Genomic DNA, 57394 nt, shown 5'->3' with positions numbered 1-57394 from the left:
AGGCCTCCACGTGGCGTTCCAGGCGATGGCCGTCGTCAACCAGCAACAGCTGCGCCGAGCGAGCCTGCGCCCAGGCGATCACGCCTGCGGCGGGCACCACGTCGTCATGCCAGGCCTGGACCACGCTGGTTGGCACCGCTGCGGCATCCAGCGCCGGCATCGGGCCCATGTTGGTCGGCGGCACCATCAGGAACAGGCCTGCGACCGGCACCTGCAGCGAGGCAATGGCCGAGATGTAGGCACCCAGACTGGAGCCGGCCAGCACCACCGGGCCCTGCCGGGCGGCAATGACGGTGCGCTCGACCAGGCGACGCAGCCGGGTCGGTACATCCCCGACGCGGCTGACCTCGCTCATCGCGTCCAGGTCGGTGTAGTCGGGGCGCTCGTGGGTCCAGCCCAGACGCTGCGCCACATCGGCCAGCGCGGTGACCTTGGTCGCCTCCGGGCCGCTCTCGAAGCCATGGGAAAGGATGCAGTGGCCGCGGCTCATGCGCCGGCCCCATGGCAACGGGCCGGCAACGGAAGAGAAGGCAGGTTCATGCCGCAATGCTAGCATCGCCGCATGCCCACCCCGCTCCTGACCGGCCTGCTGTTGCAGCCGCTGCCCTATCAAGACCGCCTGCCGCTGCGCGACCCGGCCACGCTGGAGATGGTGGTGATCCACTGCACCGAGCTGCCTGACCTGGCCATGGCCCGCGCCTATGGCGAGCGCGTTCTGTACGAAAGTGGCGCCGGCAACAGCGGGCATTTCTACATCGATCGCGATGGCAGCGTTGTGCAGTACGTGGCGCCCGAGCGCGTGGCCCATCACGTGCGTGGCATGAACGCGCACACGCTGGGCATCGAGCTGGTCAATACCGGCCGTTTCCCGGACTGGTTCGGCAGTCGCCACCAGGCCATGGACGAGGCTTACACCGAGGCACAGCTGCTGGCGCTTGAGCAGCTGCTGCTGGCCCTGGTGACGCGCTATCCGTCGCTGCGGCGGATCGCCGGACATGACCAGCTGGACCGGGAGCAGGTGCCGACCAGCGACGATCCAACGCTGACGGTGGCGCGCAAGCGTGACCCGGGCCCGTTGTTCCCGTGGGCGCGGATCCTGGCGAAGGTGCCGTTGCAGCCGGTGGAGTAATGGCCGGCAGGGCTGCGCCCTGCACCCGCAGAGACAACTGCCGAAGCAAAGGACAACAACAGCATTCACTGCGATGTGCCGGATACCCAGGCTCGGAGCCGTTTTCCGCAGGAAAACCGATCCGGCCCCGCGTTGCTCAGGTGCCGGTGGCGACCGGGCGCGTGCGGTCACTGACCCAGCCGCTCCAGGAATCGGCATAGACGCGTGCGCCGCTCAGGCCCGCGCTTTCCATCGCCAGCAGCAGATGGCACGCAGTCACACCCGAACCGCACATCAGCACCACCTGCTGCGGATCGCGGTTGCCGATCACGCCCTGCAGCTCGGCGCGCAGTTCCTGTGCATCGCGCAGCCGGCCGTCCAGCACGTTCAACGCGAACGGGCGGTTGACCGCACCCGGCACGTGGCCGGCGACCGGATCCAGTGGCTCGACCTCGCCACGGAAACGCTCGCCCGCGCGTGCATCGACCAGCCAACCCGGCGCATGTTTCAACCGCGCGGTGATCTCATCGGCGTTGGCAACCTGGGTGGTGTCGAATCGGCCCGGATAGACCGGCAGCGCCGGCACCTCGCTGCGGCCGGTGGCCAGAGGATGGCCTGCGGCCTGCCAGGCAGCGATGCCACCGTCGAGCACGGCCACCTTGCGGTGCCCGATCAGGCGCAGCAGCCACCACAAGCGCGAGGCGGCCATGCTGCCGTCGCTGCCGTCGTAGACCACCACCTGGGTGTCGGGCGCGATGCCCCACTGCCCCAACGTCGCAGCAAACGCATCGCTGTCGGGCAACGGATGGCGGCCATGGCCGACGCGCTCCAGGTCGGACAGGTCGCGGTTGAGATCGGCATGCACCGCGCCCGCGATATGCCCGGCGGCGTACTGGCCACCAGCAGCCTGCGGATCGGCCAGCGAAGCACGCGCATCGACCACGCGCACGGCGATGCTGGCAGTGGCCCGCGCATCGACCACGCGCACGCCTTCGCCCAATGCGGCGGCCAGGGTGGCGACATCGACCAGGGTGGTCCACGGCGGATCGATCGGCTTCATTGCACTTGCTCCAGACGGCGTCGCAGGTTGTAGAGAATGGCGGCGGTCGCGCCCCAGATGCGCTGGCCTGGCCAGCCATACTCAAGGACGTGGCGGACGCGGCCGCGATGGTTGATTTCGACCTGGTGCAGGCTGTCCGCCGCCATCAGGTAATCCAGCGGCACCTCGAACACTTCGGCCACTTCACTCGGTTGCGGCACCGGCACGAAGTCCGGATCCACCACCGCCACCACCGGCGTGACCCGGTAACCGGTGATCGTCACGAAGGGATCGAGATAACCCAGCGCCTGCACCTGGCCCGGCGCGAGCGCGATTTCCTCCTGGCTCTCGCGCAAAGCGGCTGCCAGCGCATCGCGGTCATCCGGTTCGGTACGGCCACCGGGGAATCCGACCTGGCCACCATGCGTGCGCAGGGTTTCAGTGCGACGGGTGAGAATCACCTGCGCGCCATTGGCGCGCGGCACGATGCCGGCCAGCACGGCGGCTTCCACCGGCGGCCCCGGGGGCAACAGGTCGATCAGCTCGCTGCGGTTCCAGCCATCGCCAGCCGGCGGCTCGGCCAGTGGATGCAACGCGCGCATCAGCCGCTCGTGGTCGGCCAGCGAGCCGCGCAGGGATTGCTGCAGCTGCGCGCGCAGCGGTTGCACGCGATGCAGGACGCGGCCACGTTCATCGTTGCTCATCGATGACCACCGCGTGATTTCGTCGATATGCCGCCCGCAGCCGGTGCACTGCCGGTCCGGATCCAGCTTGCACACTCCGATGCAGGGGCTTGCCACAACACGCGCCGTTTCTTCCGTTGTTTGCACTGCGCAACAGTAGCGCGATTGGGCTGGGTTTGCGCGGGTGAAGATGCCGCCCGTGGCGGCATCGCGCTGCGCGCGTTCGCCGAGCATGACCCGGCGCTACAGATCGCACTCAGCGCAAACAAAAACGCGCCGGTGGGATCACCGGCGCGTTTCGTTTACTGCAATTGCTTCGATTTACTTGACGCTGACCAGCTTGATTTCGAACTGCACAGCCACGTTCGGCGGGAACGGGGTGCGCGGGTCGGCACCGTAGGCCTGGTCGGCCGGCAGGGTGACTTCCCACTTCGAGCCTGCCGGCATCTGCAGCAGGGTCTCGCGCATGGCCTTCATTTCGACTTCGCTGACCTTGATCGACGGGATCTGCTGGGCCGGGCGGGCTTCGGTCGGGCGCTGGCCGTACGGGAACGGACCGGCCACTTCCAGCTGCACGGTGCTGGCCTGGGTCGGCTTGGCACCCTTGCCGGCTTCGATCACGCGGTACTGGACGCCGCTCGGCAGGGACTGCACGCCGGCCTTGGCCTTGTTCGCCGCGATGAACTGATCGCTCTTGGTCTTGTTTTCGGCAGCAGCCTTTTCGTACTCGGCCTTGGCGGCCTGGGCACGGCCCTGCTCGCGCTTCTGGAAGGCTTCAACGGCCGGCTTCAGCTGCTCGGCGGTGATCGCCGGCTGCTTCTTGGCGTAGGCGTCCTGCAGACCCTTCACCACCGAGTTGATGTCCAGCTGCTCACCACGACCGGTCAGCTCCGCCAGGTTGTTGCCGTAGTCGTAACCGAAGTAGTAGCTCAGCTTGCCCTTTTCGGACGAAACGTCCTGGGCGAAGGCATTGCCCGTCAGGGCCAGGGCCGCGACGGCGACCGCGATAGAACGCAACTTCATCAAACAGTTCTCCAGGGGTGGTAACTCAGGGACGTTCTGCGCCGCCCTGAGGCGACGGGTTAGGATAACGGGCGCAACGTGTAACCGCTACTCACGATGCAGGCTATGACCTGTCTGCGTTCGCAGAGTTCAATATCACTATTTTTTAACGTTCCAGGAGTTTCCCCGTGGCCGATGCCCTGATCGCTGTCGCCGACGACGGCGCCATCCGCACCGTGACCGTCCAGCGCCCGGACAAGCTCAATGCCCTGAATGCCGCGACCCTGCAGGCCCTGGCCGATGCCTTCAGCGACGCTGCCAGCGACCCACAGGTGCGCGTAGTGGTGCTGACCGGGGCCGGCTCCAAGGCCTTCGTGGCCGGCGCCGATATCGCCGAGATGAACACACTCAGCGCGGTTCAGGGACGTGATTTCTCCCTGCTCGGCCAGGCCCTGATGCGCCGGATCGAACGCATGCCCAAGCCGGTCATCGCGCGGGTGAACGGGTTTGCCCTGGGCGGCGGGCTGGAACTGGCGATGGCCTGCCACCTGCGTATCGCCGCCGATACCGCCAGGGTCGGCCAGCCGGAGATCAACCTCGGCCTGATGCCCGGCTTCGGTGGCAGCCAGCGGTTGCTGCGCCTGTGCGGCCGCGCCGCCACCCTGGAGCTGTGCCTGCTGGGTGCGCCGATCGACGCCGCGCGTGCGCTGGCCCTGGGCATCGTCAACGAAGTAGTGTCCGCCGATGCACTGGACACCCGCGTGCAGGACATCGCCCGCCAGCTGGCGCGTTCGGCGCCGCTGGCACTGCGCGGCCTGCTCGATGCGGTGCACGTGGGCGGCGAATGCAGCCTGGAGGCAGGGCTGGAGTACGAAAGCGCGCAGTTCGGCCTGCTGTTCGCCACCGAGGACATGCGCGAAGGAACCAGCGCATTCCTGCAGCGCCGCCCGCCGGCCTTCCAGAACCGCTGACGCCATGGCATCCCGACCCAACCCCGCGCAGCTGTTCGCCCGGGTCCAGGCAGACGATCTCGATGGCGCCCTGCAGGCCGGGCTGATGGACTATGTCGTCCGTGCCGGCGATGAGCAGCTGCTGCCCGGCCACCCGGAGCTCCCGCAGCGGCTGCAGCAGGCACAGCAGCAGCTGCACGCTGCCTGGGCCGCGCGCGAACGCTATCGCGCCCGTGCGGTGCGGCTGGCACGCCGCGAAGCCGAACGCGATGCGCGGCGCACGCCCGCCCCGGCGCCGGATGTGAAACCCGCGCTGCCCGCTGCGGCGGCGGCGATCCTCGCCCGGGCCAGGGCCCGCGCCAGCGGCAAGGAGCAGTAATGGCGACAACGAAGAAGGCCGCGCGCGCACCGGTGCGGCGTGGTGGCAGCATGCCGCGCGCCGACGTGGTGGAGATGTTCACCCGGCTGCGCGAACTCAATCCGCACCCCAAGACCGAACTGGAGTACAGCTCGCCATTCGAGCTGCTGGTGGCGGTGGCGCTGTCGGCGCAGGCCACCGACGTCGGCGTCAACAAGGCCACGCGTCGTCTGTTTCCGGTGGCCAACACACCGGCGAAGATCCTTGCACTCGGTGAGGATGGGTTGAAGCAGTACATCGCCACCATCGGCCTGTTCAACGCCAAGGCTAAGAACGTGATCGCCACCTGCGCGATCCTGCTGGAGAAGCATGGTGGCGAAGTGCCGCGCGACCGCGACGCGCTGGAAGCACTGCCCGGCGTGGGCCGCAAGACCGCCAACGTGGTGCTCAATACCGCGTTCGGCGAACCGGTGATGGCAGTGGATACGCATATCTTCCGTGTATCCAACCGCACGGGGCTGGCCCCGGGCAAGAACGTGCGCGAGGTGGAAGACAAGCTGGTGAAGGCCATTCCCGCCGAGTTCCTGCTCGACGCGCACCACTGGCTGATCCTGCACGGGCGTTATGTATGCAAGGCGCGCAAGCCGGATTGTCCGGGCTGCGTGATCGCCGACCTGTGCCGGTTCAAGGAAAAGACCACGGCCGAGGCGTGATGCAGCCGCGGGTGTGTGACGAAACGAAGACGGCGGGCACAAGGCCCGCCGTTTCCGTTTGCAGACAATGAGGCTTCAGGCGATCAGAACGACAGGTCGCCCCAGACGCCGAATTCCTTGGTCTTGTCGTTCTTCTTGTCGCCGGCGTTGGCCAGGTGCGTGTACTTGTACACGGTCGACAGCTTCAGGTTCTTCATGACCGGGAACTCGACACCGACGTTCCAGTACTTGTCGCTCAGAGTCGGGTCCAGCGTCTTGCTGACGTCGGTGTCATCGTAACGACCGAACACGTTGATACCGCCATCGGTGACGCGCACGCTGCCCCACACCGACCAGCCACTGGTCTTGTCGGTGGCGACGGTCATCACGTTGTTGAGGTTCTTGGCCTGGAAGTACTCGCCACCGACGCGGAAATCGCTGTCGGCGTAGGCCACCATCGCATTGGCGCGGGTGTAGGTGTTCTCGGCGCTCTGGATGTCGGTTTCTTTGCCCAGCTTGCCGCTGTAGCCACCGACGGCGACCACGAAGTTCTCGTTCGGGGTGTAGGCCACGCGGCCTTCCACGTCCATGCCCTTGCTGCGGGTCGGGTTCTTGTAACCGGCGCCGGACACGACCGACACGGCGTAGTTGAAGTTGTTGCCCAGGTTGCCGAAGCCATGCAGGCCCCAGTCGGACGAGTTGCCGTACTTCAGGCGGTCGGTCAGGGTGTTCTCGACATAACGCATGCCGTAGAACTTCTCGACGTACGGGATCCACGGCATGTCGGCGGCACCGACGCGCAGGTTGAAGGCCGGGTCGAAGCTGCCCTGCACGTAGGCCTTCTTGACGAACAGTTCGGTGTTGCCGATGGCCGAGCTGTACTGGAAGTCGGTGGTCAGGTTGGCCGACCAGATGTCGTTGAACTTGTGGTCGACGGTCAGGTAGAAGCGCTTGACGTCCAGACCGTTGCCGCTGGCGGCGGTGTCCTTGCCGTTGCTGGTCTTGTCGATGTTGGTCAGGTCGAAGAACATGCGACCGCCGATCTTGTTGTCATTGACCAGCTTGGCCAGCTTGTCGACGCTGGTCTGGGTCTTCTGCGCACCTTCCAGGGCCTGCGCCTGGGTGATGTTCACTTCGGACTGCGCGTCGGACTGTGCCTGCAGTGCCTGCGAGTCGTTCTGCAGCTGCTGGACCTGTGCCTGCAGTGCCGCGATCTGGGCCTGCAGCTGCTGCAGCTGCGCCTGGGATACGCCCGAGCTGGCGGGGGCTGCGATGGCGTCGGCGGAGACCAGACCGAGGCTTGCAACGACCGCGGCGGCGAGCAAATGGGAACGCATTTTGGATTTCTCCAGAGGGTTGGAATGGCTTGGGCAGAACGCCACGCCGGCAGGCCGGTCAAGCGTTTTGCGAACGTTCCGTTAAAACCATGACAGTCGAATGACAAACTGCGCACCAAACACAGGTTTCTTCGTGCCGTCATGCGGACGACGCATTCGTGCCGGCATCTATGTCGAGCCCTTGCCGCATATGGCGTGATGTATCCATGGCCACTGCCGTGCCCCCCTTGCTGCGGCGTGCAGGCATACCGGATGGCGTCGCGTGGATGACCTGGCGTCGCTGCCAGATGCGCAGCCGGCCGCGCGGATCGCCGCGCCGCAATCGCCATTCCCCCGACGGAGCGCATCGACGGTTACAGCGTGGTCGGTCGGAGGGTGCGCGCGAAACCTTCACGGTCCTTGCGCCACGTGCCCGGATGGTGCTGTAACGGTTGCGTCATACAACGGTCCCTGCGCTGTCATCGAACCGTTATGGAATGTGCGCCGGGCGGGTAACCCCGCATCCCAATCAACCCAGGAGCCACCCCGTGATCCACGCCTTCAAGTCGCGCGTTGCCGTTGCCGTCTTCGCAGCGTCGTCCGTGTTCGCCGCCAACGCCGCTGAAATCACCGGCGCGGGCGCCTCGTTCATCTATCCGGTGATGTCCAAGTGGTCGGCCGACTACAACGCTGCCACCAGCAACAAGGTCAACTACCAGTCGATCGGTTCCGGCGGTGGCATCGCGCAGATCAAGGCCAAGACCGTTGATTTCGGTTCGTCCGATGCCCCGCTGAAGCCGGAAGAACTGGCCGCTTCGGGCCTGGCGCAGTTCCCGTCGGTGATCGGCGGCGTGGTGCCGGTGGTCAACGTGGCTGGTATCGCCCCGGGCGCGCTGAAGCTGGACGGCACCGTGCTGGCCAACATCTTCCTGGGCAAGATCAAGACCTGGAACGACCCGGCCATCGCCGCCCTGAACCCCGGCGTGACCCTGCCGAGCGCCAAGATCACCGTCGTGCACCGTTCGGACGGTTCGGGCACCACCTTCAACTTCGTCAACTACCTGTCCAAGGTCAGCCCGGAGTGGAAGACCTCGGTCGGTGAAGGCACCTCCGTCCAGTGGCCGGCCGGCATCGGCGGCAAGGGCAACGAAGGCGTTGCCGCTTACGTGAAGCAGATCAAGGGCGGCATCGGCTACGTCGAACTGTCCTATGCACTGCAGAACAAGCTGTCGTACACCGCGATGAAGAATGCTGCCGGCAAGTTCGTGCAGCCGAGCGACACCTCGTTCGCCGCTGCGGCCGCCAGCGCCGACTGGGCCAACGCCAAGGACTTCTACCTGGTGATGACCAACGCCCCGGGCGCCGAGTCCTGGCCGATCACCGCCACCAACTTCATCCTGGTGCACAAGAAGCCGAAGAACGCCGCCAACGGCAAGGCCACCCAGGAGTTCTTCCGCTGGGTCTACAAGAGCGGCGACGCCCAGGCCCGCCAGCTGGACTACGTGCCGCTGCCGGACAGCCTCGTCCGCCAGATCGAGACCTACTGGTCGCAGAACCTGAAGTAAGCGCGTTCCCCCGCAGGAACGGGATCGGCGGGTCCTCTCTCCCCCGCCGATCCCACCCGGGCGCGAGATCCTCGAGATCTCGCGCTCTTCTTGTTTTTGGGGTGCACCTGCCTCTGTAGTGCCGAGCCCACGCTCGGCTGGGTGATGGAGCGTGCGGACCAACGGTCCGCACCTACCGAGGGCTACAAAGGGCCGAAGGCAGTCGAGCCAGCTCGACTCTACGAGGGCCATGCGGCGGTCATCTCGGTGCGCAGATCCGGGGTTTCCGGGGCCCTGCCGGCGGCCGGCCAACCCCGTGAAGCCCTTGTCGGAACGTGATCCAGGACACCTCTGTCATGGTCGTAATACGGTTGTAACAAAAACATCATTTCATAGCCGCATCCGCCGACACCGTCGGCTCTTCCCCGCTATGGAGTGACCATGAAACTGCACTCGGCCGGCCTCGCCGCCCTTTCCCTGGCCATCGCCCTGGGCCTGTCGGCCTGCGGTGGCGACAAGCAGGCCGCGCAGCAGCCGGCTGCCGACGGTGCCGCCGCCCCGGCCACCGCCGGTGCCAAGGTGACCGCCGAAGTGTCCGGCGCAGGCGCGTCCTTCATCTTCCCGCTGGTCTCCAAGTGGTCGGCTGACTACAACGCCACCACCGGCGCCAAGATCAACTACCAGTCGATCGGCTCCGGCGGCGGCATCGCCCAGATCAAGGCCGGCACCGTCGACTTCGGCTCCTCCGACAAGCCGCTGAGCAGCGAAGAACTGGCCCAGGCCGGCCTGGCCCAGTTCCCGTCCGCCATCGGCGGCGTGGTGCCGGTGGTCAACATCGAAGGCCTGGAAGGCGGCAAGCTGCGCCTGAGCGGCGCCCTGCTGGCCGACATCTTCCTGGGCAAGGTCAAGACCTGGAACGACCCGGCCATCGTCGCCGCCAACCCGGGCGTGAAGCTGCCGGACGGCAAGATCACCCTGGTCCACCGTTCGGACGGTTCGGGCACCACCTTCAACTTCTCCAACTACCTGTCCAAGGTCAGCCCGGAGTGGAAGACCAAGGTCGGCGAAGGCACCTCGGTGCAGTGGCCGGACGGCGTCGGTGGCAAGGGCAATGAAGGCGTCGCGTCGTATGTGAAGCAGATCAAGGGCTCGATCGGCTACGTCGAACTGGCCTACGCGCTGCAGAACGGCATGCCGTACACCGCCATGCAGAACGCGGCCGGCAACTGGGTCGAGCCGAGCGCGGAAACCTTCGCCGCGGCTGCCGCCAGCGCCGACTGGGCCAGCGCCAAGGACTTCAACCTGGTCATCACCAATGCCCCGGGCGAGCAGGCGTGGCCGATCACCGCCACCAACTTCATGCTGATGCAGAAGCAGCCGAAGGATGCCAAGCGCAACCAGGACACGCTGGCCTTCTTCAAGTGGGCCTTCGAGAACGGCCAGGCCCAGGCCAACGAGCTGCACTACGTGCCGCTGCCGGCCGAACTGGTCAAGCAGATCGAGGCCTACTGGACGACCGACCTGAAGTGATGGACATGACGGTGCCCGCCCCGCGCGGGCACCGCCGCTTCCACGCCGTGCCGCCCCGCCCCTTCCTGGCCCCGCCGTCCCCATGAATGCCATCGCCCAGCCTGTAGCCGCCCCGTCCACGCGTGATACGCGTGATGCCCGCAACGACAAACTGTTCCGATGGGTGCTGGTCGGCACCGTCATCTTCGTCCTGATCGCGCTGGCCTGCGCCGCACTTTCAATGCTGTGGGGCGGCCGCCATGCCCTGCAGATGCAGGGCCTGAGCTTCTTCTTCTCCGCCGACTGGAATCCGGTCGAGAACAAGTTCGGCGCCCTCGCCCCGATCTACGGCACCCTGGTCACCGCGGCCATCGCGATGGTCATCGCCGTGCCGGTCAGCTTCGGCATCGCCTTCTTCCTGACCGAAGTCGCTCCGCGCTGGCTGCGTGGCCCGGTCGGTACCGCCATCGAACTGCTGGCGGGCATTCCCTCGATCATCTACGGCATGTGGGGCCTGTTCGTGCTGGTGCCGGTGATGACCGAATACGTCACCCCGTTCCTCAACGAGACCCTGGGCGAAATGCCGCTCATCGGCCCGCTGTTCCAGGGCCCGCCGCTGGGCATCGGCATGCTCACCGCCGGTTTCGTGTTGGCCATCATGGTCATTCCGTTCATCTCCTCGGTGATGCGCGAAGTGTTCCTGACCGTGCCGACCCGCCTGAAGGAATCGGCCTATGCACTGGGCTCCACCAAGTGGGAAGTGAGCTGGGACATCGTGCTGCCCTACACCCGCTCGGCGGTGATCGGCGGCATCTTCCTCGGCCTCGGCCGCGCCCTGGGCGAAACGATGGCGGTGGCCTTCGTGATCGGCAACAGCGTGCGCCTGTCGCCGTCGCTGCTGGAACCGGGCACCACCATCGCCGCACTGATCGCCAACGATTTCGGCGAAGCCACTGAAACCTACCGCTCGGCCCTGCTGCTGCTCGGCTTCGTCCTCTTCATCGTCACCTTCGTGGTGCTGGCCATCGCCCGCCTGATGCTGATGCGCCTGTCCCGCAAGGAGGGCAACTGATGTCCAGTACCGCTGACTCGCTGTACCTGCGCCGCCGCATCGGCAATGTCATCGCCATCGCTGCGTCCTGCGCCACCGCCCTGTTCGGCCTGTTCTTCCTGGGCTGGATCCTGTTCACCCTGGCCTCCAAGGGCCTGGCCGGCATCAACCTGGACCTGTTCACCAAGATGACGCCGCCACCGATGCAGGAAGGCGGCCTGGCCAATGCCTTCTTCGGCAGTGCGGTGATGTGTGCGCTGGCGATCGGCATCGGCACCCCGCTGGGTGTGCTGGCCGGCACCTGGCTGGCCGAATATGGCAATGCCCGCAAGGCCGGCACGGTAGTCCGCTTCGTCAACGACATCCTGCTGTCGGCCCCGTCGATCGTGCTCGGCCTGTTCGTCTACACGCTGTACGTGATGCAGACCGGCGGCAACTTCTCGGCGTTCGCCGGTGCCCTGTCGCTGGCCTTCATCGTGCTGCCGGTAGTGGTGCGCACCACCGATGAGATGCTGCGCCTGGTGCCTTCGCAGATGCGAGAGGCGGCCCTGTCGCTGGGTATCCCGCAGTGGAAGGTGATCGTGCAGGTGCTGTACCGCAGCGCGTCGGCCGGCATCATCACCGGCATCCTGCTGGCCCTGGCCCGCATCTCCGGTGAGACCGCACCGCTGCTTTTCACCGCCTTCGGCAACCAGTACTGGAACAACAACATCTTCCAGCCGATGGCGTCGGTGCCGGTGGTGATGAACCAGTTCGCCGGCAGCCCGTATGAATCCTGGCAGGTGCTCGCCTGGGCCGGTGCCCTGGTGCTGACTGTCTTCGTGTTGCTGGTCAGCCTTGCCGCGCGCGGCATCCTGCTGCGCAACCGTATCTCCCATGACTGACCTTTCCGTGGAAACCGCCATGAACGACCTCTCCAATGCCGTGCCGATGCAGCGCATCGCCGTGCCGTCCTCGCACGAGAGCCTGCACACGCCGGCTCCGGTCAAGCTCGCCGCGCGTGGACTGGACTTCTACTACGACAAGTTCCACGCCTTGAAGGGCATCAACCTTGAGATTCCGGAAAAGCGCGTGACCGCGCTGATCGGTCCCTCCGGTTGCGGCAAGTCGACCCTGCTGCGCATCTTCAACCGCATCTACGCGCTGTACCCGAAGCTGGAAGCGCGCGGTGAAGTGCTGCTGGACGGCGAGGACATCCTGTCGCCGAAGTATCCAATGAACCGGCTGCGCAGCAAGGTCGGCATGGTGTTCCAGAAGCCGGTCCCGTTCCCGATGACCATCTTCGAGAACGTGGCCTACGGCATCCGCCACCACGAGAAGCTGAGCAAGGCCGACATGGCCGACCGCGTCGAGCAGGCATTGCGCCAGGGCGCGCTGTGGGACGAGGTGAAGGACAAGCTGGGGCAGAGCGCACTGGGCCTGTCCGGTGGCCAGCAGCAGCGCCTGTGCATCGCCCGGGCCGTGGCCCTGCGCCCGTCGGTGCTGCTGCTGGACGAGCCGACCTCGGCGCTGGACCCGATCTCCACCAGCCGCATCGAGCAGCTGGTCGAAGAGCTCAAGCACGAGTACACGATCGTGATCGTCACCCACAACATGCAGCAGGCCGCACGCGTGTCCGACTACACCGCCTTCATGTACCTGGGCGACCTGATCGAACACGACCGTACCGAAGTGATCTTCTCGCAGCCCTCGCAGCGGCAGACCGAGGACTACATCACCGGTCGCTTCGGCTGATCGGTCTGTTTCTTCGCCACATGTTCCAGCCAGGCATGGCCTGGCTCTACCCGGATTGCAGACCATGAATCTTCCCAACGACCACATCGTCAAGAGCTACGACGAAGAGCAGCAGCGCCTGGTGGCCGAAATCGTGCGCATGGGCGAGATGGCCGTCGCCCAGCTCGAAGCAGCGATGGACGTGATCGAGAAGCGCGACGAGAACGCCGCCCATCGCATCATCGCCAACGACGAAGCGATCGACGCGCTGGAACAGCAGATCAGCCACGACGTGATGCGCCTGGCGCTGCGTGGCCCGATGGCACGCGACCTGCGCGAGATCCTCGCCGGCCTGCGCATTCCGGCCGACATCGAGCGTATCGGCGACTATGCCGCCAACGTCGCCAAGCGTTCGATCGCGCTGGGCAAGGTGCCGCCGCTGCCGCAGATCCAGGGCCTGCGCGCCCTCGGTCGCCTGGCCGCACAGCAGGTGCGCCGTGCCATCGCCGCCTACCGCGACAACGATGCCGACGCCGCACTGGAGCTGCGCGAGGATGATGCACGCCTGGATGCGCAGTACACCGCGCTGTTCCGCGAGCTGCTCACCTACATGATGGAAGACCCGCGCAACATCACCCCGTGCACCCACCTGCTGTTCATGGCCAAGAACCTGGAGCGCGTGGGTGACCACGCCACCAACATCGCCGAGAACGTGTGGTTCCTGGTGCACGGCGAGCAGCCGCTGCCGCCGCGCGAAAAGCGCGACGAGACCTCCAGCACCGGTCAGCTCTGACGCTGCACTGCAACACCGGAGTCGACTCCAGGGTGGCCGCTGTCCTCATGACAGCGGCCTTCTTTTTTGGGGGTTCGCGGCGTTCATCCACGCATGGCGTGTATCTACCGGGCATCGCGTGACGTGGATTTGCCGGGGTTCCATCCACGCCTGGCGTGGATTTTTCGGGAGGCCGGCAGTAGATCCACGCCATGCGTGGATGCCGTGCCGCGGGCCACCGATCTCCCCTTCTGTAACAAATCTCACGAAAATTTGAGCACTTGGCGAGGATTCGTTGAGTAGGATCGCTGCACCATCGCTTCCACCGGCATCCCGCCGGCCACCCGGGCACCCGCCCACACCACCCAGGAGCACGACCGATGAGCAGTTCCAACAAGACCCTGTCCCTGCTGACTGCTACCGCCCTGGCCGCCGGCCTGGGCATGACCGCCAGTGCCTCGGCCCTGAGCATGAGCGACCTGGCCCAGGGTTACCTGGTGGCCGGGCAGGCGGCCAAGGCCAGCACCGACGCCAAGGCTGCCGACACCAAGATGGCGGCTGACGCCAGCAAGCACGCCGAGGGCAAGTGTGGTGCCGACGGCAAGAGCGCTGAAGGCAAGTGCGGCGCCGACAAGGGCAAGGCCGCCGGTGCGGCAGCCGGTGCCAAAGCCAAGACCGGCGACAAGAAGTCGGCCGAAGGCAAGTGCGGCGAAGGCAAGTGTGGTGGCAAGCACTGACGTCCGCGCCAGCGCCGTCCACCGGCGGTCGCCGCTTCGTGCGGCGGCCGCCGGGTTGGGCCTGCGCCGGGCGCTGCTGCAGGACCTGCGCGAGGCACCGGCCGGCGACTTCGATTTCCTCGAATGCGCGCCGGAGAACTGGATCCACGTCGGAGGCCCGGCCGGTGACGCGCTGGCCGAACTGGCGCAGCGCCATCCGCTGAGCTGCCATGGCCTGTCATTGTCACTGGGCAGCGCCGCACCGCTGGATACGCAGTTGCTGGAACAAGTCGGCCAGTTCCTCGAAACGCACCGCGTGCCGCTGTACAGCGAGCATCTGAGCTACTGCAGCGACGACGGCCACCTGTACGACCTGTTGCCGATTCCGTTCACCGACGAGGCCGTGCGCCACACCGCCGCGCGTATCGCCCAGGTGCAGGACCTGCTCGGCCGCCGCATCGCAGTGGAGAACGTGTCCTACTACCTGGCGCCGGAGCCAGCGATGGACGAACTGGCGTTCACCACGGCGGTGCTCGCCGAGGCCGACTGTGACCTGCTGCTGGACGTCAACAACGTCTACGTCAATGCCTGCAACCACGGCTACGATGCCGATGCCTTCATCGCCGGCCTGCCCGCACAGCGCGTCGTCTGCCTGCACGTGGCCGGTCACCTGGACGAAGCGCCGGACCTGAAGATCGATACCCATGGCAGCGCGGTGATCGACCCGGTCTGGGAGCTGCTGGCGCGCACCTATGCGCGTATCGGGCCGCGCCCCACCCTGCTCGAGCGCGATTTCAACTTCCCGCCCTATGCCGAGCTGCGCGGCGAACTGCAGACCATCCGCCGCCTGCAGGCCATGCACGCCGGAAGTGCACATGACTGATGCCGCCGCCACGCTGCGCGCGCAGCAGCACGCCTTCACCGCGCACCTGCGCGATCCGCAGGCCGTGGCCGCGCCGGCCGGCCTGGAGCCACGCCGGCTGGCGGTGTACCAGCGGCTGCTGTTCAACAATCTGCTCGGCCTGCTGGGCAACGGCTTCCCGGTCTGCGTGCGCCTGCTGGGCGAACCGGCCTGGAGTGCGCTGGTGCGCCGCTACTTCGCCACGCACCGCTGCCAGACACCGTTGTTCACCGAACTGGCCGCCGAATTCGTGCAGTGGCTGCAGGCGCAGCCGCAGCTGCCGCACCCCGCACTGGCCGAGCTGGCCCACTACGAGTGGGTGGAAACCGCGCTGTACCAGTTGTCCGCCGCACCGCTGCCGCCGCCAGGCGACATCGATCCGCTGTGGGTGCCACTGCGGCGCTCGCCGCTGGCATGGCCACTGCTGTACCAGTGGCCGGTGCATCGCCTCGGTGCCGACGATGCGCCGACCGCGTTGCCGGCCGAGCCGACCGGCCTGCTGGTGCGCCGCGAGGCCGATGGCGAAGTGCGGTTTGCTGCGCTCAGCCCGTTGGCGGTCTACCTGCTGTCCAGCATCGGCGACCAGCCCGGCCGCGATGGCCACACCTACCTGCAGCAGCTGGCCGCCGCCCATGGCCTGCCCGAAGACGCGCTGGCCGGGCCCGGCGCCGCGCTGCTGCAACAGTTCCTGCAGGCCGGCGTGATCGGCCCGCTCGACGCCCCGCCCTGACGCCCCTTCCTGCGGAGATCCCCCAATGAACCTTCCGACCCTGGCCGCCGCGCGTGGCCAGCTGGACCGTCTCGCCCCCTGGCTGGCCCCGCTCGGCCTGCGCCTGCTGCTGGCCTGGGAGTTCTTCGAATCCGGGCGCGAGAAGCTGCACGGGCAGAACTGGTTCGCCGACCTGCAGGGCGCATTCCCGTTCCCGTTCGACCAGCTGCCGGCCGCCCTGAACTGGCAGCTGGCGACCTGGTTCGAACTGGTCGGGGCGGCCTGCCTGCTGTTCGGCTTCGGTACGCGTCTTGCCGCTGCCAGCCTGCTGGTGCTGACCGTCGTGGCCACCTATGCGGTGCACTGGCCGATGCAATGGAGCTCGCTGGGCGAACTGGCGATGGGCTATGCGATCAGTGACCAGGGATTCGGCAACTTCAAGCTGCCGGTGCTGTTCATGGCCATGCTGCTGCCGCTGCTGTTCACCGGCGCCGGCAAACTGAGCGTGGATACATTGCTGGCACGGCCTGCGGTTCGGTAGACGCCGACCTTGGTCGGCGCGGGCCATGCCAACCAAGGTTGGCAGCTACCGGCATCCCGCATTTCGTACCACCCGGACGGCCGGCACTGCCTGCGGTTCGGTAGATGCCGACCTTGGTCGGCGCGGGCCATGCCAACCAAGGTTGGCAGCTACCGGCATCCCGCATCTCGTACCACCCGGACGGCTGGCACGGCCTGCGGTTCGGTAGACGCCGACCTTGGTCGGCGCACCGTGTGCCAACCAAGGTTGGCACCTACCGGGTTCGGCGTTCGTGCCACCACGGTGGCTGGCATGGGTCGCGTGGCCGGGCGCTCAGGGTCGCTCTGCTAGAATTCACCCATGACCGATCCGACTCCCGCACCTGCCGCCGCTCCCGATTCCGCAGTCACCCCGGCGCAGCGCGCGATGTCACAACGCTTCCGCGGCTTCCTGCCGGTGGTGGTGGACGTGGAAACCGGCGGCTTCGACGCGCAGCGCAACGCGCTGCTGGAAATCGCCGCAGTGCCGATCGAAATGGACGAGAACGGCCTGCTCTACCCCGGCCAGACCGCCAGCGCCCACGTAGTGCCGGCCGAAGGCCTGGAGATCGACCCGAAGTCGCTGGAAGTGACCGGCATCATCCTCGACCACCCGTTCCGGCTGGCCAAGGAAGAGAAGGCGGCACTGGACCACATCTTCACTCCGGTGCGTGCGGCCATGAAGAAGTACGGCTGCCAGCGCGCGATCCTGGTCGGCCACAACGCGCATTTCGACCTCGGCTTCGTCAATGCGGCGGTCGCGCGTACCGGCCACAAGCGCAATCCGTTCCATCCCTTCAGCGTGTTCGATACGGTGACACTGGCCGGTATCGCCTACGGGCAGACCGTGCTCGCGCGTGCGGCCAATGCCGCCGGGCTGGGCTGGGATGCCAACGAAGCGCACAGCGCGGTGTATGACACCGAGCAGACGGCGCGGTTGTTCTGCACGATCGCCAACGCCTGGCCCCGGTAAGACGGCCCACGGCGCAACCGCACCCACCACCCACCCACCGGGCAGTAGATCCACGCCATGCGTGGATGCGATCAGCCGATGCTCGTGCGATCCCGGCCGTCGCTCTTGGCGCGGTACAGCGCGCGGTCGGCGCGCTGGTACAGCAGCGCCGGCGTGCGGTCGTCGGCATCCAGTTCCACCAGGCCGGCACTGAAGGTCACCCGCAGGCCCGGCACGCCCGCCCAGTCCGGATGGTCATGGAACAGGCCGCGCAGGCGCGCGCACAGCTGTGCGGCCTCCTCCAGCCGGGTGTCATTGAGCAGCAGCGCGAACTCTTCACCACCGGTACGTGCCGGCAGGTCCGCCACGCGGCAGGCAGCAGCGATCACCGCCGCCACCTGTACCAGCACCGTGTCGCCGATGCTGTGGCTGTGCCGGTCGTTGACGTCCTTGAAGTGATCGATGTCCAGCACCACCAGGCACAACGGATGGCCACTGCGCTGCGAACGGGCGAAGTCGCGTGCCAGCGTCTCGTCGAATCCACGGCGGTTGGACAGGCCGGTCAGGGCATCCTCGCGGGCCTGCCGTTCAAAGGCTTCGGCCTGCCGCGCCAGGCGCTCGGCCAACTCGGTCTTTTCCTGGTTCAACGCCTGCAGGTGCACGGTCTTGGCCTGCAGGTCGAAGGTGGCTTCGTCGACCCGCCGCCCCAGCCGCAGGTTGCTGGCCTTCAGCTGCTGCAGCAGCAGGCGGTACAGCGCCACCAGTCCGGCCAGCAGCAGCAGCCCACCCAGCCCCTGCACGCTGCGCCGCTGCCACCAGAACGGCTGCACGGTAAAGCTCCACACTGCTTCCTGCTGGCCCCAGGCCCCGCCCGGGTGTGCGGCCGCCACATGCAGGGTGTAGTCACCCGGCGGCAGGCCGACGAACTCGACACTGCGCTGCGGGCCACGCTCGACCCAGCCGGCATCCAGCCCATCCAGCCGTGTGCGATAGCGGATCCGGTCGGACATCAGGTAGCTCAGGCCGACGTAGCTGACCGCCAACCGACGGCCACCCGGAATGTAGTTGCGTTCGGGGCCTTCCCAATGCACCGGTGCGCCATCCACCTGCACACTCTCGATCGCCGCCGGCGGCGAGGGTCGCTCGCGGAAACGCTGCAGGCGCTGGGGATCGACCGTGCTCAGGCCGCCGGCGGTGACCACCCAGAAGGTCCCGTCCTGGCGCAGGATCGCCGACGGGCCTGAGCTGCCGTTGGCCTGCGCATTGGCCATGCCGTCGATCTCGTTGTAACGCTCGACCACCACCCGCGGCGCACGGCCATCGGCCACGGCATTGAGCGTGGCCATGTCGGTGCGCAGCACGCCACGATTGCTGCTGATCCATACATTGCCCAGCCGGTCGGGCACCAGCTGGAACACCGCGTCCACCGGCATGCCCTGCTCCAGGCCAACCCGCGCCAGCCTGTCGTTCTGCCAGCGATACAGGCCGCGGTCGCTGCTGATCCACATCGCATCGCCCAGCTGGTGGAAACCGAACACACTGCGGCCACCGCCCAGCGGCGCCAGGTCGATCGACTGCACATGGTCGCCGCGCAGCACGCGGATGCCTTCGATGGTGCCGATCCACAGGTTGCCCTGGTGGTCGTGCTCAAGCGCGGTGATCAGGCCACCCGGCATGCCCGCCACGTTCGATACCTGCACGCGGTCGCCGTCGATGCGCACCACGCCCCTCTGCGTGCCGGCCCAGACCACGCCCTGCGAATCAACGCTGATCGCGCGGATGTTGCCGCCCGGCATGCCGTCGGCAGCCGCGTAGTTGTGGCGCAGGCTGCCATCCCGGCGCAGCCGGTAGACACCATCGCCAAACGTCCCCACCCACAGATCACCTTCCGGTCCCTGTGCCAGGCTCAGCACCGAGGGTGCCTTGCCACCCCGGTTGTGCAGTGGCATCGCGCGGAAACGGCCGTCGGCCGTCTGCTGGTCCAGGCCGCTGGCACTGCCGACCCAGAGCTGGCGGTCGCGGTCCTCCAGCACCGTGCGCACATAGTCGCCGCTGAGGCCATCGCGCTCGATGTAGCTGCTGAACAGTGTTTCGCGCAACCGGTACAGCCCGCCATTGGCGCCCACCCAGATGCTGCCTTCGGCATCTTCGCGCAGGCTGACCACGCGCCCGCCGGGCAGGTTCAGTCCCGCCGGCAACCGCTCCAGGCCATGCGCGGAAATGCGCAGCAGGCCCTGGTTCTCGGTTCCCAGCCACAGGTCTCCGTGTCGATCCTGCAGCATGGCGGTCATGTGCAGCTGGCCCGGCAGGCGGTGCACCAGTACCAGGCGGTCATCCTCCACCCGGTACAGGCGTTCACCGGCAACGATCCACAGCGCTCCGTCCGGGGCCCGGTACGGCCACGACAGGCCGCTGCCGGCACCCAGCCCCCAGGCCGCCGGCGCGCGCTTGAGCACGCCATCGTTGTCGCGCAGCACCAGCCCGTCGAGCGTGCCGACCCAGACCCGGTCCTGCGCATCGACCACCAGCTTGGTGAAGCTCATCGCCATCGGCAGGTCCGCGGCCGGCGCCTGGTAGACGATGCCCCGGTCCGGGGTCAGATAGGCGATGCCCTTGCCTTCGTACAGCAGCCACAAGCGCCCCTGGCTGTCCATCTGCATGGACTGGATCAGCACCTGTGGCGTGTCAGCCTGGTGCTCCCATACCCGCCATTGGCCGTCACTGCCACGGTGGCTTACGTTGCCGCGCGAATCGCTGATCCACAGCCCGCCCTGGCGGTCGACGAACAGCGCACCGATGCCGTTGTCGCGCAGGCCCGGGCGCGTGCTGCGGTCGAACACGGTGAAATCCAGGCCGTTGTAGCGCACCAGCCCTTCCCAGGTCGCGAACCACAGGTGGCCTTCAGGCGTCTGCGCGATGTCACGCAGCGAGTTGTGCGGCAGACCATTGCGCGAGGTCCACACATCGATGGCGTAGTCGCGCAGCGGCGGCGCCCCGTCGCGTGCGGCCAGTGGCAGCGCCAGCACCAGCAGCAGCCACAACAGGCCCTGCCGCAGCACCCGCCTGTAGTCCGATACGCGGCGCTCCACCCAGCGCCCGTGGTCCCCTTGCCCGCTCATCACCGCAGCGGCGGTGGCCAGGTGTGGCCGCAGGGCGCTGCAGCGTACGGGAACAGCCGGACAGCGCGGAACGGCATGCCGGCGGAAACGGACTGGCTCATCGGGGGGAGATTGGGGAGATGCGCAGATGATAGGCGAAACCCCGCCCCCGCGTTACCGCCTGTGGCCCTCCGGCTCAGCCGGCGCGGCCGGGCGCCACCACCTGGGCACTGGCCGGCCACTGCACCACCGCTTCCAAGCCGCCTTCGGCACGGTTGCGCAGCCACAGCCGCGCGCCGTCCTTCTCGGCCAGGGCGCGGGCAATGGTCAGGCCCAGGCCGGCACCACCGGTCTCGCGCGAGCGTGAGGTTTCCACCCGCACGAACGGGTCGAACACCGCTTCCAGCTGCGCCTCGGCCAGGCCCGGGCCATCGTCGGCCACCACCACGGTGATCGTTCCACCGCTGCGCTCGACCCGGACCCGTGCGCGCTGCGCATACATCACCGCGTTGTCCACCAGATTGGAAAACAGACGGTGCATGGCCAGCGGCCGCAGCATCAGCACCGCGCCGCTACCGCCTTCGAAGACCACGTCGGCGCCGCCCTCGGCGGTGTCCTCGACAATGCTCTCCAACAGCGAATCCAGATCCAGAGCGGCACGCTGCTCGGAACTCTCGGCGCTGCGGGCCAGTTCCAGGCCCTCGCGCACCAGCGCCTGCATCGATGCCAGATCGCCGATCAGGCGCTCGCGCAGCGTCTCATCGCTGACGTTTTCCAGGCGCAGGCGCAAGCGGGTCACCGGCGTCTGCAGGTCGTGGGTGATCGCCGCCAGCATCTGCGTACGTTCGGCCAGGTGCCGTTGCAGACGGTGCTGCATGGCATTGAAGGCTTCGGCGGCGCGCTGCACCTCGCGCGGTCCGCGCAGGGGCAGCGGGGCGCGCTGCAGGTCATCACCGAGGTCTTCGGCGGCCGCGGCCAGCTCCTGCAACGGGGCGCTGGCAATGCGCGCGACGATGTAGGCCAGCACGGCGATCGCCAGCACCAGCAGGGTCAGGAACCACGGGTCGACGGCGAGGATGCCGTTGTGGGCCACCGCCGGCGAATCCAGCGCCAGCTTCAGCAGCGTGCCGTCGTTGAGCGTGACATCCACGGCGCGGCACTTGGGCGGGATGAACGCCGGGTCGCGCTCGCGCGGCGGCCGCCGATGTCCCGGCGGTGGCGGTGGCAGCAGATCCTGCAGCTTGGGAATGCAGGAGCGGAACGAGGCAAAGTGCACTTGCGCGCGCGACACCGGCCCGGGCCGATCATCCAGCACTTCCATCAGCGCGGTGTCGGCCCGTCCCAGCCGAGCACCGGGCTGCAGCGCCCGCACACTCGGCCCACCGACCGCAAGCAGGCGCTCACGCAGCTCCGGATTGCCATCAAGCAGGTTGACGTAGCCCTGCAGCCGGTCCGCGATGCGGTTCAGGTTCTGCCGCTCGAATTCCTGCTGCCGCTTGGAGGTGGCCAGCATGGTCGCACCGATCGCGGCGACCGACATGCCCAGCAGCAGGATCACGAACAACCGCCCGACCATCGAGGACAGGAAATGGCGCAAGCGATTCATCGCGGCTTATTCCAGGTTGACCGACGAAGCCAGCACGTAGCCTTCGTTGCGCACGGTCTTGATCAATCCGTCCGGGCCACCGTCGTCGCCCAGCTTGTTGCGCAGGCGGCTGACCTGCAGGTCGATCGCACGATCCTGCGCCTCGTAGTTGCGGCCGCTGCTGAGCGCGACCAGCTGCTCGCGCGACAGCACCTTGTTGGCATGGGCGATGAACACCCGCAGCAGGCGGAACTCGGCGCCGGACAGCACCACCACGCGATCATCCGGATCCACCAGGTGGCGATGTTCCAGATCGAACACCCAGCGCGAGAAGCGCGCACGGCGCACCGCCAGCGGCTCCAGGTTGGCCGGCAGCGCCTCGGTCCGGCGCAGCACGTTGCGGATGCGCGCCAACAGCTCGCGCGGCTCGAACGGCTTGGCCAGGTAGTCGTCGGCGCCCATCTCCAGGCCCAGCACCCGGTCGATCGGCTCGGCGCGCGCGGTCAGCATGATCACCGGCGTATTCGAACGCGCACGCAGGTCGCGGCACAGGGTCAGGCCATCCTCGCGCGGCAGGTTGAGGTCGAGCACGATCAGGTCCACATGCTCGCGGTCCAGCAGCTGGCGCATGGCGGTGCCATCGGCGGCGGTGCTCACCTGGTAGCCGGCGCGGCCGAGCTGTTCGGCCAGCAGGGTGCGGATGTCGTTGTCGTCGTCGACGATCAGCAGTCGATGCATCGTGTTTTCAGTCTCCATGGCGCGATCATCCCGTGTCGGCAGCTGAACCGCATCCGGGGCAATGCGTAACAGTGTATCTGCCCGAGGGCGGGATACCTGTGGTTACGCGTATTCACCGCCAGTGTTACATACAGACATACCTCGAGGATTGAGCCATCCGTCGCCCGGTCTTCACAATGCCCAGCAACGCCGCCAGTGCGGCCCCGAGAGTGAAGCCACGACGTGACGTTCCGCCTGCTGCCCGCGACCCGCCGGGGTCGCCTGATACTGATCGCCCTGCTTGCCCTGATCGTTGCCGTGACCGCCTGGTGGTTGCTGCGCAAGCCCGCCACCCCGGCCGTGGCGACCTCCCCGGTCAGCCGCGGCGACATCGAACAGACGGTGGAAGCCACCGGCGTGATCGATGCCTACAAGCTGGTCAGCGTCGGTGCGCAGGCATCGGGACAGATCAAGTCGCTGAAGGTGCAGCTGGGCGATACGGTGAAGGAAGGCGATCTGATCGCCGAGATCGACGCCACCACCCAGCAGAACCAGGTCCTCAACGCCCAGGCCTCGCTGGACCAGGTCACCGCGCAGCGCGCCGTGCAGCAGGCCAGCCTGCGCCAGGCCGAACTGGAATTCGCACGCCAGCAGCAGATGCTGGCCGCCGAGGCCACTTCGCGCCAGGAATACGATGCCGCCGAGGCGCAGCTGAAGACCGCACGTGCCCAGCTGCAGTCCTACGAGGCGCAGATCAAGGGCCGCCAGACCGAGCTGGGCACGGCCCGCGCCAACCTGGCCTACACCCGCATCACCGCGCCGATGGCCGGCACCGTGGTGGCGGTGGTGGCGGAGGAAGGCCGCACCGTCAACGCCAACCAGACCGCGCCGACCATCGTCATGCTGGCGCGGCTGGACGTGGTCACCGTCAACGCCGAGATCTCCGAGGCCGACGTGGTCAAGATCAAAGCCGGCATGCCGGTGTACTTCACCACCCTGGGCGATCCGGACCGCAAGTACCACGCCACGCTGCGCCAGATCAATCCGGCGCCGGCCTCGATCGCCAGCGAGAGTTCGTCCAGTTCCAGCAGCTCGTCCAGTTCCAGCTCCAGCAGCGCGGTCTACTACAACGCGCTGTTCGACGTCGAAAATCCCGATGGCACGCTGCGCATCGACATGACCGCGCAGGTCTCGGTACTGCTCAAGCAGGCCAAGGGCGTGCTGATGGTGCCGGCGGTGGCGCTGGGGCCGAAGCGACGTGGCGATGAGCGCATGGTGCGGGTGCTGGACGACAAGGGCCAACCGCAGCCACGCAAGGTGAAGGTAGGCATCAACAACGGCGCCACGGCCGAGATCCTGTCCGGCCTGCAGGAAGGCGAGCGCGTGGTGGTCGGCGAAGCCAGCGCGGCGGCGGCCAGCGCCGGCGGTGGCAACCGGGGCGGCATGCAGATGCGGGTCGGCGCGCCGGGCATGGGCCCGCGCCGATGAGCACGACGGCGCCGCTGCTGCGCCTGCGCGACCTGCGACGCGAGTTCCCGGCCGGCGAAGAGGTCATCGCCGTGCTGCGCGACGTCAATCTCGACATCCATGCCGGCGAGATCGTGGCCATCGTCGGCCAGTCCGGCTCGGGTAAATCGACGCTGATGAACATCCTTGGCTGCCTCGACCGCCCCACCCGCGGCAGCTACCAGGTCGCCGGCCGGGAAACCGGAAAGATGGAGCCGGACGAGCTGGCCGAACTGCGCCGTGAGCATTTCGGTTTCATCTTCCAGCGCTACCACCTGCTGGGCGATCTGGATGCACGTGGCAATGTGGAGGTACCGGCGGTGTACGCCGGCAGCCCCGGCCCGGTGCGCAACGCCCGCGCCGAGCAGCTGCTGCAGCGGCTGGGCCTGGGCGACCGCATGCACCACACGCCGGGTCAGCTCTCCGGTGGCCAGCAGCAGCGCGTGTCGATCGCGCGTGCGCTGATGAACGGCGGCGAGGTGATCCTGGCCGACGAACCAACCGGCGCGCTCGACACGAAATCCGGCGAGGAAGTGATGGCCATCCTCGGCGAGCTGCATGCCGAAGGCCACACCATCATCATCGTCACCCACGACATGAGCGTGGCCGAGCACGCACAGCGGATCATCGAGATCCGCGACGGCGAGATCATCGCCGACCGTGCCAACCCGAACGCGCCAACCTACCGCGCTCAGCGCGAGGCCAGCACCGGTGTAGCCCGCGGCAACAGCTGGCGGGCAGCCCGCGACCGGTTCACCGAGGCGTTCCGCATGGCCCTGCTCGCGATGAACGCACATCGGCTGCGCACCTTCCTGACCATGCTCGGCATCATCATCGGCATCGCCTCGGTGGTGTCGGTAGTAGCGCTGGGCAATGGTTCGCAGCAGCAGATCCTGCAGAACATCAGCGCGCTGGGCACCAACACGATCGACGTCTACCCCGGCCGCGGTTTCGGCGACATGCGTTCGGCACGCGTGCAGACACTCAAGGCCAGCGATGCCGACGCACTGTCGCAGCAGAGTTACGTGGACAGTGCCACGCCCAGCGTGTCCAGTTCGGTCACCGCGCGCTACCGCAACCAGTCGGCCACCGCGCAGATCAGCGGCGTTGGCGAGCAGTATTTCCGGGTCAAGGGCGTAAGCCTGCTCAGTGGCAGCTTCTTCGACACCGATGCGGTGAAGGGACTGGGCCAGGTGGCCGTGATCGATGAGAACACCCGCACCCAGTTCTTCCCCGACAGCGACCCGATCGGTCAGGTCATCCTGCTTGGCAACGTGCCGGTGCGTGTGGTCGGGGTGGCCAAGAAGCAGAGTTTCGGTTTCGGCGGCAGCACCAGCCTGAGCGTGTTCGTGCCCTACACCACCGTGATGTCGCGCATGCTCGGCCAGAGCCACGTGTCCAGCATCACCGTGCGCGTGGACGATGACACCCCGATGGATGCCGCACAGGAAGCGATCACCCGCCTGCTGACCATGCGACACGGCACCGAGGACTTCTTCCTCAGCAACAGCGCCGAGATCCGCCAGACCATCGAGCAGACCACGCGCACGATGACCCTGCTGATCGGCGCCATCGCCGCCATCGCGCTGCTGGTCGGTGGCATCGGCGTGATGAACATCATGCTGGTGTCGGTGACCGAGCGTACCCGCGAGATCGGCGTTCGCATGGCCGTCGGCGCGCGGCAGAGCGATATCCGCCAGCAGTTCCTGATCGAAGCGGTACTGGTGTGCCTGCTCGGCGGCCTGCTCGGCATCGGCCTGGCCCTGCTGCTGGGCTCGATGATCGGCCGCTTCGCCAGCGACTTCCAGGTGCTGTTCTCCACCGCCTCGATCGTGGCCGCGTTCGCCTGCTCGACCCTGATCGGGGTGGCGTTCGGCTTCCTGCCCGCGCGCAATGCCGCGCAGCTCGACCCGGTCGAGGCCCTGGCCCGCGAATGAAGATGATGACCCGACTGCCCTTGCCTGCTCCCTCGCGCCTGCTGCTGGCCGGCGCCGTACTGCTCACCCTGTCCGGCTGTGCGTCGGTTGGCCGCTATCCGGTGGAAGACCCCGGCGTCGCCGCTACCTACGGGCGTGGCGATGCCCGCCTCAATGCGCCGGCCGACGACCCGCGCAGCAGCCTGGATACCCCGGGCCGCGATATCCGCCAGGACACCTGGTGGACCGGCTTCGGCGATGAACGCCTGGACCGCCTGGTAGCGCAGGCGCTGGCCGCCAACAGCGATCTCGCTGCCGCCGGCCTGGCCGTGCAGCGCTCACGCCTGCAGGCCGGCCTGGCCAGCAACGCGTTGTTGCCACAACCCTCGTCTTCGGGCGTGAGCGGCAGCGCCAGCCGCGCCACCGACCAGGCCGACGACTGGCGCCGCAGCTATTCCACCGGCGTTTCGCTGGGCTGGGAGGTCGACCTGTGGGGCCGGCTGCGCACCCAGCGCGACATCGCCCGCTGGGAAGCCGAGGCCAGCGAAGAGGACCGGCAGAACACGGCACTGCTGGTGATCGGTGATGCCATCACCCAGTACTGGAATCTGGCCTACCTCAATCAGTCGATCAGCACCGGCCAGGCCAACCTGGAACGGCTGGAGCGCACCCGCGAACTGGTGCAGGCGCGCTTCGATGCCGGTGCGGTCTCGCGCCTGGAAGTGCGCCAGGCGCTGCAGAACCTGCAGTCGCAACGGGCCTCGCAGAGTGCGCTGGAACAGCAGCGGGTGGAAGTGCGCAACGCACTGACCGTGCTGCTGGACGGCACGCCCTGGCCGCAGCAGGACGAGCCGCAGGATCTGCTGGCGGCACGCAGCCCGGGTATCGCCGAGGGCCTGCCAACCGACCTGCTCGGCCGTCGCCCCGACCTGCGCGCCGCCGAACTGCGCCTGCGCAACAGCCTGAAGACCATCAAGGTCACCGCCACCCAGTACTACCCGGCACTGAGCCTGACCGGCAACCTCGGTTCCAGCGCGACCTCGCTGGGCGATGTGCTGCGCAACCCGGTCGCCACGCTGGGGGCAGGTCTTTCGCTGCCGTTCCTCAACCTGCAGCGCGCGCAGCTGGATACCGATATCGCCGGCACCAGCTACCAGATCGCCGCCACCACCTTCCGCAGGACGCTGTATACCGCGCTCTCGGAAGTGGACAACGCGCTGTCCGCACGTGAACAGCTGGTACGCCAGGTGGCGGCCTCGCAGGCCTCGTACGACGAAGCGGTGGAAGTGGAACGCGCACAGGAAGTGCGCTACCGCGTAGGTGCCACCGACCTGCGTACGTGGCTGGAAGCACAACAGACCCGGCGTGACGCCGAGCTGTCGCTGGCGCGGGTGCGCCAGGGCCAGTTGAACAACGACGTGACCCTGTTCAAGGCGTTGGGCGGCAGCGCAGGGTGAGGCGATGCGGGGCTGCGCCCCGCACCCGCTGAAACAACGTCAACGTCAACAACGGGGCATTCCGTTGAATGGCGGGGGGTCCGGTGGCAGGGGACGCCGTGAACCCATCCTTGGGGGCTTGGTCGCCGCATCCATGCGGCTCACACCCCTGCCACCGGACCCACCCCGCCCTCGACCGCTTCCTGCGAGCTGTCGGAATGCCGTCATGCGCCGCTTTGGTAGGTGTCGACCTTGGTCGACACAATCCTTCCGTAGAGCCGAGCCTATCCTCGGCTGCTTTTTTGATCGGGAGAACGTGGTCAAAAAAAAGTGGTCAGATCCCTTTTCCCATTGGAAAAGGGATCTGACCCCGATCACATCGCGTCGGCGGATCAGCCGCGCTGGCGCACGGCCTCGAACAGGCTCACGCCAGCGGCGACCGAGACGTTCAGGCTCTCGATCTCGCCCGGCATAGGGATCTTGACCAGGCCATCGCAGTTCTCGCGGGTCAGACGGCGCAGGCCGTCGGCTTCGCCACCCAGCACCAGCGCGACATTGCCCTTCAGGTCCAGCGCGTACAGCGAGGCGGTCGCTTCACCGGCCAGGCCGTAGATCCACACGCCCTGCTTCTGCAGGTCCTTCAGGCAGCGCGACAGGTTGGTCACCGCCACCACCGGGATACGGTCGGCGGCACCGGCCGAGGTCTTGCGCACCGTGGCATTCACCGTGGCCGACTTGTCCTTGGGGATGATCACCGCGGTGGCACCGGCCGCAGCGGCCGAACGCAGGCAGGCGCCCAGGTTGTGCGGGTCCTGCACCTCGTCCAGCACCAGCAGCAGCGCCTTGCCTTCGGCAGCGGTCACCAGGCCTTCCAGCTCGTTCTCGCTGTAGGTACGGGCCGCGGCGTAGCGCGCGGCCACGCCCTGATGGCGCACCGAACCGCCGACACCGTCCAGCGCCTGGCTGTTGACCTTGCGCACATCGATGCCCTTGCGACGGGCATTTTCCTCGATCTCGGTCAGGCGCGGGTTCTTCGCACCGGCCTCGACCAGCACTTCGCGGACGTTCTCGGCGTCGTTCTCGATGGAGGAGGCGACGGCGTTGACGCCGACGATCCACTGGCTGTTCTTGCTCATGCGGGCGGGGACCGGAAAGGGGGTGGCTATGGTAGAGCATCGGCGGGCCGGGCGCTGCGGCGGCTCAACGGCCGCCGGGCGTGGCCCGGCGCTACACGCGCGTACGCGGCGGCCAGTGCGGGGTGTCGTGGTCGGGGTGCTGGTGGGACACGATCGCGGCCAGGAATGCCAGCGCGCCGACGTCGTCCTCGGTGCGCCGGGCCGGCAGGCTGCCCAGGCTGTCGACGAACGGCAGTTTGCGCTCCACCCCGTACTGGATCGTCGGCGGCAGGCGCTCGGGCTCGTCAAATGCGCCGGCGGCCACCGCCACGCCGTCCGGTGCCTCGTAGGTCAACGGCGTGCCGCAGTCGGCGCAGAAGCCGCGCCGCACGACGTTGGAGGACTGGAAGTAACGCGGTTGGCCGCGGGTCCAGCTGAACTGGACGCCACGCACCGACACCAGCGGCGCGTAATACGCGCCGAAGGCCTTCTGGCACATCCGGCAATGGCAGATCGAGCTGTCGGCCAGCTCGCCGCGCACCTGGAAGCGGATCGCGCCGCACTGGCAACCGCCGCGGTATTCGGGTTGGCCCTGCATGGTGGGTTCCTCCGAAACGTCGTGCCAACCAACGGTTGGCACCTGCCGGGTGAGGTGGGTGCCGACCGTTGGTCGGCACACCGTGGATGCTCAGCCGAGCATGGCTCGGCTCTACAGGTCAATACGCCTTCTTGGTGCGCTTGGCCGGCTTGCCTCGCTCGGGCAGCGGTGCCAGGCCATCGCCCTCTTCCTCGCCCTTGTGCTCGACCAGGCGGAAGTCGATCTTGCGTTCTTCCATGCTGGCCTTCAGCACCAGGATGCGCACACGGTCGCCCAACCGGTAGCTGCTGCCACGGCGCTCGCCGGTCAGCGTCTTGCGGGTCGCGTCGAACTTGTAATAGTCCTGCGGCAACTGGGTGACATGCACCAGGCCCTGCACCTTCGACTCATCCAGTTCCACGAACAGGCCGAAGCTGGTCACGCCACTGATCACGCCATCGAACTGGCCACCCACGTGCTTTTCCATCCAGGCCGCCCGGTAGCGCTCGTCCACTTCGCGCTCGGCCTCATCGGCACGGCGCTCACGCTCGGAGCACTGCAGCGCCAGCGCAGCCATCTCGCGGGCGTTGTAGGTGAACTTGTCCAGCGGCTTGCCCGACAGTGCGTGCTTGATCGCGCGGTGCACCAGCAGATCCGGATAACGACGGATCGGCGAGGTGAAGTGCGCGTACGCCTCCAGCGCCAGGCCGAAGTGGCCGTTGTTGTCCGGGCTGTACACCGCCAGGCTCTGGCTGCGCAGCAGCACCGATTCCAGCAACGTGGCATCAGGGCGGTCGCGGATCTTCTTCAGCAGCTTGGTGTAGTCGCCCGGACGCACCTTCGACCATGGCGGCAGGCTCAGCTTGAACTCCTTGAGGAATTCCAGCAGGTCGGCGTACTTGGTCTCCGGCGGCTTCTCATGCACGCGGTAGGGTGCCGGGACATGACGCGACAGCAGGTACTTCGCCGCCTCCACGTTGGCGGCAATCATGCATTCCTCGATCAGCTTGTGCGCGTCATTGCGCACCAGCATGCCGGCCTGGGTGACTTCACCGCGGTTGTCGAGCACGAAGCGGACTTCGCTGCTTTCAAACTCGATCGCACCGCGCTTGGCACGTGCCTTGGCCAGCACCTTGTACAACTGGTGCAGGCGCTGCACCTGCGGCAACAGGTCGCCGATGAAGGCCTTGGCGCCGGCATCGTCCTCGCCAACCGCCTGCCAGACCTGGGTGTAGGTCAGGCGCGCGTGCGAGTTCATCACCGCTTCGTAGAAGCGCGAGTGGGTGACCTGGCCGTCGCGGTCGATCTGCATGTCGCAGACAAAACACATGCGATCGACCTTGGGCATCAACGAGCAGATACCGTTGGACAGCGTCTCCGGCAGCATCGGCACCACGAAACCGGGGAAGTACACCGAGGTCGCGCGTTTCTGCGCCTCCTCGTCCAGCGGCGTGCCGGGACGCACGTAGTTGGAGACGTCCGCGATGGCCACCACCAGGCGGAAGCCATCGGCGTTCGGCTCGCAGTAGACCGCGTCGTCGAAGTCCTTGGCGTCCTCGCCGTCGATGGTCACCAGCGGCGTACTGCGCAGGTCGACGCGATCACCGATCATCGCCGGCTCGACCACCAGCGGCACCGAGGCGGCTTCGTCCAGCACCTCCTGCGGGAATTCGAACGGCAGTTCGTGGCCGTGGATGGCGGTCTCAACCACCAGCGACGCCGTCAGCTTGTCGCCCAGCACCGCGATGATGCGGCCGATCGGCGGACGGCGGCTGTCCGGTGCCTGGGTGAGTTCGCAGACCACCAGCTGGCCATCGCGTGCGCCACCGGTCTGGTCCGGCGGCACCTGCACGTTGCGCTGTATGCGCTTGTCATCGGGCACCACGTAGTTGATGCCCATCTCGATGCTGAAGCGACCGATCAGGCGGGTCATGCCGCGTTCCAGCACGCGGGCGATGCTGCCCTCGCGACGGCCGCGATGGTCGATACCGGTGACGCGGGCGAGCACCTTGTCGCCATGCATCACCTTGCGCATTTCATAAGGAGGCAGGAACAGGTCATCACCACCCTCGACCGGGCGCAGGAAACCGAACCCTTCCGGGTTGGCGATCACCACGCCGGTCACCAGGTTCAGCGTCTGGATCGGCGCGAAGCCGCCGCGGCGGTTCTGTACCAGCTGGCCGTCGCGGACCATCGCGCCAAGCCGGCGCGACAGCGCCTCGGCCCGGTCCGGTGCAGTCAGGCCCAGGCGTACGCCCAGTTCCTCGGCGGTCTGCGGCCCCTCGCAGCGTTCCAGCAGGGCCAGGATGGCCTCGCGGCTGGCGATGGGCTGTTCGTACTTCTCGGCTTCGCGGCTGGCATAGGGATCGTCGATCACCTTGCCGGTCGGCGGCAGCTTGCGGCCTGGCGCCGGACCCGGTGCATCCGCACTGCGGTTCTTGCGGCCGCGTGGGCCGCCGCCTTCATTCAATTCGGGGAACCAGCCCGGCAACGGCTTGCCCGGCTGGGTGGTGCGGGCTGCGCCCGGCTTGGCGCCCTTCTTCGGGGCCTGGCTGCGGGAGGTACTCCCGCCCTTGCTTGGTTTTTTGGTAGTCATCGCCTTACATGGTAGCTGTTGATGGCGTGCAGAACGGGTCAGCGGCGGCCGCGAAGGCATTGCATGAAAAATATTCAGGATGTCGTTGACACCCTGCGAATTCATCTTCACAATTGCGCCTCTGGAACGCCCAGGTGGCGGAATTGGTAGACGCACTAGTTTCAGGTACTAGCGGGTAAAACCGTGGAGGTTCGAGTCCTCTCCTGGGCACCAACGAAAAAACTCCTCGCTTCGGCGGGGATTTTTTTTGCCCGCGATCCGGCCCAGGGGGGCCGTAGGGTCCGATCACCCCGGATCTGCAAAAGGTGTTGACACTCCCGTAACAGCACCCCATAATCTCGCTCCTCGACGCCCAGGTGGCGGAATTGGTAGACGCACTAGCTTCAGGTGCTAGCGGGGGCAACTTCGTGGAGGTTCGAGTCCTCTCCTGGGCACCATGTCGAGAAAGAAAACAACCCGCGCAGGCGGGTTTTTTCTTGCCTGCGATTCGGGCTGCGTAGAGTCGAGCAAGCTCGACGCTACGCATTCGGGGGTCAGAACAGCGGTCGCAGCACCAGCTCCAGGCCCAGCAACAGCAGGAAGCCGAGGAAGCACGCACGGAACACCCGCGCGCTGATGCGCTGGCGGATCACCTGCCCCAGCCACATGCCCAGCAGCGCTGGCACCACGGCCAATGCACTCAGCCCCAGCTGCTGCACACCGAAGGCCCCATTGAGCATCAGCCCGGTCGTCAGCGAGATCGTCGATACGGTGAACGCCAATCCCAGTGCCTGCACCAGCTCTTCGCGCTGCAATCCCAGCGATTGCAGGTACGGCACCGCAGGCATCACGAACACACCGGTCGCCCCGGTCACTAGGCCGGACAACGCGCCCACCAGCGGCCCCAGCCAGCGCTCGCGCCGCGGCGGCACGCGGAACACTGGCGCAACCAGCGCATACAACGCGTAAATCACCAGCGCCACGCCCAACGCCACGCGCGAAACATCGCGATCGACCCGTACCAGCAACGCCGCCGCACCCACGGTCACCACCACCACCGCCAGCATCATCGGCCACAGCCGACGCAGGATGTGGCCAAGTGATGGACCGGACAGCAGCTGCCACGCGTTGGTGACGAACGTGGGAATGAACAGCATCGATGCCGCCGCCACCGGCGACAGTGCGCCACCGAGAAGACCCATCGCCACCGTCGGCAGGCCCATGCCGGTCACGCCTTTGACCACCCCGGCCAGCACGAACACCACCACCAGCAATCCATAGAAATACATCGTCTCGTTCATGCCGCCATTGGAGCGGGCGCAGCGCGGGCGCACAATGCGGTCTTCCCGGCCCCGCCTTCGGCTGACCCGAAGGCTCCGGATCTGCGATGAGGGCATCACATGCGGATGGATATTGCCGACCTGCGCCTGTTCCTGGCGATCGCCGACGCGGGAAGCATCACCGCCGGCGCGCAGCAGGCCAACCTGGCACTGGCTTCGGCCAGCGAGCGCCTGCGCATGATCGAAGCCGACGCCGGTACGGCGTTGCTGAACCGGCATCCACGTGGCATCAGCCTGACCGAAGCCGGTGCTGCCCTCGCCCACCATGCGCGCCTGATCCTGCAGCAGCAGGCACAGCTGCGTGGCGAACTGCACGCCTTCTCACACGGCGCGCGCGGCACGTTGCACCTGTATGCCAACACCGCAGCGCTGACCAACTACCTGCCCTCGCGACTCGCACCGTGGCTGGCCGAACGCCCGCGCCTGCATGTCGAACTGCTCGAGCGCACCAGCCCCGAAGTCGTACGCGCGATCAGCGCTGGCCAGGCTGAGGCCGGCATCATCAGCGATGCGGTCGACGCCGCCGGCCTGCAGCAGCACGTGGTGGCCGAAGATCCGCTGGTGATGCTGCTGCCGGCCGATCACCGCTTCGCATCGAGGCGCAGCGTGGCATTCGCCGACGTTGCAGGCGAAACCTTCGTCGCCCTCGCAGATGGCAATGCACTGCAGACCTACATCGAAGACCAGGCCCGCGCGATCGGCCACCGCCTCGACGTGCGCATCCGCATGAAGACCTTCGAAGGCGTGTGCATCATGGTCGGCCACGGCATCGGCGTCGGCATCGTGCCGCGGACCATCGCGCGCCAGCATCGGCGCAGCACGCACACGGTTGGCATACCGCTCTCCGATGCGTGGGCACAACGTCGCCTGTGCGCGTGTTTCGCCGAGTGGACGCAGCTGTCACCGGCGATGCGCAGCCTGCTGCATCACCTGGGCGTGCAGCCGCAGAAAAAAGTGTGAAATGTTGTTGACACATCCTCTGTCGTTCCCCATAATTCGTCTCCTGAGTCGCCCAGGTGGCGGAATTGGTAGACGCACTAGCTTCAGGTGCTAGCGGGGGCAACTTCGTGGAGGTTCGAGTCCTCTCCTGGGCACCATGACTCAGCAAATGATCAAACCCGCGAAAGCGGGTTTTTTCATGTCCGGCGTTTGCCCGGATCACGCGATTGCGATGCCCATCCACGCATGGCGTGGATGCATCCCGGTAGCGCCGGGCCATGCCCGGCGGAATGCACGCACAAACAAAAACCCCGCCTTCCGGCGGGGTTTCTGCATCTGCATCCAGTAGATCCACGCCACGCGTGGCTGCATCTGGCGGGAAAGCCGCCGGGCGCGGCCCGGGGCTACCACGAAGCAGATCGATCAGTGCCCGCCACCCGCCGCGGCACCGGCGCCCGCACCGAACGGCGGCTTGGCCAGCCACAGGAACGCGATGATCGCCAGGAAGATCCAGCCCAGCAGGAAGAAGATGTCGTTGAAGCCCATCTGCGACGCCTGGTGGTTGATCATGTTGTTCAGCACCGCCGCGCCATGTTGCAGGTCGCCCTGCCCCATCGCGGCCACCTGGTCCTGCATGCCCGGCTGATAGGCCGAGATATGTTCGGTCAGGTCCGCATGATGCACCTGGGTACGGCGTGCCCACAGCCACGTCGTCAACGATGCAGCGAAACTGCCGCCCAGCGTACGCAGGAACGTCGCCAGGCCGGAACCGGCCGCAATCTCGCGACCATCCAGGTCCGACAGCAGGATCTGCAGCACCGGCATGAAGAACAACGCCACACCAATACCCATGATCAGCTGCACGCCGGCAACGTGCTGGAAGTCCACCTGCAGGTTGAAGCCCGAACGCAGGAAGCTGGTCATCGACAGCACCACGAACGCGATCGTGGCCAGCATGCGCATGTCGAAACGCGAGGCGTACTTGCCCACGAACGGTGTCATGATTACCGGCAGGATGCCGATTGGTGCCGTCGCCAGGCCCGCCCAGATCGCGGTATAGCCCATGTCGCGCTGCAGCCACTGCGGAATCAGCAGGGCCACGCTGAAGAACGCCGCATAGGCCACCACCATCGCCAGCGTACCGGCGCGGAAGTTGCGGTGCCGGAACAGCTTCAGGTCGACGATCGGATCCTTGTCGGTCAGTTCCCAGATCAGGAACACGGTCAGGGCTACCACCGCAACGCAGGCCAGCACCACGATCTTCATCGACGAGAACCAGTCCTCATCGTTGCCCAGGTCGAGCACCAGCTGCAGTGCACCCACACCGATCACCAGGGTGACCAGGCCGACGTAGTCCATCTTCGGCTTCTCGATCTGCTCCGGGCGACCCTTCAGCTGGTTGCCCACCACCAGCGCGGCGAAGATGCCCAGTGGCACGTTGATCAGGAAGATCCATTCCCAGCTGTAGTTGTCGGTGATCCAGCCACCGAGGATCGGGCCACAGATCGGCGCCACCACGGTGATCATCGCCAGCAGCGCCAGCGCCTGCCCCCGCTTCTCGCGTGGATAGATCGAGACCAGCAGCGACTGCGTGATCGGGTACATCGGGCCGGCCACGAAGCCCTGCAGCGCGCGCGACAGCACCAGCATGCCCATGCTCTGCGCCAGGCCGCACAGCAGCGAGGTGATGACGAAAGCCAGCGTGGCCCAGACGAACAATTTGCGTTCGCCGAAACGGCGGCTGAGCCAGCCGGTCAGCGGCAGCGCGATGGCCGTGCTGACCGCGAACGAGGTGATGACCCAGGTCGCCTGCTGCGAACTGGCACCGAGGTTACCGGCGATGGTCGGCAGCGAAACGTTGGCAATGGTGGTGTCGAGCACCTGCATGAACGAGGCCATCGCCAGGCCCACGGTGCACAGGGCCACGCTCGGCGGCAGGAACCCGGAGGCCGCACCCGGCGCCGCCGGAGCGCCGGGCGCGGCTGGAGCTTGTGCGGACATGGCGACCTCAGCCCGCCTTCGCCTGCTGCTGCGGCAGGTTGCCCTGGATGATCGTGTGGATCACCTCATCGGCATCATGCAGCTGCTTGGCATATACATCGGTGTCGAACACCGTGCCCTTGGCGGCAGCGCTCGGCAGCACTTCACCCTTCTGGTCACGCAGACTCACTTCGGCCTTCATCGACAGGCCGATGCGCAGCGGATGCTCGGCCAGCTGCTTGGCATCGATGGCGATGCGCACCGGCACGCGCTGCACGATCTTGATCCAGTTGCCGCTGGCGTTCTGCGCCGGCAGCAGCGAGAACGCCGAACCGGTGCCCAGGCCCAGGCTCTGGATGCGTCCCTTGTACTTCACGTCACCGGCGTACAGGTCCGACTTCAGCTCCACTTCCTGGCCCAGGCGCATGTGGCGCAGCTGGGTTTCCTTGAAGTTGGCCTCGACCCACATCTGCTCGGTCGGCACCACGGCCATCAGTGCATTGCCCGGCTGCACGCGCTGGCCAACCTGCACCGAACGACGGGCGACATAACCGGTGACCGGCGCGACGATGCCGGCGCGGGCGTTGTTGAGGAACGCCTGGCGCAGCTGCGCGGCGGCGGCCTGCACATCCGGCTGGGTGGCGATCACGGTGTCGTCGACCAGCGCGCGGTTGCGCTCGACGGTCTCGCGCGAACCGGCCACGGCCGCTTCGGCTGCCGCCAGCTCATCACGGGCGTGAGCCAGTTCTTCGTTGGAAATGGCACCGGTGGCGGCCAGGTCCTTGCGGCGGGCGAAGTCGTCACGCACGCGCTTCAGGGTCACCTGGCGGGCGTTCAAGTCAGCCTGCGCGCCTTCCACGCTGCGGTACAGACCGCGGGTCTGGCGCACCGTCTTGGCCAGGTTGGCTTCGGCCTGCTGCAATGCCACCGAGGTATCGGACGGGTCCAGCTGCACCAGCAGCTGGCCGCGCTCGACGCGCATGCCGTCATCGGCATTGATGGCGACCACGGTACCGGCCACCAGCGGGGTGATCTGCACCTGGTTGCCCTGCACGTAGGCATCGTCGGTCTCTTCGAACCAGCGGCCGAACATGAAGTACCACAACGCCAGTGCGGCAAGCAGCAGCACGACGATGACGAACAGGCCGCGCAGCAGGAAGCCGCGGCGGTTGGAGGCGGCCGGGGCCGCGGTGTCTTGGGTCTGGCTCATGGCGGGCGTCTTCAGGAATGCGAGGAATCGGAAGGGGAGGCGATCGGTGCGCGGTCAGCGTCGGTGGGCTGGAAACCACCGCCCAACGCCTTGCTCAGGCGCACCGAGGTCTGCACCTGCTGCGACTGCAGGCCGACCAGCTGCTGCTGCGACTGCAGCAGCGTGGACTGCGCGGTCAGCACGTCCAGGTAGCTGCCGATGCCGGCGCGGTAGCGCTGCTGGGCCAGGTCGAACGCTGCGCGCGAGGTGTCCACCGCCTGCTGCTGCGAGTGCGCCTGCTGGGCCAGCGAGCGCACCGCATTGACCTGGTCGGCTACATCGCGCAGCGCGTCGAGCACGGTCTGGTTGTAGTTGGCCACCGCCAGGTCGTACTGCGCATCGGTGTTGGACAGGTTGGCGCGCAGCTTGCCGCCCTCGAAGATCGGCAGGCTCAGCGCCGGGCCAATGTAGGCAAAGGTGGAACTGCTCTTCAGCAGGTCACCCACGTTCGGGGCGACCACGCCGGCCAGCGCGGTCAGGTTGAAGCTGGGGTAGAACTTGGTCTTTGCGACCTTGATCTGCTTGTCGGCCGCTTCCACGCGCCAGCGCGCGGCGACGATGTCGGGGCGGCGGCCTAGCAGTTCGCTGGGCAGCACGCCCGGCAGCTGCAGGGCCAGCGGATTCAGTGGCTGCGGGCGCTGGATCGACAGGCCACGGTCCGGGCCCTTGCCGACCAGTGCGGCCAGCGCGGTGCGCGCTGCGTCGATGCGCTGCTGTGCGGCCTGCACCTGCTGCTGCGCGGCCGGCACGCGGGCCTCGGCCTGGCGCACCTGCAGGTCGCTGTCGATGCCGGCGCGGCGACGCTGGCGGGTCAGTTCCAGCGACTTCTGCGAACGGGTCAGCTCTTCCTCGGCCACGTCATTGAGCTGCCAGGCGTAGGCCAGGTCGGTATAGGCCTGGGTGATTCCGGTGGACAGGTTCAGACGCGCGGCCTGGGCTTCGACCGTGGCCGCGTGGGCGCCGTCCACGGCCGCTTCCCAGGCAGCACGCTTGCCGCCCCACAGATCCACGCCATAGCTGAAATCAAAGGCGACCTGGCTGCTGCCGCCGTAGCGGCCGCCCATCTCGCTGCCGACCATCGACTCGGGCAGGCGCAGACCGGTATAGCCACCGGACACCGACAGGCTGGGCAGCTCATCGGCACGCGCGGTGCCAACCTGGGCCTGGGCCTGGCGCAGGCGCGCGTCGGCGGCATCCAGGCTTGGGTGGCCGGCCAGGCCTTCGGCGACCAGCCCATCCAGCTGCGCGTCGCCCAGCGCCTTCCACCAGTCCTGGGCCGGGAAGCCGGTGGCGCTCAGGTCGCTGTCGGCCAGGGTGCGTTCGCTGTGCAGGTTGTCCACGTCGAGCACATGGCCCTGCGGGGTGAGGCCACGGCTGCTGGCGCAGGCGGCCAGAGCCAGGGCCAGCGCTGACACCAGCAGCGCGCGCCCGGACCGGCGAAGAGTGGGATGCGGGATCGGGTTCATGGGGTCGTCAGGGAATCGCGGATTCGGGTGAGGAGAGACAGCAGCAGCGTGCGCTCGTCGGCGGAAAGATCACGTAGTGCGTAATCCATCACCGCATCGCCACGCAGCTTCAACCGCGCCCACAGTGCGCGGCCTTCATCGGTCAGCACGATCTGCAGTGCCCGGCGATCCTGGGCATGCGGCTCGCGGCGGACACAGCCCAGCGCCTCCAGCTTGTCCAGCAGGCGGGTCACCGCGCTGGGCACCTGGTCGATGGCCTGGGCCAGTTCGTTGGCGGTACAGGGGGCCATGTGCGAGAGCACCTTCAGCCCGATGTAGTGGGTGAAGCCGATACCCAGATCTTCTTCAGCCATGGACGCGTCGAGTTGCCGGACCAGGCCGTCGCGCACCTGGCGCAGCAGCAGGCCGAAGCTGGGGGGAGTGGTTGCGGGACAGATCATGGGGGAGCATTCTCTTCCAAAAAAAATATTTCTCAATGGAAATATTCGATCTGGCATCGAATGCTGTGTTGCAGCAGTGGGCTGGATCGGTGAAGGCGCCTACCTTAATGATCTGGTCAGGTGGCCCGGTAGTACAATCCAGCCAATGGATGACACTTTTCAGCCAGCGGATATGATGAACAAGGCAGAAATTCCGGCTCCCAAACGCCTGCTCAGGGATGAAGCACTGGACTGGTTCGACCGCAACGACGGCCCGCCGGTCATCGCATTCCGCTTCGACAGCCCGCAGGGGCTGGCCCGCGAGGTGGACTGGCACCACCACCAGCGCGCGCAACTGATCTGCGTCGAACGTGGCCTGTTGACCACCCGCACCTCCCATGGCACCTGGTCGCTGGCGCCGGGCTCGGCCGGCTGGATGCCGCCGCTGGAGCCGCATACCGTCACCCTCGACGGCCCGTTGCGCGGTTGGGGCATGGCGCTGGCCGCACCGGCGTGCGCCGCCCTGCCCTCCGATCCCTGCGTGCTGGGCTTGTCCAAGCTGGCCCAGGCGCTGGCCGACCGCATCTGCGAATGGACGCTGGGCGAGGCCACCACGCCCGAACGCCAGCACATCATCGATGTGCTGCTGGACGAGATCCGCACCGCGCCACGCCAGCGCATGCACCTGCCGATGCCGCACGACCGGCGCCTGCTGAGGATCGCCTCGCAGCTGCTGGCCGACCCGTCCGACGAGCGCAGCCTGGCCGAATGGGCGCATTGGGCCGGCCTGTCACCGCGCAGCCTGACCCGCCACTTCCGCGACGAGACCACGCTCAGCTTTGCCCAGTGGCGGCAGCAGGCCCGGCTGTCCGAGGCCCTTCGCCAGCTGACCGACGGCCGCAGCGTGGCCGATATCGCCCACGCGCTGGGCTTCAGCAGCGCCAGCGCCTTCGTCACCGTGTTCCGCCGCCACTTCGGCCTGCCGCCGGGGCGCTACCTGGCGCGCGCCGGGCATGGCCTGGAAACCGGGCTGGACCCTGCACGCGGCTTGGCATCCCCGGCCGCATCCGGATAATCACAGGATTGCGAGCGGCGACCGCCGTCGCCGCCGCCCGACATAGGTAACAACGCCGCATGACCGAACTTGCCCGCCCCGCGTTCCACGGATTCGAACAACTGCCGCTGCGCGAGTACGCCGAACGCGCTTACCTGGACTACTCGATGTATGTGGTCCTGGACCGTGCCCTGCCGTTCATCGGCGACGGCCTGAAGCCGGTGCAGCGCCGCATCATCTATTCGATGAGCGAGCTGGGCCTGAATGCCGCGTCCAAGCCGAAGAAGTCGGCGCGTACCGTCGGTGATGTCATCGGTAAGTACCACCCGCATGGCGACAGTGCGTGCTACGAAGCGCTGGTGCTGATGGCCCAGCCGTTCTCCTACCGCTACCCGCTGATCGAGGGCCAGGGCAACTTCGGCTCCAGTGACGACCCGAAGTCGTTCGCGGCGATGCGCTACACCGAATCCAAGCTGACTCCGATCGCCGAAGTGCTGCTGGGCGAACTGGGCCAGGGCACCACCGACTGGGCACCGAACTTCGACGGCACCCTGCAGGAACCGACCTGGATGCCGGCGCGGCTGCCACACCTGCTGCTCAACGGCACCACCGGCATCGCCGTGGGCATGGCCACCGACGTGCCGCCTCACAATCTCAACGAGATCGTCAGCGCGCTGCTGCACCTGCTGGACAACCCCGAGGCGACCGTGCGCGACCTGTGCGAGCACGTGCAGGGCCCGGACTACCCGTCCAGTGCCGAAATCATCACCGCCGCCAACGATCTGCGGAACATGTACGAGACCGGCAACGGCAGCGTGCGTGCGCGTGCGACCTTCACCAAGGAAGCCAACAACATCGTGGTCACGGCGCTGCCGTTCCAGGTGTCGCCGTCGAAGGTGATCGAGCAGATCGCCGCGCAGATGCGCGCCAAGAAGCTGCCGTGGCTGGAAGACATCCGCGATGAATCCGACCACGCCAACCCGGTGCGGGTGGTGCTGGTGCCGCGCTCCAACCGCGTCGACGCCGAGCAGCTGATGGGCCACCTGTTCGCAACCACGGACATGGAGCGCAGCTACCGCGTCAACCTCAACGTGATCGGGCTGGACGGCCGTCCTCAGGTGAAGAACCTGAAGATGCTGCTCAGCGAATGGCTGGTCTTCCGCAGCAACACCGTCACCCGCCGCCTGCAGCACCGCCTGCAGAAGGTCGAGCGCCGCCTGCACCTGTTGGAAGGCCTGCTGGTCGCCTTCCTCAACCTGGACGAGGTGATCCACATCATCCGTACCGAGGACGAACCGAAGGCGGCGCTGATCGCGCGTTTCGGCCTGTCCGACGACCAGGCCGAGTACATCCTGGAGACCAAGCTGAAGCAGCTGGCCCGCCTGGAGGAAATGAAGATCCGTGGCGAGCAGGACGAGCTGGCCAAGGAACGCGACAAGATCATCGGCATCCTCGACAGCAAGACCAAGCTGAAGAAACTGATCCGCGACGAGTTGACCGCCGATGCCAAGAAGTTCGGCGATGCCCGTCGCTCGCCGCTGGTGCAGCGCCAGGCCGCGCAGGCCATCGACGAGACCGAGCTGGTGCCGAGCGAGCCGATGACCGTGGTGTTGTCGGAGAAGGGCTGGATCCGCGCCGCCAAGGGACACGACGTCGATGCGTCGGCGCTGTCCTATCGTGATGGTGATGCCCTGCAGGGCGCGGTGCGTGCGCGCAGCACCCAGCAGGTCGCCTTCCTCGACAGTGAAGGCCGTGCCTACTCCACGCCGGTGCATACCCTGCCTTCGGCACGCGGCAACGGTGAGCCGCTGACCGGCCGCTTCTCGCCGGCGCCGGGCACCAGCTTCGTGACCCTGGCCAGCGCCGAACCAGATACCCGCTTCGTGCTGGCTTCGACCCATGGCTACGGCTTCGTCACCCGCTTCGAGAACCTGATCGGCCGCAACAAGGCCGGCAAGGCGATGCTGAACCTGTCGGCCGGTTCGGCGGTGCTGACCCCTTCGGTGGTCGCCAACGTCGCCACCGACCGCATCGTGGCCGTGACCAGTTCGGGCAACCTGCTGGCGATCGCCGCCAACGACCTGCCGGAACTGGACAAGGGCAAGGGCAACAAGATCATCGAGATCCCCAAGGCCAAGCTCGCCACCGAGCGCGTGGTCGCGATCGTGGCGATCAGCCCGGGACAGACCCTGCAGGTCCGCAGCGGCCAGCGCACCATGGGGCTGAAGTTCAACGAACTGGAAGCCTACCTCGGCGCCCGTGCCACCCGTGGCCATCTGCTGCCGCGCGGCTGGCAGAAGGTGGAAGGGCTGTCGGTGGAATGAGGCACCGCCTCCGGTAGGTGCCAACATTGTTTGGCACGCTCCCCGGACGTCAGACACGAAAAAGCCGGGGCATTCCCCGGCTTTTTCGTTGTCGGCTGGCGGGCGGTGGAGCGGCTGGCTGGCGAAGGCTGGCTGGCGGTGCTCCGGTGCTGGCGGGCGACAGAACCTTGTGCTCCTGGTAGAGCCGACCGCTGGTCGGCTGCTTCATGAGATACAGCCGACCAGCGGTCGGCTCTACCGAAAAGCCGTCGAGCAAGCTCGACGCTACCCATACGTGCTCAGTGTGCCGGGGCGCCGCTGCCGTCGATCTTGCTCAGCTGGTACAGCTCCAGGCCGATGCGCTTGATCAGGCCCAGCTGCTGCTCCAGCCACCAGGCGTGGTCTTCTTCGGTGTCCTTCAGCTGCGCCAGCAGGATGTCGCGGCTGACGTAGTCGCCGTTCTCCTCGCACAGCTTCATGCCGGCGGCGAGATTGTTCCGAACGGCGTATTCAGTATCCAGGTCCTTCTGCAGCATCTCCTCCACGGTCTTGCCCGGCTCGGTGGCACGCGGGCGCATGTCCGGGTCGCCGCCCAGGAACAGGATCCGGCGCAGCAGCGCATCGGCGTGCTGGGTTTCCTCTTCCATCTCGTGGTTCAGGCGTTCGTACAGCGCGAACAGGCCCTGGTCCTCGTAGCGGCGGGAATGGATGAAGTACTGATCGCGGGCAGCAAGCTCGCCGCGCAGCAGTTCCTTCAGGCAGGCGATGACGTCCGGGTTGCCTTTCATGGGGGGGCTCCTGTGAATCGATGCTGCATAGGGTGACGCATTTCCGGCGACGGTGATCTAATCGGAATCAGTCGCAGTTGCGCCTGCGGCTACAATCGACCCACGAGTGCGGAAAGGACGTGCGATGCGACGTACATGGCGTTGGGTGCTGGGCCTGTTGATCGCCCTCGTGCTGGTCACCGCCCTGGTCCTGTGGCTGCTGCTGCGCGGCAGCCTGGCCGACCTGGACGGCGAACATGCATTGCCTGGGTTGTCCAGGCCGGTCACCATCGAGCGCGATGCGCTGGGCGTGGTCACCATCAGCGCCGGCAGCCAGGCCGACGCCATGCGTGCGCTGGGCCGCGTGCACGCGCAGGAACGCTATTTCGAGATGGACCTGATGCGCCGCAGTGCCGCCGGCGAGCTGTCGGCGCTGTTCGGACCGAAGGCCATCGAGGCCGACAAGCGCATGCGCGTGCATCGCCTGCGTGCACGCACCGAGGCGCACCTGGACGCTGCGCTGGGCAACAACGGCGAGGCCGTGCGGGCCTATGTGGACGGCGTCAATGAAGGCCTGGCCGATCTCTCCGTCCGGCCCTGGGCCTACCTGCTGCTGCGCCAGTCGCCGCAGCCCTGGCAGGCCAGCGACAGCGTACTGACCGGGCTGGCCATGTACGCCGACCTGCAGGATCCGGACAACCAGACCGAACTGGCATTGAGCCGCATCCGCGCGGTGGTGCCGACCGCGCTGTATACCCTGCTCGCCCACCAAGGCACCGCGTGGGATGCGCCCCTGTTCGGCGAGCCCACCGGCAACGCCCCCCTTCCCGATGCAAGCCAGCTCGATCTGCGCACGCTGAAGGGCAAATCGGGCACCGGGCAGGAAGAAGCCGACGTCATCGGCAGCAACAACTTCGCGGTGGCTGGTGCGCTCACCGCCGATGGCCGCGCGATCGTCGCCGACGACATGCATCTGGGCCTGCGCGCCCCCGGGCTGTGGTTCCGCGTTCGCCTGCGCTATCCCGATCCGCAGGCCGCCGGCGGCCAGGTCGACGTCACCGGGTTCTCGTTGCCCGGCCTGCCCGCGGTGATCGTCGGCAGCAACGGCCACGTTGCCTGGGGCTTCACCAACAGCTACATCGATACCGCCGATTACCGCAGCGAACCTGCCAACGCAGCGGTGAGCGTGCACGAGGAGCGCATCGCCGTGGCCGGTCAGCCCGACGTGGTGTTCCCGGTGCGCGAAACCGCCTGGGGCCCGATCCTGCACACCCATGCCGATGGCAGCGGCGACGCCCTGCGCTGGGTTGCGCACCTGCCCGGCGCGGTACGCCTGGACTTCGCCGACCTGGCTCGCGCCGCTGACCTGGACGCTGCGCTGCGCTTTGCCGATCACGCGGGCATCCCCGCACAGAACCTGGTGGTCGGCGACCACAGCGGGCGCATCGCCTGGCGCCTGATCGGCGCCCGCCCGGACCGCGGCCCGGGCTGTGCACCGGCCGGCTTCACCGCCGCCAGCAACCAGGACTGCGCGCCCTGGCCGATCCGAAGCGATGCATCGCCGGCGCTGATCGACCCACCCAACCATCGCCTGTGGACCGCCAACGGCCGCGTCCTCGACGGCGAGGCACTGGCCAACGTCGGCAACGGCGGCTATGACCTCGGCGCCCGTGCGCGGCAGATCCGCGACCTGCTGGCGATCCAGGACCGTTTCGACGAGCGCGACCTGCTGGCGATCCAGCTCGATGACCGGGCGGTGTTCCTGCAGCATTGGTGGGCGCTGCTGCACGACGTACTCGCGCACAGCGACGATCCGGCGCTGAAGCGGCTGGCGGCGGCCAGCCATCAGTGGGGTGGCCGTGCCTCGGTCGGTTCGGTCAGCTACCGGGTGGTGCGCGAGTTCCGCACGCAGGTGATGGAGACGCTGTCCGATGCGCTGCTGGCACCGGCCAATGCGCGGCTGGGCGACGACTACCTGGACCCGCGCCTGGCGCAGCTGGAAGGCGTGGTCTGGCCCATGCTGGAACAGCGCCCGGCCAACCTGCTGCCGCCAGCGTTCGACAGCTGGGATGCGCTGCTGCTCGATGCGGCTCGCCGCACCGAAACGGAACTGTCCAGGCAGGGCCCGCTGGCCAAGCGCAGCTGGGGCGAGCGCAATACCGCGGCGATCTGCCATCCGATCGCACGTGCACTGCCGGATATCGCCAAACGCTGGCTGTGCATGCCCGCCGACCGCCTGCCCGGCGACCGCGACATGCCACGCGTGCAGACACCGAATTTCGGCGCCTCCGAACGCATGGTGGTTTCGCCCGGCCACGAGGCCGACGGCATCGTGCAGATGCCCGGTGGCCAGAGCGGCCACCCGCTGTCGCCATACTGGGGCGCCGGCCACGAGGACTGGGTTCATGGCCGCCCGACGCCGTTCCTGCCGGGCAAGGCGCAACACGTGATGACACTGGTGCCTGCACGGTAGCCCCAGCGAGGTAGTGCCGGCCGCTGGCCGGCAACCTCACGCCATCCGTGGTCAGATCCCTTTTCCATGGAAAAGGGGATCTGACCCCATCACCGACGGTAGCGCCGCTCGATCAGGTTCAGCAGCGGCCCGGTCATCGCCGTGGTCACCAGCGCCATGATCACCAGCACCGCGAACAATCGGTCGCCGAGCAGGCCCAGTTCGTAGCCCAGGTTCAACACGATCAGTTCCATCAGGCCACGGGTGTTCATCAGCGCTCCCAATCGCCATGCCTCGCGCGGTGGCATGCCCGCACTGCGCGCAGCACTGAAGGTCCCCAGCAGCTTGCCGGCCGTGGCCACGCCGATCACCACCGCGCACAGCACGATATCGCTGGCCTGCAGCGCATCGGCACGCATGCGCAGGCCGGTCATGGCGAAGAACAACGGCAGCAGCAGGGTCACCGCAAACGGTTCGACGCGGGCCATCAGCAGCTCGCGCAACTGCGCGTTGGACGACACCACCACGCCAGCGGCGAACGCTCCGAACAGCGCGTGGATACCCAGCATCTCGGTCACCAGCGCGCTGGCCAGCGACAGCAGCAGGATGCCCAGCAGCCAGCGCCCTTCATGGCCCGGCACGATCTGCTGGCGGGCAAACCACGGCTTCACCAGCCCAAGCATCAGCGCCACGAACGCGACCACGCACAGCAGGTTGACGCTGGCCGGCAGCCATCCGCTGGCCTGTGCCGCCGCCACGATCAGCGCCAGCAGGCACCAGGCGGTGGCGTCGCCCAGCGCGGCGCAGGCGATGGCGGTCTGCCCCAACGGCGTCTGCGTGATTCCACGGTCGGCCAGGATGCGCAGCAACACGGGAAACGCGGTGATGCTCATCGAGATGCCGACGAACAGCGCAAATGCGGTGAAACCCACGCCCTGCGGACCGTGTTGCGGATACAACCCGATCGCCAGCGCGACGCCAAGCACGAACGGCACCGCGATGCCGGCATGGCTGACCGTGAACGCAAAGCGCCGCCGCCCGCGCAGCGCGGCCAGATCCAGCTCCGCGCCGGCCACCAGCAGGAACATCAGCACACCCAGCTGGCTGAGCATGCCCAACGGGCCCAGCGAACTGGGCGGGAACAGGGCACCGTGCAGCTGCGGCAGCAGGCTGCCCAACACCAGCGGGCCCATCATCAGTCCGGCGGCCATTTCGCCGATCACCGCCGGCTGGCCGAGGCGCTTGAGCAGTGCACCGGCCCCCTTGGCCACCAGCAGCAGCACCAGCAGCTGCAGCAGGAACAGGCCCAGCGGTGAAGCCAGATGCTGCGCCCAGCCGCCCTCGGCGGCAGCCGTGGCGCGGGCAACCGCAGCGGGTGCAGCAGGGCCGGCGAAGCGTGCCAGCAGCACACCGGCCAGCAGCGGCAGGCCGGCCCAGACCAGATAGCGCCAAGCCCACTTCGTCGGCCGCACCGGACCTCCGGTCTGTACGTCCATGAACATTCCCCAATGTGCAGGGCGCCGATGATACGTCGCAAAAAGGGGACGGAGGGGATTAAGTCGCTTGTGGCACAAACGACTTAATCCCCTCCGTCCCCTTTTTGCGGGGTCAGGCCAGGGCTTGTTCGTGCACCCCGGCAATCGCGCGTCCGGAAGGGTCGGCCGCCGCCGCGAAGCTGGCATCCCAGGCGATCGCCGCCGGCGAGGAACAGGCGATCGACTTGCCGCCCGGTACGGTCTCGGCTGCGGCGCGGCTGGGGAAGAACTGCTCGAACAGGTGGCGGTAGTAGTAGGCCTCCTTGGTCTGCGGCGGGTTGTGTGGGAAGCGCTTGTCGGCCGCAGCCAGTACGCGGTCGCTCACCTGCGCCTCGGCATGCGCCTTCAGCCCATCAATCCAGCCATAGCCGACGCCATCGCTGAACTGTTCCTTCTGCCGCCACAGGATGCTGTCCGGCAGATAGCCCTCGAACGCTTCGCGCAGTACCGCCTTCTCGATGCGGCGACCACCAAAGCCTGCACCCACCATCTTGTGCGCGGCATCGACGCGCATCGCTACATCGAGGAACTCACGATCCAGGAACGGCACGCGCGGCTCCACGCCCCAGGCCATCATCGACTTGTTGGCACGCAGGCAATCATAGTTGTGCAGGGCATCCAGCTTGCGCACCAGCTCCTCATGGAATTCGCGCGCATCAGGGGCCTTGTGGAAGTACAGGTAGCCACCGAAGATCTCGTCGCTGCCCTCGCCGGAGAGCACCATCTTCACCCCCATCGCCTTGATCCGCCGCGCCAGCAGGAACATCGGCGTGGACGCGCGGATGGTGGTGACATCGTAGGTTTCAATGTGGCGGATCACTTCCGGCAGCGCGTCCAGACCTTCCTCGAAGGTGTATTCGAAGCCGTGATGGACGGTTCCCAGCGCCTCGGCGGCGACGGTAGCGGCAGCCAGGTCGGGCGAGCCCTTCAAGCCGATCGCGAACGAGTGCAGCCGCGGCCACCAGGCTTCGGTCTGCCCACCATCTTCAATGCGGCGGCGTGCGTAGCGCGCGGCCACCGCTGCGACCAGCGATGAATCCAGGCCACCGGACAGCAGCACGCCGTACGGCACGTCGCTCATCAACTGCCGCTCCACCGCATGCTCGAACGCCTGGCGCAGTTCAGCCAGGTCGGCCTGACGGCCCTGCACGTCGGCATAGTCGCGCCATGGCTGCTGGTAGTAACGCAGCAGTTCGCCGCTGGCGCTGTTGAAGTAGTGGCCCGGCGGGAACTGCGCGACGTCGGCACAGGTATCGACCAGCGCCTTCATTTCCGAGGCCACGCGCAGGCGTCCCTGGGCATCGTGGCCCCAGTACAGCGGCACCACGCCGACCGGATCGCGCGCCACCAGCACGCGGCCACTGTCGCGGTCCCACAGCGCGAACGCGAAGATGCCGTTGAGCTGTTCCAGCCACTGTGCCGGCGAACCGCCCTGGCGGTGCAGCGCATTGATCACCTCGCAATCCGACCCGGTCTGGAAGTCGTAACCAGTGGTCAGCGCAGCCTTCAACGCCTGGTGGTTGTAGATCTCGCCGTTCACCGCCAGCGCCAGCTGGCCGTCGGCCGACAACAGCGGCTGCGAACCACCGGCCGGGTCGACGATGGCCAGCCGCTCATGCACCAGCAGTGCGCCTTCGTCCAGGTACACACCGTTCCAGTCCGGGCCACGGTGGCGCTGGCGCTGCGACAGCTCCAGCGCGTGGCGGCGCAGGGCGGGAAGATCGTCACCGGCCTGCAGGCCGAAGATTCCGAAGATCGAACACATGGCGGAGCTCCTGTTGGGGGGATTTCACGAGGGGAAGGTGTTCGACCGGCCATCCAGGCCCGGGAGGGCTGCGCCCGGGCACAAAAAAACCCGCATCGGCCGATGCGGGTTTTCTGGTGTCCGGGCGTATGTTGCTGTCTATCTACCCAGGGCGCAGTCCCGCATCGGCCGCGCACGATTATTCGCGCGCAGATTATTGCGGTTGTTGTTGACGGCGGTGGCCAGGCGGATCGACATGGCATCGACCCTACCCCGGTTTCCAGCGCGATGCAACCGTTGCGTTGGCAACCACCTATGGAGCGCATAATGGCCCTCCCTGGAATGTGTAATGGAAATGCAACACCGCATCGGACGCACCCTGGCGCTGGGCGCCCTGCTCGGCCTGGGCCTGAGCGCGTGCCAGACCCTGCCCCCACCCTCCACGCTGCCGCTGACACAGCAGCAGGCACTGGAACAGCGCGGAACCGACGGCAGCTTCGAAGGTGCCTTTGATGCCGCGGAAACCTTCGAGCGCTTCAACGATCCACGCGCCATCGCCTACTACGAGCGTGCCGCAGCGGTCACACCCTGGACCTTCCACAACACCAAGGCGGAAGAAGCACTGGGCCGGATCTGGGTCTCCGGCACGCTGCGCCATGCCGACAGCCCGCACATCGATCCTGCACCGGTGCTGCGTGCTTCCTGGCGACGCGGCGAGCGCGCCTACCTGGCGGCGGCCAACCACGGCAATCCCTATGCGTTCTTCGATCTGGCCAAAGCCTATCGCGCACGCGGCGACGCGCAGTTGGCGCTGCGCTGGGACCTGCGCGCGATGATCTACCAGCGCTATCCGAGCCGTTCTTCGCAACTGCCGGATGCCGTGGCCCCGCAAGGCGATACGGTGCACCCGCGGGTCGCCGACATCCAGCGTCGTGCGGCACGCGGCGATGCCGAAGCGCAGGTGGACCTGGGTGCGCTGCTGGAAAAGGGTGTCGGCCTGCCGCGTGATCCGGCACGCGCGCTGCAGCTGTACCAGCGCGCGGGAGAACAGGGCAATGTCTTCGGCCAGTACTTCGCCGGGCTGCTGTTGGGCCGGAGTGCACCAGGCGTGGAGAAGGACGCCGACGCGGCAGCGCGCTGGTTCGCCAGGGCCGAGGCGCAGCGCTTCTACATGGCCGCGCCGAACTATTGGGAGAAAGCGATCAAGCCGCCGTTCTTCATTTTTTCGGAGTAGTGCCGCCGGGCCATACCCGGCGGGAGGCGTGCCGACCAACGGTCGGCACCCACCTCAACAGGATTGAGGCATCCTCATCACTGGGGTTACACCAGCAGGCGTTCCACCAGCCGTTGGTACAGCCCCGGCAGCGCCTCCAGCTCATCCACGCGCACGTTCTCGTCCACCTGGTGGATGCTGGCGTTGACCGGCCCCACTTCGATGCACTGCGCACCCAGCGGCGCGATGAAGCGTGCATCGGAGGTACCGCCGCCGGTGCTTTCTTCCGGCGCCTTGCCAATGTGCTCGGCCAGCACTGCACGCGCAGTCGCACGCAGCGTGCCTTCCGGGGTGTAGAACGGCTCACCGCTGCGATGCCACTTCAGCGTGTACTGCAGGCCGTGCCGGTCCAGCAGCGCGGTGATCTCCGTTTCCAGCTTCGGCGCGTCCCAGTGCGGGTTGTAGCGGATGTTGAAATCCACTTCCAGCTCGCCGGGAATCACGTTGTTGGCGCCGGTACCGGCATGGATGTTGGAGATCTGCAGGCTGGTCGGCGGGAAACTCTCATAGCCCTCGTCCCAGCCCCGCGCGCTCAGCTCGGCCAGCGCCGGTGCGGCCTGGTGGATCGGATTGCGCGCCTTGTCCGGGTATGCCACGTGGCCCTGCACGCCCTGCACGCGCAGCTTGGCCGACAGGCTGCCACGGCGGCCGACACGCAGCAGGTCACCCAGCGTCGCGGTCGACGATGGTTCACCGGTGATGCACCAGTCGATGCGCTGGCCGCGTTCGGCGAACAGCCGCGCGACGTGGCGCACGCCATCGATGGCATCGCCCTCCTCGTCGCTGGTCAGCAGCACCGCGAGCGTGCCCGGATGATCGGGATGCGCGGCGACGAACTGCTCGGCCGCGATCACGAAGGCGGCCACACTGCCCTTCATGTCGGCGGTACCGCGGCCATACAGCACGCCGTCACGAATCGTCGGCGTGAAAGGGTCGCTGGTCCAGGCCTCGTGCGGGCCGGGCGGCACCACATCGGTGTGGCCGAGCAGCACCAGCACCGGCGCACCCTGGCCATGGGTGGCCCACAGGTTGTCGACCTCGCCCAGGCGAAGATGGTCGCAGTGGAATCCGGCCCGCTTCAGCCGCGCTGCCAGCAGCCCCTGGCAACCCGCATCGTCCGGCGTCACCGACGGCCGCGCGATCAGTTCACAGGTCAGGTCGAGCACCGCGCTCATGCGCCGCCCACGCCGAAGCGTGCCTTGAAGCCGTTGTCACTGAAGCCCTGGCTGACCGTGCCGTCGGCGGTGACCACCAGCGGCCGCTTGATCAGCTGCGGATACTCGCGCAGCAGCAGCTTCCATTCGGCCTCGGAATCGGCGGCCTTGCGGTTGTCCGGCAGCTGCCGCCAGGTGGTGGAGGACTTGTTGACCATCGCCGCCAGGCCACCGAGCTGCGCCGCCCATTCCAGCAAGGTTTCCGGGCTGGGTTTGTTGTCGCGGTAGTCGACGAAGGTGTACGGCACGCCGAAGCGGTCCAGCCACTTGGTCGCCTTCTTGCAGGTATCGCAGTTCTTCAAACCGTAGACAGTGGTGCTCATGGCCATCTGTAGTGCAGGAAAACAGAGGGCCAGAATCTCACAACAGGCGTTCGGACACGACCCGGAATGACACCCCCGGCAAGCGGAAGGCCAGGCCCGATTCAAGCGCCACGCCCATCGCCTGCAGGCGCGGGCACTGCAATTCGCCCGACAGGCGCAAGGGCTGAAGGGTGTCGACGGCCACCGGCAACGCGATGCGGGTGCTGGCCCAGCGGCGGTCGCAGGTGCGCGCGATGGCCTCGTCCTGGCAGGTCAGGAAGCGCAGCAGGGCATGCTGGCCGCCGAAAGCCGCTGACCACTCCGCATCGTCCCAGCCTGCGGCGATCTGCCACTGCAGGTGCAGCACGGGGGCACTGCCCTGCCCGCCTTCGATCAGCGTGTAGCCACCGCCATCGGCCTCCAGCGCATGTTCAAAGCGGGCGGAAAGATGGGGCTGCATGGCATCGCTGAACGCGCGGGCGCCGGCAACGAAGACCAGCTGGTCCATCACGTTGCGGTCGAACAGCACCACCGGCGTCCCGTCCGGATCATCGTCACGGCGCAGGTACCAGCGCCAGTTGCTCTGCCGCGGCGACGGCATCAGTGCGCGCAGCGGCCCGGCCAGGCCTGGCCCGAAATGGCCGTGGCGGTAGCTGAGGATGGTGTACGGGGTGCGTCCGGCATGGACCGCGTAGTGATGGCCCGGCGGTGGCGGCGGAGCGCGGCGCACATCCACCCACCAGCTCGCGTAGACCACATCGCGCACGTCGCTGACCAGCGCCGGCATCGGCCAGCGCCGCGACAGCGCGCGCCGCAGCCGGGTCCAGCGTGGGGCATGCAGCAGGCGCGGCAGCATCCGCCCGAACAGGGTGTCGGACGGATGCCGGTAGATCGCGGACTGCGCCAGATCGTCCGGCGCAGTCACCTTCAGTCAGCCAGGCCGCGCAGCAGGTCGTTGACGCTGGTCTTGCTGCGGGTACGGGCATCGACCTGCTTGACGATCACCGCGCAGTACAGCGAATGGGTACCGTCCTTGCTAGGCAGCGAGCCGGACACCACCACACTGTACGGCGGGATGTAGCCGTAGCTGATCTCGCCCGTGGCGCGGTTGTAGATGCGGGTGCTCTGGCTGAGGAACACGCCCATGCCGATCACGCTGTGGTGGCCGACCACCACGCCCTCCACCACTTCCGAACGCGCACCGATGAAGCAGTGGTCTTCGATGATGGTCGGGCTGGCCTGCAGCGGCTCCAGCACGCCGCCGATGCCAGCGCCGCCGGAGAGGTGGCAGTGCTGGCCGATCTGCGCGCAGGAACCGACGGTGGCCCAGGTATCGACCATGGTGCCTTCGCCGACATAGGCGCCGATGTTGGTGAAGCTCGGCATCAGCACCACGTCCTTGCCGAAGTACGTGCCGCGGCGGGCGATCGCGCCCGGCACCACACGCACGCCACCCCGGCGGAACTTCGCCTCGTCATAACCGGCGAAACGCGATTCGACCTTGTCCCAGAACGGCGCCGGACGCGCGTCGACCACGGCCATGTCGTTGACACGGAAGTACAGCAGCACGGCCTTCTTCAACCACTCGTTGACCTTCCAGCCACCGTGGCCGTCCGGTTCGGCGACGCGGAATTCGCCGCTTTCCAGACCATCGATCACACGGTTGACCAGCGGCCTGGTCGAGCCTTCCAGCTCGTGCAGGGTCAAGGTGGCGCGGCGCTCGAAGGCGCTCTCGATGCCGAACTTCAGTTCTTCCACCCCCGGTGCCGACGGCTTGCGCAACGACTTGCGGGCGATGGTCTCGGCGCGGACGGCTTCGGCGCTCTTGGCCGGGGCCTTCTTCACCGTCGCCACTTTCTTCGCCGGGGCCTTCACCGCAACGGTCTTCTTCGGTGCAGCGGTTTTCTTCGCGGCCGGCACGGCAGCAGCAGGTTTCCGGGCCGCTGCGCTCTTGGGGGTCGCGGCGGTCTTCTTGGCGGGCTTGGTGGCCATCAGGTGGGGTCTCCGGCGTTTCGATCAGGGTCCAGGCAGGCCAGCATCGCGTCATGCAGCTGCTGCCGGGCAGGTTCAGTCAGGGGGAGGTCGTGTTCGTCACTGATCACGAAGGTGTCTTCGGCGCGCTCGCCGAACGTAGCAATGCGCGCATCATGCACGCGCAGGCCCTGGTTGCGCAGCACGAACGCCACGTCGGCCAGCAGGCCGGGGCGGTCGGGTGCGACCAGAGCGAATCGGGTGGCGCCCGGCTCATCGCGGAATTCGATGCGCGGGGCGAAGCGGAAGTGGCGCAGCTGCCGCGGCACCACCCGGCGCGACGGCCGCAGGCGCGACAGGTCGCCCGCGAGCGCCTCGCGCAGCGCCGCTTCCAGGTTGGCGCTGCTGCCATCGGCAAAGGTGTCGGCCGGGTTCACTTCGAAGGTATCGAAGATGGTATCGGCCGGGCCGTCCAGCACGCGTGCGCGATGAATGCCGTAGCCCTTGCGGTCCAGCGTCATCACGATCGCGGCGAACAGGCCATCGCGGTCCGGCGAATGCACGAACACTTCCAGCGCCGGATCGTCGACGCTGATCCGGCGCACCTTCACCAGCGCCTGGCCCTGCTTCACCGGCACCAGGGCGGCGGCCTGCCAGGCCAGCTGTTCCGGCCGCAGGCGGATGAAGCCCTCATCGGGCATCACCGCGAACTGACGGTCGATGGTGGCATCGTCATAGCCGCGCTCACGCACCAGTGCGCGCACGCTGTCACGCGCTTCGGCCACGCGCTCGGCGGCCGGCACCGGATGCTCCAGCCCCTCGCGCAGTGCGCGTCGGGTGGCAAAGTACAGATCGGCCAGCAGTCGGTCCTTCCACGCATTCCACAACTTCGGGCTGGTGCCAGCGATGTCGGCGCAGGTCAGCAGATACAGGTAGTCGAGACGGTCGCGGCTGCCGACCAGCGTGGCGAAGCGGTGGATCACCACCGGGTCGGCGATGTCCTGCTTCTGCGCGGTCACCGACATGCGCAGGTGCTGCTCGACCAGCCACGCCACCAGTTCGGTGTCGGATGCACTCAGGGCATGCGCCTGGCAGAACGCACGCGCGTCCACCGCGCCCAGTTCGGAATGGTCGCCGCCACGGCCCTTGGCAATGTCATGGAACAGACCCGCCAACAACAGCAGCTCCGGCTTGCGCAGGCGCGGCCACACCTCATGCGCGATCGAAAAGCGTTCGTCGGCACGGCTGCTGGCGAACTGGCCGATGTTGCGCAGGACCATCAGCGTGTGCTGATCGACGGTGTAGACGTGGAACAGGTCGAACTGCATGCGCCCGCTGACCTGGGCGAAGGCCGGAATCCACTGGCCCAGCACGCCCAGCCGCGCCATGCGCGAGAGCGTATCGACCGGGCGCTGGCCACGCAGCAGGGCCAGGAACTGCTCGCGCGCATCGGTATCGGCCTGGTCATAGGCCGGCAGCAGCGGCAGCGACTCGGCCAACGCACGCGCGGTCAACGAGTGCAGGCCGCGCACCTGCGGATTGTTGGCCCAGCTGGCGAACAGCGCAAACACCTGGCCGATGTCACCACGCGGCCACTCCGCCTCGTTGGCAGCCAGGTAACCACGGCGCAGGGAAAACCCCACGGTCAGCGGTTCCGGCTGCGCCTCGCCGTCGAACTGCTCCTCGAAGCGCTGCAGCAGGCGGTCGCTGATCCGGCGCACCACCGAAGCGGCACGATAGAAGCCCTGCATCATCTTCTCGACGCCCAGGTTCTCGGCATCGTCTTCGAAGCCCAGCCGCGCGGCCAGGGTTTTCTGGTAATCGAAACGCAGGCGCTCTTCAGCACGTCGCGCCACCAGGTGCAGACCGAAGCGCAGCCGCGCCAGCACCGCACGCTCGCGCTTCAATGCGGCCGCCTCGTCGGCGCCCAGGTGACCCAGTCCGACCAGGGCTTCCAGGTCGCGCACGCCGAACGCGCGCAGCGCCATCCAGCCCAGCGTATTGAGGTCACGCAGGCCACCCGGACCATCCTTCAGGTCCGGCTCCAGGTTGTCTGCGGTATCACCGAAACGCTGATGGCGGTTGCGCAGTTCTTCCAGCTTGGCCAGGAAGAAGGAACGGGCCGGCCACAGTTCGCGGTCATCGATGGCCTCGCGCAGCGCGCGGCGGGCCACGTCTTCGGCGAGGATGGGGCGCGCTTCGATGAGTGCGGTCAGCACGGTCTGGTCGGCGGCCGCCTCGCGGCACTGCGCGGCCGACCGCACCGCGTGGCTGACGGCCAATCCGCAATCCCACAGCAGTGCGAACAGGCGCGCCAACGCGGCCTCGTGGGCCAGCTGCGGCACAGGTTCGCCGAACACCAGCAGATCGATGTCCGAACGCGGGAACAGTTCACCGCGGCCGTAGCCGCCCACCGCGAACAGCGACAGGCCGCTGTCAGCGGGCAGGCAGCGCTGCCAGGCCAGCCGGATCAGATGGTCGACGGCACGCGCGCGCAGCGCCAGCAGGCGCTCGATGTTGTCGCCCTGGTCGAAGCGGCGGTAGAGGCGCGCGTCGGCCTGCTGCAACGCATGGCGCGCGGCAGCAGCCCAGTCCGGGTCGTTGAGCGACGCGGCCGGCGTGTCCAACAGCGAACTCGCCGGCAGCATCTTCAAGCCACCTGCGACTCGCCCGGCGACAGGGTCAGCACGTCCACGCCGGTTTCGGTGACCGCGATCATGTGCTCCCACTGTGCCGACAGCTTGCGGTCCTTGGTCACCACGGTCCAGCCATCCGGCAGCACCTTGTTGTAGCGGGTGCCCTCGTTGATCATCGGCTCGATTGTGAAGGTCATGCCCGGCTGCAGTACCAGGCCCTGGCCCGGGCGGCCGTAATGCACCACCTGCGGCTCATCGTGGTAGACCTTGCCGATGCCGTGGCCGCAGTACTCGCGCACCACGCTGAAACGCTCGCCTTCGGCAAAGCTCTGGATGGCATGGCCGATGTCGCCCAGGGTCGCACCCGGACGCACCGCGCGGATGCCGCGCCACATGGCTTCATAGGTGGCTTCCACCAGGCGGCGCGCCATCACCGACGGCGTGCCGACGAAGTACATGCGGCTGGTGTCACCGTGCCAGCCATCCTTGATGACAGTGACGTCGATGTTGATGATGTCGCCATCCTTGAGCACCTTCCCTTCGCTGGGAATGCCGTGGCAGATGACATTGTTGACCGAGGTGCACACGGTCTTGGGGAAGCCGCGGTAGCCGACGTTGGCCGGAATGGCGCCCTGCACGTTCACGATGTGGT

At 67.3% G+C, this 57394-nt stretch carries 48 protein-coding genes and 3 tRNA genes (2 of these 51 running past the window's edge); 26 read left to right on the top strand and 25 right to left on the bottom strand.

Going from position 1 to position 57394, the window contains the following annotated elements; all coding sequences use genetic code 11:
- Positions 1 to 490 carry the 5' portion of a hypothetical protein gene (locus ABH900_RS09465; RefSeq protein ID WP_429622632.1) on the bottom strand. The gene continues 38 nt to the left of window position 1, outside the view, so 490 of the gene's 528 nt are visible here — the first part of the coding sequence; it begins with the start codon at positions 488 to 490; its stop codon lies off the left edge, out of view.
- Positions 491 to 562: 72 nt separating this feature from the next.
- Between ABH900_RS09465 and ABH900_RS09460 the strand changes: the two genes are divergently transcribed.
- The gene (locus ABH900_RS09460; RefSeq protein ID WP_429622631.1) at positions 563 to 1129 is read left to right on the top strand and encodes an N-acetylmuramoyl-L-alanine amidase; all 567 of its coding nucleotides are present in this window, start codon (positions 563 to 565) and stop codon (positions 1127 to 1129) included.
- Positions 1130 to 1265: 136 nt separating this feature from the next.
- Here ABH900_RS09460 and ABH900_RS09455 read toward each other — a convergent pair whose 3' ends face one another.
- The 3 genes from ABH900_RS09455 to ABH900_RS09445 all read right to left on the bottom strand — a co-directional run bounded on the left by ABH900_RS09455 (position 1266) and on the right by ABH900_RS09445 (position 3853).
- Positions 1266 to 2168, bottom strand: coding sequence for a sulfurtransferase (locus ABH900_RS09455; RefSeq protein ID WP_429622630.1), 903 nt, complete (start codon positions 2166 to 2168; stop codon positions 1266 to 1268).
- The gene (locus tag ABH900_RS09450; protein WP_429622629.1) at positions 2165 to 2977 is read right to left on the bottom strand and encodes a CoA pyrophosphatase; all 813 of its coding nucleotides are present in this window, start codon (positions 2975 to 2977) and stop codon (positions 2165 to 2167) included. The genes ABH900_RS09455 and ABH900_RS09450 overlap by 4 nt, the downstream gene beginning before the upstream one ends.
- Positions 2978 to 3151: 174 nt before the next feature.
- Positions 3152 to 3853 (bottom strand): FKBP-type peptidyl-prolyl cis-trans isomerase N-terminal domain-containing protein, encoded by a 702-nt coding sequence (locus ABH900_RS09445; protein ID WP_429622628.1) that lies wholly within the window; start codon positions 3851 to 3853, stop codon positions 3152 to 3154.
- 167 nt (positions 3854 to 4020) lie between these two features.
- Between ABH900_RS09445 and ABH900_RS09440 the strand changes: the two genes are divergently transcribed.
- Genes ABH900_RS09440 through nth form a run of 3 tightly spaced genes read left to right on the top strand, consistent with a single transcriptional unit; the run spans position 4021 to position 5853 of the window.
- Positions 4021 to 4803: an enoyl-CoA hydratase/isomerase family protein gene (locus ABH900_RS09440; RefSeq protein WP_429622627.1), complete on the top strand. Its 783-nt coding sequence runs from the start codon at positions 4021 to 4023 to the stop codon at positions 4801 to 4803.
- A gap of 4 nt (positions 4804 to 4807) precedes the next feature.
- The gene (locus ABH900_RS09435) at positions 4808 to 5161 is read left to right on the top strand and encodes a hypothetical protein (RefSeq protein ID WP_429622626.1); all 354 of its coding nucleotides are present in this window, start codon (positions 4808 to 4810) and stop codon (positions 5159 to 5161) included.
- The gene (gene nth / locus ABH900_RS09430) at positions 5161 to 5853 is read left to right on the top strand and encodes an endonuclease III (protein ID WP_429622625.1); all 693 of its coding nucleotides are present in this window, start codon (positions 5161 to 5163) and stop codon (positions 5851 to 5853) included. Before ABH900_RS09435 ends, nth begins: the two co-directional genes overlap by 1 nt.
- Positions 5854 to 5936: 83 nt before the next feature.
- Here nth and ABH900_RS09425 read toward each other — a convergent pair whose 3' ends face one another.
- Positions 5937 to 7169: a porin gene (locus ABH900_RS09425; RefSeq protein WP_429622624.1), complete on the bottom strand. Its 1233-nt coding sequence runs from the start codon at positions 7167 to 7169 to the stop codon at positions 5937 to 5939.
- A gap of 527 nt (positions 7170 to 7696) precedes the next feature.
- On the opposite strand from ABH900_RS09425, the gene pstS (ABH900_RS09420) reads away from it, so the two are divergent.
- The 11 genes from pstS (ABH900_RS09420) to rnt all read left to right on the top strand — a co-directional run bounded on the left by pstS (ABH900_RS09420) (position 7697) and on the right by rnt (position 17594).
- Positions 7697 to 8713 carry a phosphate ABC transporter substrate-binding protein PstS gene (gene pstS / locus ABH900_RS09420; protein WP_429622623.1) on the top strand — a complete coding sequence of 339 codons (1017 nt, stop codon included), beginning with the start codon at positions 7697 to 7699 and terminating at the stop codon, positions 8711 to 8713.
- A 420-nt stretch (positions 8714 to 9133) separates the two neighbouring features.
- A complete protein-coding gene (gene pstS / locus ABH900_RS09415; RefSeq protein WP_429622622.1) occupies positions 9134 to 10222 on the top strand; it encodes a phosphate ABC transporter substrate-binding protein PstS in 1089 nt (362 codons plus the stop codon).
- Positions 10223 to 10304: 82 nt separating this feature from the next.
- Positions 10305 to 11273 carry a phosphate ABC transporter permease subunit PstC gene (gene pstC, locus ABH900_RS09410; RefSeq protein WP_429622621.1) on the top strand — a complete coding sequence of 323 codons (969 nt, stop codon included), beginning with the start codon at positions 10305 to 10307 and terminating at the stop codon, positions 11271 to 11273.
- Positions 11273 to 12136 carry a phosphate ABC transporter permease PstA gene (pstA, locus tag ABH900_RS09405; protein WP_004151398.1) on the top strand — a complete coding sequence of 288 codons (864 nt, stop codon included), beginning with the start codon at positions 11273 to 11275 and terminating at the stop codon, positions 12134 to 12136. The genes pstC and pstA overlap by 1 nt, the downstream gene beginning before the upstream one ends.
- A 19-nt stretch (positions 12137 to 12155) precedes the next feature.
- Positions 12156 to 12986 (top strand): phosphate ABC transporter ATP-binding protein PstB, encoded by an 831-nt coding sequence (gene pstB, locus ABH900_RS09400; RefSeq protein WP_429622665.1) that lies wholly within the window; start codon positions 12156 to 12158, stop codon positions 12984 to 12986.
- A 64-nt stretch (positions 12987 to 13050) separates the two neighbouring features.
- The gene (gene phoU / locus ABH900_RS09395; RefSeq protein WP_429622620.1) at positions 13051 to 13758 is read left to right on the top strand and encodes a phosphate signaling complex protein PhoU; all 708 of its coding nucleotides are present in this window, start codon (positions 13051 to 13053) and stop codon (positions 13756 to 13758) included.
- Between the two features lie 359 nt (positions 13759 to 14117).
- Positions 14118 to 14474, top strand: a complete 357-nt coding sequence (locus ABH900_RS09390) for a hypothetical protein (protein WP_429622619.1) — start codon at positions 14118 to 14120, stop codon at positions 14472 to 14474.
- Positions 14461 to 15336 (top strand): HvfB family MNIO-type RiPP peptide maturase, encoded by an 876-nt coding sequence (locus ABH900_RS09385; protein WP_429622618.1) that lies wholly within the window; start codon positions 14461 to 14463, stop codon positions 15334 to 15336. Before ABH900_RS09390 ends, ABH900_RS09385 begins: the two co-directional genes overlap by 14 nt.
- Positions 15329 to 16084, top strand: a complete 756-nt coding sequence (locus ABH900_RS09380) for an HvfC family RiPP maturation protein (RefSeq protein WP_429622617.1) — start codon at positions 15329 to 15331, stop codon at positions 16082 to 16084. The genes ABH900_RS09385 and ABH900_RS09380 overlap by 8 nt, the downstream gene beginning before the upstream one ends.
- Before the next feature lie 25 nt (positions 16085 to 16109).
- Entirely contained in the window at positions 16110 to 16604 is a 495-nt protein-coding gene (locus tag ABH900_RS09375; protein ID WP_429622616.1) for an HvfX family Cu-binding RiPP maturation protein, read from the top strand.
- Between the two features lie 405 nt (positions 16605 to 17009).
- Positions 17010 to 17594, top strand: a complete 585-nt coding sequence (gene rnt, locus ABH900_RS09370; protein ID WP_429622664.1) for a ribonuclease T — start codon at positions 17010 to 17012, stop codon at positions 17592 to 17594.
- A gap of 71 nt (positions 17595 to 17665) precedes the next feature.
- On the opposite strand, the gene ABH900_RS09365 is transcribed toward rnt, so the two are convergent.
- The 3 genes from ABH900_RS09365 to ABH900_RS09355 all read right to left on the bottom strand — a co-directional run bounded on the left by ABH900_RS09365 (position 17666) and on the right by ABH900_RS09355 (position 23012).
- On the bottom strand, positions 17666 to 20692 hold the full coding sequence (locus ABH900_RS09365) for a two-component regulator propeller domain-containing protein (protein ID WP_429622615.1): 3027 nt from the start codon (positions 20690 to 20692) through the stop codon (positions 17666 to 17668).
- Positions 20693 to 20867: 175 nt separating this feature from the next.
- Positions 20868 to 22277 carry an ATP-binding protein gene (locus tag ABH900_RS09360; protein WP_429622614.1) on the bottom strand — a complete coding sequence of 470 codons (1410 nt, stop codon included), beginning with the start codon at positions 22275 to 22277 and terminating at the stop codon, positions 20868 to 20870.
- A 6-nt stretch (positions 22278 to 22283) separates the two neighbouring features.
- Positions 22284 to 23012, bottom strand: a complete 729-nt coding sequence (locus ABH900_RS09355; RefSeq protein WP_005408779.1) for a response regulator — start codon at positions 23010 to 23012, stop codon at positions 22284 to 22286.
- A 204-nt stretch (positions 23013 to 23216) separates the two neighbouring features.
- On the opposite strand from ABH900_RS09355, the gene ABH900_RS09350 reads away from it, so the two are divergent.
- From ABH900_RS09350 to ABH900_RS09340, 3 genes are read left to right on the top strand one after another with little or no spacing between them, the layout of a single operon-like run.
- Entirely contained in the window at positions 23217 to 24461 is a 1245-nt protein-coding gene (locus ABH900_RS09350; RefSeq protein ID WP_429622613.1) for an efflux RND transporter periplasmic adaptor subunit, read from the top strand.
- Positions 24458 to 26416, top strand: a complete 1959-nt coding sequence (locus ABH900_RS09345; RefSeq protein WP_429622612.1) for a MacB family efflux pump subunit — start codon at positions 24458 to 24460, stop codon at positions 26414 to 26416. Before ABH900_RS09350 ends, ABH900_RS09345 begins: the two co-directional genes overlap by 4 nt.
- Entirely contained in the window at positions 26413 to 27852 is a 1440-nt protein-coding gene (locus ABH900_RS09340) for an efflux transporter outer membrane subunit (protein WP_429622611.1), read from the top strand. The genes ABH900_RS09345 and ABH900_RS09340 overlap by 4 nt, the downstream gene beginning before the upstream one ends.
- Before the next feature lie 371 nt (positions 27853 to 28223).
- On the opposite strand, the gene rlmB is transcribed toward ABH900_RS09340, so the two are convergent.
- The 3 genes from rlmB to rnr form a co-directional block, all read right to left on the bottom strand.
- Positions 28224 to 28967 (bottom strand): 23S rRNA (guanosine(2251)-2'-O)-methyltransferase RlmB, encoded by a 744-nt coding sequence (rlmB, locus tag ABH900_RS09335; protein WP_197582630.1) that lies wholly within the window; start codon positions 28965 to 28967, stop codon positions 28224 to 28226.
- Between the two features lie 91 nt (positions 28968 to 29058).
- Positions 29059 to 29544 carry a GFA family protein gene (locus ABH900_RS09330; RefSeq protein ID WP_429622610.1) on the bottom strand — a complete coding sequence of 162 codons (486 nt, stop codon included), beginning with the start codon at positions 29542 to 29544 and terminating at the stop codon, positions 29059 to 29061.
- A gap of 118 nt (positions 29545 to 29662) precedes the next feature.
- A complete protein-coding gene (gene rnr, locus ABH900_RS09325; RefSeq protein WP_429622609.1) occupies positions 29663 to 32119 on the bottom strand; it encodes a ribonuclease R in 2457 nt (818 codons plus the stop codon).
- 128 nt (positions 32120 to 32247) lie between these two features.
- Here rnr and ABH900_RS09320 point away from each other — a divergent pair.
- Both ABH900_RS09320 and ABH900_RS09315 read left to right on the top strand, forming a co-directional pair.
- Positions 32248 to 32332 (top strand) — tRNA-Leu (locus tag ABH900_RS09320).
- Between the two features lie 137 nt (positions 32333 to 32469).
- Positions 32470 to 32556, top strand: a tRNA-Leu gene (locus tag ABH900_RS09315).
- A 96-nt stretch (positions 32557 to 32652) separates the two neighbouring features.
- Here the strand turns inward: ABH900_RS09315 and ABH900_RS09310 are convergent.
- Positions 32653 to 33399 carry a sulfite exporter TauE/SafE family protein gene (locus tag ABH900_RS09310; RefSeq protein ID WP_429622608.1) on the bottom strand — a complete coding sequence of 249 codons (747 nt, stop codon included), beginning with the start codon at positions 33397 to 33399 and terminating at the stop codon, positions 32653 to 32655.
- Positions 33400 to 33498: 99 nt separating this feature from the next.
- On the opposite strand from ABH900_RS09310, the gene ABH900_RS09305 reads away from it, so the two are divergent.
- Together ABH900_RS09305 and ABH900_RS09300 are read left to right on the top strand one after the other, a co-directional pair.
- Entirely contained in the window at positions 33499 to 34398 is a 900-nt protein-coding gene (locus ABH900_RS09305) for a LysR family transcriptional regulator (protein ID WP_429622607.1), read from the top strand.
- A 50-nt stretch (positions 34399 to 34448) separates the two neighbouring features.
- Positions 34449 to 34535, top strand: a tRNA-Leu gene (locus tag ABH900_RS09300).
- 265 nt (positions 34536 to 34800) lie between these two features.
- On the opposite strand, the gene emrB is transcribed toward ABH900_RS09300, so the two are convergent.
- From emrB to emrR, 4 genes are read right to left on the bottom strand one after another with little or no spacing between them, the layout of a single operon-like run.
- Positions 34801 to 36378: a multidrug efflux MFS transporter permease subunit EmrB gene (gene emrB, locus ABH900_RS09295; RefSeq protein ID WP_429622606.1), complete on the bottom strand. Its 1578-nt coding sequence runs from the start codon at positions 36376 to 36378 to the stop codon at positions 34801 to 34803.
- 7 nt (positions 36379 to 36385) lie between these two features.
- The gene (gene emrA, locus ABH900_RS09290) at positions 36386 to 37567 is read right to left on the bottom strand and encodes a multidrug efflux MFS transporter periplasmic adaptor subunit EmrA (protein ID WP_429622605.1); all 1182 of its coding nucleotides are present in this window, start codon (positions 37565 to 37567) and stop codon (positions 36386 to 36388) included.
- A gap of 11 nt (positions 37568 to 37578) precedes the next feature.
- Positions 37579 to 39072: a multidrug efflux transporter outer membrane subunit EmrC gene (gene emrC / locus ABH900_RS09285; RefSeq protein ID WP_429622604.1), complete on the bottom strand. Its 1494-nt coding sequence runs from the start codon at positions 39070 to 39072 to the stop codon at positions 37579 to 37581.
- Positions 39069 to 39512, bottom strand: coding sequence for a multidrug efflux system transcriptional regulator EmrR (emrR, locus tag ABH900_RS09280; protein ID WP_005408766.1), 444 nt, complete (start codon positions 39510 to 39512; stop codon positions 39069 to 39071). The genes emrC and emrR overlap by 4 nt, the downstream gene beginning before the upstream one ends.
- A 172-nt stretch (positions 39513 to 39684) precedes the next feature.
- Between emrR and ABH900_RS09275 the strand changes: the two genes are divergently transcribed.
- Together ABH900_RS09275 and parC are read left to right on the top strand one after the other, a co-directional pair.
- Positions 39685 to 40566 (top strand): helix-turn-helix domain-containing protein, encoded by an 882-nt coding sequence (locus ABH900_RS09275; RefSeq protein ID WP_429622603.1) that lies wholly within the window; start codon positions 39685 to 39687, stop codon positions 40564 to 40566.
- 59 nt (positions 40567 to 40625) lie between these two features.
- Entirely contained in the window at positions 40626 to 42869 is a 2244-nt protein-coding gene (gene parC, locus ABH900_RS09270) for a DNA topoisomerase IV subunit A (protein WP_429622602.1), read from the top strand.
- 278 nt (positions 42870 to 43147) lie between these two features.
- Here the strand turns inward: parC and bfr are convergent, their stop codons facing one another.
- Entirely contained in the window at positions 43148 to 43636 is a 489-nt protein-coding gene (gene bfr, locus ABH900_RS09265; protein ID WP_429622601.1) for a bacterioferritin, read from the bottom strand.
- Positions 43637 to 43760: 124 nt separating this feature from the next.
- Here bfr and ABH900_RS09260 point away from each other — a divergent pair, with 124 nt between their 5' ends.
- A complete protein-coding gene (locus ABH900_RS09260; protein WP_429622600.1) occupies positions 43761 to 46088 on the top strand; it encodes a penicillin acylase family protein in 2328 nt (775 codons plus the stop codon).
- A gap of 89 nt (positions 46089 to 46177) precedes the next feature.
- Here ABH900_RS09260 and ABH900_RS09255 read toward each other — a convergent pair whose 3' ends face one another.
- Complete coding sequence (locus tag ABH900_RS09255; protein WP_429622599.1) at positions 46178 to 47569, bottom strand: cation:proton antiporter; 1392 nt, start codon at positions 47567 to 47569, stop codon at positions 46178 to 46180.
- Between the two features lie 106 nt (positions 47570 to 47675).
- Entirely contained in the window at positions 47676 to 49367 is a 1692-nt protein-coding gene (gene asnB, locus ABH900_RS09250) for an asparagine synthase B (RefSeq protein WP_429622597.1), read from the bottom strand.
- 334 nt (positions 49368 to 49701) lie between these two features.
- Between asnB and ABH900_RS09245 the strand changes: the two genes are divergently transcribed.
- Complete coding sequence (locus ABH900_RS09245) at positions 49702 to 50580, top strand: tetratricopeptide repeat protein (protein ID WP_429622663.1); 879 nt, start codon at positions 49702 to 49704, stop codon at positions 50578 to 50580.
- Positions 50581 to 50666: 86 nt separating this feature from the next.
- Here the strand turns inward: ABH900_RS09245 and dapE are convergent, their stop codons facing one another.
- The 6 genes in view from dapE to map are tightly spaced (at most 31 nt apart) and all read right to left on the bottom strand, a layout consistent with a single transcriptional unit that may run on beyond the window.
- On the bottom strand, positions 50667 to 51794 hold the full coding sequence (dapE, locus tag ABH900_RS09240; RefSeq protein ID WP_429622596.1) for a succinyl-diaminopimelate desuccinylase: 1128 nt from the start codon (positions 51792 to 51794) through the stop codon (positions 50667 to 50669).
- Complete coding sequence (locus tag ABH900_RS09235; RefSeq protein ID WP_429622595.1) at positions 51791 to 52162, bottom strand: arsenate reductase; 372 nt, start codon at positions 52160 to 52162, stop codon at positions 51791 to 51793. The genes dapE and ABH900_RS09235 overlap by 4 nt, the downstream gene beginning before the upstream one ends.
- Positions 52163 to 52193: 31 nt before the next feature.
- Positions 52194 to 53060, bottom strand: a complete 867-nt coding sequence (locus ABH900_RS09230) for a hypothetical protein (RefSeq protein ID WP_429622594.1) — start codon at positions 53058 to 53060, stop codon at positions 52194 to 52196.
- A gap of 2 nt (positions 53061 to 53062) precedes the next feature.
- A complete protein-coding gene (dapD, locus tag ABH900_RS09225) occupies positions 53063 to 54127 on the bottom strand; it encodes a 2,3,4,5-tetrahydropyridine-2,6-dicarboxylate N-succinyltransferase (RefSeq protein ID WP_429622593.1) in 1065 nt (354 codons plus the stop codon).
- Positions 54127 to 56754, bottom strand: coding sequence for a [protein-PII] uridylyltransferase (locus ABH900_RS09220; RefSeq protein ID WP_429622592.1), 2628 nt, complete (start codon positions 56752 to 56754; stop codon positions 54127 to 54129). The genes dapD and ABH900_RS09220 overlap by 1 nt, the downstream gene beginning before the upstream one ends.
- A gap of 2 nt (positions 56755 to 56756) precedes the next feature.
- Positions 56757 to 57394: the 3' portion of a type I methionyl aminopeptidase gene (gene map, locus ABH900_RS09215; protein ID WP_429622591.1), read on the bottom strand. 148 nt of this gene lie beyond the right edge of the window; 638 of the gene's 786 nt are visible here — the last part of the coding sequence; its start codon lies beyond the right edge, outside the window — the gene reads right to left on this strand; it ends in the stop codon at positions 56757 to 56759.

This window comes from Stenotrophomonas sp. AN71 (assembly GCF_050435725.1).
GTDB lineage: Bacteria > Pseudomonadota > Gammaproteobacteria > Xanthomonadales > Xanthomonadaceae > Stenotrophomonas.
This window is presented reverse-complemented; position numbering and strand designations above follow the sequence as displayed.

Coding starts and splice junctions, on each gene's coding strand:
- ABH900_RS09355 (WP_005408779.1), bottom strand. CDS start 23,012: ATGGAGACTGAAAACACGATGCATCGACTGCTGATCGTCGACGACGAC.
- parC (WP_429622602.1), top strand. CDS start 40,626: ATGACCGAACTTGCCCGCCCCGCGTTCCACGGATTCGAACAACTGCCG.
- emrR (WP_005408766.1), bottom strand. CDS start 39,512: ATGATCTGTCCCGCAACCACTCCCCCCAGCTTCGGCCTGCTGCTGCGC.
- ABH900_RS09460 (WP_429622631.1), top strand. CDS start 563: ATGCCCACCCCGCTCCTGACCGGCCTGCTGTTGCAGCCGCTGCCCTAT.
- pstC (WP_429622621.1), top strand. CDS start 10,305: ATGAATGCCATCGCCCAGCCTGTAGCCGCCCCGTCCACGCGTGATACG.
- rnt (WP_429622664.1), top strand. CDS start 17,010: ATGTCACAACGCTTCCGCGGCTTCCTGCCGGTGGTGGTGGACGTGGAA.
- ABH900_RS09435 (WP_429622626.1), top strand. CDS start 4,808: ATGGCATCCCGACCCAACCCCGCGCAGCTGTTCGCCCGGGTCCAGGCA.
- ABH900_RS09245 (WP_429622663.1), top strand. CDS start 49,702: ATGCAACACCGCATCGGACGCACCCTGGCGCTGGGCGCCCTGCTCGGC.
- ABH900_RS09345 (WP_429622612.1), top strand. CDS start 24,458: ATGAGCACGACGGCGCCGCTGCTGCGCCTGCGCGACCTGCGACGCGAG.
- ABH900_RS09255 (WP_429622599.1), bottom strand. CDS start 47,569: ATGTTCATGGACGTACAGACCGGAGGTCCGGTGCGGCCGACGAAGTGG.
- asnB (WP_429622597.1), bottom strand. CDS start 49,367: ATGTGTTCGATCTTCGGAATCTTCGGCCTGCAGGCCGGTGACGATCTT.
- ABH900_RS09330 (WP_429622610.1), bottom strand. CDS start 29,544: ATGCAGGGCCAACCCGAATACCGCGGCGGTTGCCAGTGCGGCGCGATC.
- bfr (WP_429622601.1), bottom strand. CDS start 43,636: ATGAAAGGCAACCCGGACGTCATCGCCTGCCTGAAGGAACTGCTGCGC.
- ABH900_RS09445 (WP_429622628.1), bottom strand. CDS start 3,853: ATGAAGTTGCGTTCTATCGCGGTCGCCGTCGCGGCCCTGGCCCTGACG.
- ABH900_RS09235 (WP_429622595.1), bottom strand. CDS start 52,162: ATGGCCATGAGCACCACTGTCTACGGTTTGAAGAACTGCGATACCTGC.
- pstA (WP_004151398.1), top strand. CDS start 11,273: ATGTCCAGTACCGCTGACTCGCTGTACCTGCGCCGCCGCATCGGCAAT.
- ABH900_RS09425 (WP_429622624.1), bottom strand. CDS start 7,169: ATGCGTTCCCATTTGCTCGCCGCCGCGGTCGTTGCAAGCCTCGGTCTG.
- ABH900_RS09360 (WP_429622614.1), bottom strand. CDS start 22,277: ATGAATCGCTTGCGCCATTTCCTGTCCTCGATGGTCGGGCGGTTGTTC.
- phoU (WP_429622620.1), top strand. CDS start 13,051: ATGAATCTTCCCAACGACCACATCGTCAAGAGCTACGACGAAGAGCAG.
- rlmB (WP_197582630.1), bottom strand. CDS start 28,967: ATGAGCAAGAACAGCCAGTGGATCGTCGGCGTCAACGCCGTCGCCTCC.
- ABH900_RS09310 (WP_429622608.1), bottom strand. CDS start 33,399: ATGAACGAGACGATGTATTTCTATGGATTGCTGGTGGTGGTGTTCGTG.
- dapD (WP_429622593.1), bottom strand. CDS start 54,127: ATGGCCACCAAGCCCGCCAAGAAGACCGCCGCGACCCCCAAGAGCGCA.
- ABH900_RS09380 (WP_429622617.1), top strand. CDS start 15,329: ATGACTGATGCCGCCGCCACGCTGCGCGCGCAGCAGCACGCCTTCACC.
- ABH900_RS09305 (WP_429622607.1), top strand. CDS start 33,499: ATGCGGATGGATATTGCCGACCTGCGCCTGTTCCTGGCGATCGCCGAC.
- dapE (WP_429622596.1), bottom strand. CDS start 51,794: ATGAGCGCGGTGCTCGACCTGACCTGTGAACTGATCGCGCGGCCGTCG.
- pstB (WP_429622665.1), top strand. CDS start 12,156: ATGAACGACCTCTCCAATGCCGTGCCGATGCAGCGCATCGCCGTGCCG.
- emrB (WP_429622606.1), bottom strand. CDS start 36,378: ATGTCCGCACAAGCTCCAGCCGCGCCCGGCGCTCCGGCGGCGCCGGGT.
- ABH900_RS09220 (WP_429622592.1), bottom strand. CDS start 56,754: ATGCTGCCGGCGAGTTCGCTGTTGGACACGCCGGCCGCGTCGCTCAAC.
- ABH900_RS09390 (WP_429622619.1), top strand. CDS start 14,118: ATGAGCAGTTCCAACAAGACCCTGTCCCTGCTGACTGCTACCGCCCTG.
- pstS (WP_429622622.1), top strand. CDS start 9,134: ATGAAACTGCACTCGGCCGGCCTCGCCGCCCTTTCCCTGGCCATCGCC.
- ABH900_RS09340 (WP_429622611.1), top strand. CDS start 26,413: ATGAAGATGATGACCCGACTGCCCTTGCCTGCTCCCTCGCGCCTGCTG.
- nth (WP_429622625.1), top strand. CDS start 5,161: ATGGCGACAACGAAGAAGGCCGCGCGCGCACCGGTGCGGCGTGGTGGC.
- rnr (WP_429622609.1), bottom strand. CDS start 32,119: ATGACTACCAAAAAACCAAGCAAGGGCGGGAGTACCTCCCGCAGCCAG.
- ABH900_RS09455 (WP_429622630.1), bottom strand. CDS start 2,168: ATGAAGCCGATCGATCCGCCGTGGACCACCCTGGTCGATGTCGCCACC.
- ABH900_RS09260 (WP_429622600.1), top strand. CDS start 43,761: ATGCGACGTACATGGCGTTGGGTGCTGGGCCTGTTGATCGCCCTCGTG.
- emrA (WP_429622605.1), bottom strand. CDS start 37,567: ATGAGCCAGACCCAAGACACCGCGGCCCCGGCCGCCTCCAACCGCCGC.
- emrC (WP_429622604.1), bottom strand. CDS start 39,072: ATGAACCCGATCCCGCATCCCACTCTTCGCCGGTCCGGGCGCGCGCTG.
- ABH900_RS09275 (WP_429622603.1), top strand. CDS start 39,685: ATGATGAACAAGGCAGAAATTCCGGCTCCCAAACGCCTGCTCAGGGAT.
- ABH900_RS09365 (WP_429622615.1), bottom strand. CDS start 20,692: ATGAGCGGGCAAGGGGACCACGGGCGCTGGGTGGAGCGCCGCGTATCG.
- ABH900_RS09375 (WP_429622616.1), top strand. CDS start 16,110: ATGAACCTTCCGACCCTGGCCGCCGCGCGTGGCCAGCTGGACCGTCTC.